Source organism: Fibrobacter sp. UWB3 (assembly GCF_002210405.1).
In the GTDB taxonomy this organism is placed as follows: Bacteria; Fibrobacterota; Fibrobacteria; order Fibrobacterales; family Fibrobacteraceae; genus Fibrobacter.
This window is the reverse complement of the sequence record NZ_MWQJ01000004.1, coordinates 228151-285821: the sequence shown is the minus strand read 5'-3', so window position 1 is coordinate 285821 and position 57671 is coordinate 228151. Positions and strand designations below refer to the sequence as shown.

Here is a 57671-nt window from a genome sequence, read left to right as displayed (position 1 = left end):
CAAATGCACCTGCAGCAAACGCACGCGTCAAGCTCGTCGAGCACAACAGCCTCGACGGTCAAGGCTACACGGCTACAACAAACGACAGCGGCTACGTGACCATTGAAAACGTCGCCATTGGCAACTACACGATGGAAGCCTCCCTTGATGAATCCGCACTTGCGCTCCAGCTCCCTGTGGATGTCAAGGATACCGTAAGCGACGTTGCACTCGGTCAGCAGAACTTGCAGAAGTCAGTCTTTATCGGCGGTTCAATTGCCGACTTTATTGGCAACACGGACGAAAGCATAAAGAACATGAACGGCTTTGTCAAGTTCCGTGGTCTCGACCATTCAGCAGCCATCACAAATGGCAAGTTTGAAATCTTCGGTCTTCCGGCAGGACACTTGAACATGGTGATCATCCCGACAGAAACTGCCGACACGGTGAAGGTCTCTGTTGAAACAGATGCAGGCGATTCCGTCACGACACTCAAGCTGCAGGATTCCATCCCTCCGACTCCGGTTTCGAAAAACGAAAGACTCCTTATCGATGACTTTGATGACGGAGACAACATCCATTCTTATGCACCGGAAAACATTATTGGATACAACGCTTACTCCTGGCTGTTGCTCACGACGACACTTGCAAACACAAATCCATTTGCCGTTGTCGACTCCATTAAGGTTTATCCAGAATACAACCCGGCGGACTTCATAGGAAAGCATCCGTTCATTGCAGTCATCCAAGATGCCGACGATGGCGGCAAACAAGTCAATGTCAAATTCGATTTCCCCGAAACATCCATCGGAGATACTGCGCCTTTTGCATTTGTAAAGTTGTATTTTAAAGGCGTATACGACATAACCGATTTGAGTATGGTTGATTCAGTTGCGTTTGACGCCTGGGGCACAGGCAATGCCGAAATCCAGATTCTGGACGAAGCCAACGGCGTGACATTAACGGCATACCCGATCACGCTTCCAAAAAGCAAGGCTAAGCTCCAGTACGCTTGGGCAGACCTTTTGCCAAACGAAGAAGACCGCAAAAAGGTCTCATCGTTCTCAATCGTGTTCCACGACGACGGAGAACTCCACTTAGATAACTTTGAGCTCATCGGGCAAGACCTGCTGGACATCTGGAAGCAGGAATAATGCCGGGCGCAAATTCAGTTACATCGAATCAAGAGACTCTGCACAAAGATCTTGAAGAAGTTGTCCGCAAATACGCGCGGACAACTTTTTTGCGTCCTATCGCAGACCACACGCGAGAAGCATTTGCTCAAGCCGAAGAATTCATACGGAAGTTCTACGAAACTGCTGAAAAAGGTGATCCCGGAACGGAGTCCGGGATGACAAATGAAAAGAAGAAAGGTGACCCCGTCCCGGCACAAGGCCGGGATGACATGGTGTCCGGGGTGACAAATGCAATACGCGATGGCGCCCCCGGTGCAAATGCGGAGACTGCGCCGGTCGCCGTAATTCTAGATTCCGGTTGCGGAACAGGCGAAAGTACAATCCACATCGCTCGCCGCTTTCCGGGCATTCCCGTCATCGGGATAGACAAGTCCTGCGCCCGCCTAAACAAAGCCGGCAACCCATCGCAAACGGCGGGCGAAGACGTTCCCGCAAATGCATTCTGGATTCGCGCCGAGCTTCTGGACTTTTGGCGGCTCGCATTGGATTACGCCAAAGCGGGCAAGTGGACCATTCCGTACCATGCTGTGTATTACCCGAACCCGTGGCCAAAGCAGAGCGAGGCCACGAGACGTTTCCACATGCACCCGATTTTCCCGACGCTCCTTGCGCTCGGTGAGACGATTGAACTTCGCACGAACTGGGAAATCTACGCCCGGGAATTTGCCGAAGCTGCGAGAATCGTGTTTGAAGAGAACCCAAGGATTGCCACGAAAGAAGTTTATGGATCCCCTACGCTTCGCTTCGAGGATGACGATAAGGGAGATTCCCGCTCGGTGGCGGGAATGACAAATGAAGCGGGAATGACAATTAAGTGCGAAAGTTTTGATCCCGAGAAACCGGAAACAGCATTCGAGCGTAAATACAAAGAAGCCCGCCAAAAACTATGGCGGGTAACGGTATCGCACTTCTAAATTGCGAGAAAGGCGATGCCGGAACGGAGTCCGGCATGACAGCAAGACAGCTTCCTACTTCCTACCGTCTACTTTCTACTATCTACTACTTCCGATCCTTCATCCAGTTGGCGATGAACTTCAGATTGCGCGTAAAGCGTACATCCATTCCAGCACCTGGCACTACAATAAATTCCGTAAGGCCGTACTTGTCGCCCTTGCTGCCCCAGTCGTACGTATAACCTAAGCGCGTCCACGGGCGTGCATCCGGTCCCGTGTAAATCTTGGATGCTCGAGCGTCAAACCAGTTCTTGAACCACATCATGCGTTCCGAAATTTCGGCATCATTGCTGAGTTCGCCTTCAAACGCCGTGCGCATATCGTAAGCCTTCACGTCGGGCACATATGCAGGGCGCATCAAGTCATCCGGTTTCACCCACAAGAACGCCATATGCGTCGCCTTGGAAGTTCTCGGTTCGCCAAACAGCTGTTTGAATCGCAAATCCCAGTTGCGAACGCTATCCTTGCGGTCCTGGAACCACAACAACAGTTCCTTCTCGTTTACGACCCACACAACGCTATCCGACTTGACAAATTCGCCATCCTTATAAGTCTCGGGATCCGATGTGAGCGTTACCACGAGGAGTTTAGACTTATCGGCATTCCATGTGACCTTGTCGCTGTAATCATCAAGCGTCACGACCGTGAATTTTTCTTCTTCAAGAGCCTCAGAAGCATCCTTGACGGCATTTGCATATTTCACATTCAGAACGGAATCGCGATTGACCATCGAGATTTTTTGGCCCTTGTTATCACGGATTTCGCAATACGGAATGCTGTCGGTATTCACAGCCACCTCAGCCTTCGCGAACTGTTCACTCAAGATGTCGCCATTGTAAGTAAACAGCGTATCGCCTTCCATAAACGAGACAACGACCTTGCAGAATCCCTTTTCCGGAATCACAACTGACGTCGGGAAGCGTTCATTCCCTGCCCCTGTCGTATCGAGCTGCATCTTGTTTTCGTTTTCGCCACAAGTGTAATTGTATTCCGTAAGTGTAGCCACACCAGGCTTCATTTCGCTGAAGAACACATTTTCCTGTTCGCTGCTAAAGGCGGGCTTTACAATAATGGACTTGCCGCCAAGAACCATTGTATGCGGAATACCTTCGCCACAATAATAGGCAGGCTGGCGGAACACGCCAATAATACCCGTCTTACCCTGAAAATTTTCAGCCTTGGAGACGTTGTCGCCTCTCGTAAATGCGCAACCAAGCAAAGCAAGAGCAAATGCGCTCCCCAATAGACAAATGTTCTTCATCCGATTCCTCATCCTAGTTAACTATTCAAAATATAGTTAACTCCAATTTTTTGCCGATTTATTATGGCAAACTCTTGACTCGTTTTGCAAGCAGTAGCTGTCCATTCAAGTCAAGTCGCACATAGGCGGGGCGATTCACCCCAGAAATATCGACAGATGCAGACGATTCAACAAACGAATGCATCCCGAGCATGTTCCCGATGGCATCGTAAAAACGGAGCGTCTTTTTGCCCGGCATGGGGACTTCGACATTCAGCATTCCATGCGCAACATGCATTTGCATTCCAGGCACCAAGCGATGACCGAGCACCCCGACACTTCCTAATGAAGACGAACTCGAGAATACGACTGAGGAACTCGAAATCGATGACGAGCTTGGCAATGTTTCAGAAGAGCTCGATAAAGCCTCGGAACTGGACAAAGCGATATCAGGGCACTTGTCCAAAGTTTTAGAACGATTCACCGTAAAGCAGACGCGGTCATTCCCGTCAAAGACAAAGTTGAAGACACCTTCTATCCCGGCCTTGCCACTTTTATTCACAAAGCTGAAATTGGAAAAATATTCTTGGTTTTTATTAAGAACCGCACGTACTTCGGCTCGTTGATGGGCCGCATTCTTGTTCGGATTGTTAGACGCAAAAGCGTTTTCATCATAATCGAAATACCAGATAAAAACTCCATTTTTACCTTGTTGACCACTGTAATACGACTTCTCTATTTTCGAATCAAAGCCTACAGCCGGACGATACTCGATAAGGTAAAACTCATTCGGGTGATTTGGATTCGACACCGCATAAGCCTGCATTCCCGAAATATTTTTCAGTTCATAGATGCTGTCGCTATTCTCAATTTCAATAGGCTTAAGCCAGCCCATCGATTCGCGTTCAAACGCAGAAAATACCGGCGGATAATTTCCATCCCCGTTATAGCAGCCAAGTGACATCACATCATAAGGCAAGGGGCCTAGTGTCGCATAACCATTTTCATCAGCACTATACAAATCATAAAGACCTATCACGTGGCTAAACTCGTGGACATAGGAGCCCAACATATCGACATCTTTTGAATTTGTCGAGCTAGACTTTCCCTTAGCTTTCTGTGCGACAAACGCATAATCATTAAAACGGTAGCCATTCTTTGAATAAATTTTATTAGCACTATAACGTAGTGAAAATGCATGATTAAAGAAACCGTCACAGCTTTTTTCAGCATCATCCTTGAACAACGGGTGCAATATCATAAAAGGGATTGTACTTTCGTATTTATCTGCGCGGGATTTGAAATCATTGCGTTCCACGAGCAAATCTAGCGCTGGCAAAATGAAAGAAGCATCACTTTGATAGCTACTAAAATTATTTGAAAGTGTTATGGGGTAAATATCAAACGTCGGCTTAAACTGTCCGGCAGAACTTGCAATAAAGTAATCTCTTACACTGCCATAATAGCCGTTTTCACGAAAGCCCTCTTCATTGAACATCCGAAATACAAATGCGGAGTCAATAGACTTGTAATCAGCAGTCGATACAAGCAGCACAGGGAAATAGCGTTCACCCGAAGAAAACGATACAGTACTGATACTGGAGCGGATTCTAGACAATCCCTCAGGAACCGAAGACTGGAGCATTTCTTCGGTGTAGATGATTTTTTTCACCTTCATATTTTCCGAAGGGTTAGCCCACGCCAAAGACGCAGAGAACACACAAGCCCCAAACAGGCTCACCCCAAATACCGAACGATCAAACCAACTCATATAGAGAATATAAATATAAATTCGTCAAAAAGGAGATGCCCCATCAAGTGGGGCATGACATTTTGCGCAAGGAGAAGCCCGCTCGGCGGCGGGCATGACAAATCAACGAATTTCCCATCATTTTCACAGAATGCGTCGATACAAGCAGTCCCTAAATTTTTATCTTTGGGCGTGTAAAACTAAAGAGGTCTAATTATGACGTTTGAAGAAATGTACGCACTGGCCTGCCAGCGCAAGAAAGACATGCCGGAAGGCAAGGGCACCACGGAACTCTTCAAGAAGGGTCCGCATGGCATCGGCAAGAAGCTCGTCGAAGAAGCCGCCGAAAGCTGGATGGCCGCTCGCTTTGAATCGCGCGACGCCCAGTGCCTCGAACTTTCTCAAGTGCTCTACTATGTTGCCGTCATGATGGCAGAAAAAGGTCTCACCCTCGAAGAAGTGTACGCAAAACTATGATTAAGGTAGCTCTCCCGAACAAGGGCATGCTTTTTGAACCGACCCAGGAACTCCTCAAGGCCTGCGGTTACAAGGCATCCAAGCCCTACAAGACTTTGACCCAGATCGATTCCAAGAACGGCATCGAATTCTTCTTCCTGCGTCCAAGCGACATCCCGATGTACGTGGGTCGCGGTATCATCGACGCAGGCATCACGGGTATCGACTTCAACGCCGAAGCCAAGAGCCCGGCAGTGAAGGTTTTGGACTTGCCCTTTGGCGCATCCAAGCTTTGCGCCGCAGTCCCGAACGAAAGCCCCATCCAGAGCCTTGCCGAACTGAAGGACGCCACCATCGCGACAAGTTTCCCGAACATCGTGGAAGGCTACTACAAGAAGAAGATGGACTTCGTGGTGCTCGAAGGCGCCGTCGAAATTTCCGTGAGCCTCGGAGTCGCAAACGCCATCGTGGACGTTGTCGAAACGGGTACAACGCTCAAGCAGGCCGGTCTCCGTATTATCGGCGAACCGCTCTTCCGCTCTAATGCGGCCATTTTCTGCAACCCGCAGAAGACAGAACTCGAAGAAGTCAACACGCTCATCCGCCGCATCCAGGGCAAGCTCGTCGCCCAGACGTACATGATGATCGAGTACGACTGCCCCTCCGAACTTCTCTCTAAGGCTTGCGAAATGACTCCGGGTCTCGACGCCCCGACAGTGACGAAGCTCCACGGTCGTGAATGGTACTCCGTGAAGGCCATGGTGCCGCGCGAAGAAGCCAACGCCATCATGGACAAGCTCTGGGACGCAGGCGCCCGTAGCATCCTCCTGTTCGGCATCGAAAGCGCACGTATCTAATGCAATCTCTCGCTTACTTGGCACGTCAACCAATTCTTGACCGAGATGGAAACATCTTCGCGTATGAATTGCTATTCCGAGACTCGCCAAGTAGCGATACCGCAATAATCGCAAGCGACTTGCAGGCGACAGCCCAGGTGCTCGAGAACATCTTGAACAGCATCGGGCTTACACGCCTCGTCGGTGAAAGTAAGGCGTTCATCAACTGCAGTCGCGAGATTCTCCTCGACAACTTATTCGGGCTTTTAAACCCCGACCGCTTCGTCCTCGAAATTCTCGAAGACGTCGCTGTAGACGAGAACCTCATCCGCGCCATTCAGCGCCACAAGTCTCTCGGCTTTGAACTTGCGCTCGATGACTTTATCATGAGCGACGAATACATCCGCCGTTTTGAGCCATTGTTCGAACATGTCTCTTACGTGAAGATGGACCTGGTCGACAACTCGCCTGAGGACATCGCGAAAGCATCGCAGTTCTTCAAGGCAAGAAATATCAAGCTGCTCGCCGAAAAAGTCGAAGACGAACCGACATACAAACGTTGCAAAGACATCGGCTACGATTACTTCCAGGGATTCTATTTTGCAAAACCCGAAATCGTAACAGGCCAAAAGATCGACGCAACATCTGCCGCCATCCTAGAAATCATCAAGCTCTTGCGCACACGCCCGACGCTCGAAGTCCTCTGCGATGAATTCGACAAGCACCCGGACATTTCAGCGAACCTTTTGCAGTTCGTGAATTCTGACGTGCGCAACAAGCCCGTCATCGAAAGCGTCAAAGGCGCCATCGTCTGGGTGGGCATGAAGCACATCCAGGAATGGCTCACGATCATGCTGTACGCGCATTTGGACTCCCGCTCATGAACGTAGAACCGCAAAGCCTAGAAAACCTGATTTCTGAATTTGCCTCCCTCCCGGGGATTGGACTAAAGACGGCCCGCCGCCTCGCCTACCACATGCTTTCGCGCAAGAAAGGTGACGTGGAACGCTTTGCCGATAGCTTGATGCAGGCCGCCGAAAAGGTCCACCCGTGCCCGCGCTGCCACGCCTTCACCGACGAAGACATCTGCCCCACATGCAGGGCCCGCGAAGGCGCCAAGTCCATTTGCGTTGTCGAAAAGAATTCGGACATTCTGCCGTTCGAACGTTCGTCTGTCCATAAAGGCCTTTACTTTGTCCTCGGCGGCGTGATTTCCCCGCTCGACGGCATCGGCCCCGAAGCGCTCCACCTGCCGCAACTCGTGGAACGCATCAAAGCAGAAAACATCGAAGAGCTGGTCCTTGCACTCGGTTCTAGCCCCGAAGCCGACAGCACAGCACTCATGATCGACCGCATGCTCGCTGGCGTCAACGTCAAACGCACCCGCCTTGCCCGCGGCATCCCGATGGGCAGCGACCTGGAATTCATCGACGAAGTTACCATGCTTCGCGCATTCGAAGGGAGAGTTTCCTTATGAGTACAAAAGAAAAAGTCGTCCACCAGGCCCCCGTCGAAGTTGGCGGTTACACTGTCCGTTCGGCAAAGTTTGTCAAGGCCGCCGTGAACCTCAAGGGTCTCCCCGAAGAACATCTCCCGCAAATAGCCTTCCTCGGACGCTCCAACGTGGGCAAGTCCTCGCTCATGAACACCCTCATGGGCCAGAAAAAGCTCGTGAAAATCAGTTCGACCCCCGGAAAAACGCGCGAATTGAATTTTTTCAAAGTCAATGACGAATTTTTTCTTGTAGATTTACCAGGTGTAGGGTTCGCTAAAGTCAACAATGCAAAGCGCGACCAGATGTCCGACTTTATCCGAGAATACGTCGAGAAGTGCAAGGACCTCAAGGGACTTATCTACCTCGTAGATATCCGCCACGGAGGAACGCCCATCGACATCGAGACAGTCGAAAGCATCCGTGCCACGGGCTGCCCCGTGTTGGTTGTCGCTAGCAAGCGAGACAAGGTGAACCAGTCCGAACTCGCCAAGGGGCTCCGCGACATCCAGCAGCGCCTGGACCTCGACCAGAAGCCGCTTTGCGTCAGTTCGCTCAAGAAAACCGGGCTCGACGAACTCTGGACCGAAATCCTAGAGGCAATACATAGCGACAATGGAAAAGACGCGACTTAAAAACTGGCAAAAGATGACTCCCGTCGGGCGTTTATTCCACACGCTCGGGATATTCATCTTGAAAACAAGAATGGGGCAGCTCATAGCCCTGTTTCTCCGCACAGTAGCGTCCCTTTTCGACAAAAGCCACAACTTCAAGAGCGATTCCCGCAACATCATCTTGCAGACGTTCTTTACCGGTGTCGAAATTTTTCCGCCGCTCTTTGCCGTCGCTACGTTGTTCGGAACCGTCGTCATTATCTACCTATTCTCCCTCATGGACAAGATGGGCTTTTCAAATAACATCGGCACCCTCATCGTGGTGATCATCATCCGCGAACTGAGTCCCATCTTCACAGCGTTCCTCATCGCAGGCCGTACAGGCTCCTCGCTGACCACTTACATCGGCAGCATGGTTATCAATTCCGAAGTCGACGCGTTAGCCACCATGGGAATAAACCCGATCCGCTACCTTGTCATGCCTAGCGTAATTGGTGGTACTATCGCAATGATTATCATGAATATCATCTTTAGTACAAGCGCTATCGGAGCAGGATTCCTCCTTACGAAGGGAATCATTTTCATTACCGGAAACGCCCCCAACGTGCAAATTACCTGGAGCTACCTCTCTACAGAAATTATCAAGGCGCTCACCAAACCGGACTTTGTCTTTGCGATTGTGAAGCCCCTTATCTTTGGCATCATCATTACAATCAACGCATGCTACCAAGCACTGAACATCAAGCGAGATATTCGCCAAGTTCCCAAGGCAACATCCCGCTCTGTCATCATGTCCTTCCTCTACATCGTTTTTGCCGACGCCTTATTCTTGATGTACTTCGTTAAAGACTACATGCAGAACCTTTCAGCAATTATCTAATATGCTAGACGAAGCCCTCAGACTTGAAGATATTTACCTTTCGACAAACGAACTCTCTGGAACGATGTTTTCGATTCCGAGGGCTGTCGGCTATTTTGAGAATATAAAGGCAAGCAATAGCAGTGACGATTACCAGCTCATCGCAGGGGCAAACCTCACGCTAAAACTCGGCGAGACAATTTGCATCGGCGGGCCCTCTGGCAAAGGCAAAAGCGCTATCCTCCGCATGATTGCAGGGCTTGCACGCCCGCTCAAGGGGCATATCTACTACTTTGGCGAATACATCCCGGCAGAACGCCTCACCGCACTCGAAGTGGCCAAGCGCCAAGTCGGTTTTGTGCTACAGAACGCCGCCCTGATATCTAACTTGAGAGTTATCGACAACATTGCGCTCCCGCTTCGCTACCACAAGATGGGCACCGATGAAGAAATCACCAAGAAAGTCAACATGGCCATGGACTTGATGCGCGTACGCAACTTCGCGAAGATGTTCCCGCACGAGCTCAGCGTGGGCATGCAAAAGCGTGTCGCCATCGCTCGTTCCTGGGCCATGGACCCGAAGCTTTTGCTCATGGACGAACCGACCGCAGGGCTTGACAACTACAACCGCAGAAACCTCTTGCCGTTGATTGACAACATGCGAACGATGTTCAAGACGTCCATCATCATCGTCACTCACGACCTCATGATTGCAAAAGAACTGGACTGCAACCTCGTATTCTTGCACCAGAAAAAGCTCACCGAGCCGCACTCCTTTGACTACTGGCTCCATTCAGATAGCGAAATTTCGAAGGACCAGTTCCGCGACCTTCAATCCGTTTCACCTAATACCTAATTACAGTTATGTTCCTTCCTTTACCAGACGATTTTCATGCGCACTTGCGCCAGGGCGAACTCATGCCCGGTTATGTCCGTGATCTCGTAGCCCAGTTTGGCCGCGCCATCATCATGCCGAATACCGTACCCGCGATGACAAGCGCAAAAGCGATTGCAGACTACAAAAAACAGATTCTCGAAGCCGCCGCCCCGGTGCGCCCGGACTTTGAACCACTCATGACATTCAAGCTGAACCCGAACTACACGGAACAGGACTTGAAGGACATGATGGCCGTAGGCGTTGTCGCAGGCAAGTACTATCCCGCAGGCGTTACGACCAATAGCGCCGATGGTATCAGCGATTTCGAAGCCGTTTTCCCGGTTGTCGCGATGATGGAAAAGCTCGGCCTTGTACTTTGTGTACACGGCGAAGAGCCGGGTGAATTCTGCCTGGACCGCGAACCCGCCTTTATCAAGCGCGTCGAAACGCTCGCCGAAAAGTTCCCGAAGCTCCGCATCGTGTTCGAGCACCTGAGCAGCGCAAAGTCTGTGGAAGCCGTGAAGCGCCTCCCCGCAAATGTCGCCGCCACATTTACGGTACACCACCTGATGATGACTCTCGACGATATCGTCGGCGATGCACTGCGCCCGCACCACTTCTGCAAGCCGCTCCCGAAGCGCCCGGAAGACCGCAAGGCCATCCGCGAAGCCGCCTTCAGCGGAAACCCGAAGTTCTTCCTCGGTACCGATTCCGCCCCGCACCAGCAGGGCAAAAAGGAATGCCCGTGCGGCGCCGCTGGCGTTTACAGCGCACCGGTCGCCATCCCGCTTTTGGTACAGGAATTTGACCGCGCAGGCGCCCTCGACAAGCTCCCAAACTTTATCGCAGGCTTTGGTGCAGACTTCTACCACCTCCCGCGCACGACAAAGCAAATCGAAGTTGTCAAGGAATCGTGGACTGTCCCAGCCGTTGTAAATGGCGTTGTACCGCTCGCCGCCGGGCAGACGCTCGAATGGAAACTTAAATAACGTTTTGGGCCTTCATTTTACAATAAAACGCCCAAATTTCATACAAAAATTCGCTGTAAAAGGCGAATTTTTTTTGTACAAATAAAAAAAAATTACCTCTTTAGCTTTTTTTACTTATATTAAAAAGCGATCCAAGGATTATACCACTTTTCAATCGGAGGTTTTATAATGAATCTGGTAAAAACAATTGGTCGTATTCTTCCGGTAGCCCTCTCGCTCTCTGTCCTCGTTGCTTGCGGCGATAAGAAAACAGAAAAGCCTGCTCCAGTAAAGCAGCCCGAACCGGTCAAGGTTGAAGCTCCGGCTCCTGAAGAACCGGCACCATTCGACTTCTCCAAGATTTCTGCCGTCAAGGGCTCCTCTCAGGAATTCCTGACCGAAAATGCCGCCGTTGCCGCATTCTTGAACGACGCTTTTGCCAAGGTTGAAAATGGCCAGGCCACTTCAATCGAATTCCCGAATGTCAGCGGTCTCTTTGAACTCGCTAGCGCAGAACTCAGCAGCGAAGGCCGTGCCGTTATCGCAACGTTCGGCTCCAAGCTCGCTCAGACCAACATGGACGCATCTGTGCTCGTCGAAGGCTACACCTGCGACCTCGGCTCTGTCGCTTACAACGATGAACTTTCTCAGCGCCGTGCAGAAACGGCCAAGGCTGAACTCTCCAAGTACATCCCGTCTTCCAAGATCACTGCTAAGTGGTATGGCAAGCGCTTGTTCAAGAAGATCAAGTACAGCACCAGAGAAGAACATCGCCGCGTGAACATCCGCATCCAGTAATCTGGAACACGCGAACTTAAACGCACAAGTGTTTGAAAAATCCTCCGCTCAAGCGGGGGATTTTTTTGTTCCGCACCTGTTTGATATCAAAAATTTTGATATCAACCCCTTTTTACCGGAATGGGAAGTTACAATTGTTTAATATTGCGATTTTATACATGGAATCTTTTTCTAATGGCGAACATCGTGAAGCAATCTCCAACCGGCATATTTATATATATTTCCCAACGACATAGTTCCATACTGAAAGGTTCGGAGCAACCAAAATTTTTGAGATTCGTCTCTTAATTTCGTACCTAGAAAATCGCAACTTCATGAATGAAGGCGAAATCTCTTCACTTAAGGCAAGGAGCAGCCATGACCGAAGCAAAAGATTTTATTGCGTTTGCGCAGAAACTAAAGGGTGATGAAAAACAAGAAGCCCAAACTTTTTTGAACCATTTCTTTCAGGTCTTCGGTTATGAAGATGTGGCTGCTGCCGGAGGTGTTTTCGAAGCGAGAATAAAATCTTCAAATTCATCAAAAAAATCGACGAATTATGCAGACTGCCTTTTTGCACCGCAGGGGCATTCAGGCGTACTCATCGAAATGAAAGGCCGTAAAGAAAAGAACCTCGACAAGCATTTTGAGCAGGTGAAAAACTATTGGCTTGATATGAAACCGCAAGAGGTTATTGGGCCTGGAGCACAAAAACCGAGATACGCCATTCTTTGCAATTTTGACGAATTCATCATTTACGATGAACTGTCTTTGGTTGATAGAGTCAAGATGAAGGATTTTGCACAGAGAAAATCTGCGTTCAATTTCATGTATCCTGATGAAAAAGCACCCGTTTTCAACTGTAATGTAAAGGAAATTTCAAAGGGCGTTGCGAATAAGATTGGTGAAGTTTTCAAGTACGAAGTCGTTGAAAAAAAGGAGTCGCCCGAAAAAGTTCAACGTTTTTTGATGCAGTGCATCTTGGCAATGTTCAGTGAAGATTTTGGGCTGTTACCGGATAACTTATTCACGAATTTAATCCGTAATTGTTGTATTCAAAAAGGTGATTCCTACGATGAACTCGGTGGTTTGTTCAATCAAATGGCAAACCCCAAAATGGCTGATGGCGGAAAATACAAAGGCGTTCCTTATTTTAACGGAGGCCTGTACAGTAAGGTAGAACCGCTGTCTCTCGACAAATACTGTTGCGAGTTATTGCAAGAAGCTAGCCAGGTCGATTGGAATCATGTCAATCCGTCTATTTTCGGAGCAATGTTCGAAGGAACGATGGATTCAAAAGAAAGACATGGATTTGGCGCTCATTTTACTAATGAAATCGACATTCTGAAAATTGTGAATCCTTGCATTATCAGACCATGGAATGAAAAAATAGAAAAGGCGGATACAGCACCTAAATTGGAAAAGCTCCTAAAAGAATTATCTAATTACAAAGTACTTGACCCGGCTTGTGGATGTGGAAATTTCTTGTTTGTTTCTTATTTGGCCTTGGTCGATATCGAACTTAAAATATTGGACAAATTACAGGATCTTTCATTACAATCAAATACAAATAAAAATATAATGGAACGTCATCGGTTCAGCGTTTTAAGTACGCAACAGTTCTTTGGAATAGACATTTTGCCGATGGCTGTGGAACTTACCAAAGTAACGATGATGTTGGCAAAAGAAATCGGTGCTAAAAAATGGAACGACCATTGGGAAGCAGACCCCTTATTTAGAATTGAGAGTTTGCCACTCGATAATATGGACAAGAATATTCTTTGTCAGGATGCTTTATTGAACCCGTGGCCCGAATTTAGTGTCGTTATCGGCAATCCTCCATATCAAGGGAAGAACAACACAAAGGTTGAAATGGATGGTGCCTATATTGCAGACGTTCGAGAACATTTTCCTGATGTTCCCGGTAGAGCCGATTACTGCGTTTATTGGTTTAGAAAAGCTCACGAATTGATGAAGGATGGGCAAAGAGCAGGCCTTGTGGGGACAAATACCATTAGGCAGAATTACTCTAGAGAGGGTGGGCTGGATTATATTGTTGCAAATGGTGGTGTAATTATAGATGCCGTCAGTACGCAGGTTTGGTCGGGTGAAGCTGCTGTATATGTTTCGATTGTAAATTGGGTTAAAGGAAAGTATTCTGGTGAAAAGACTTTGTGTTTTCAAGAAGGAAATACTGTAAAATCACCATTTGTTTATGAACACCCAAGTAACATTACTTCGGCATTAAAGTCTGCTTGCGATGTAAAAGGAGCTTTTGCCTTAAAAGCAAATATGGCAAAAGGATTTTGCCATCAGGGGCAGACTCATGGCCATAAGGGGTTCTTGATAAAAGATTTGAATGCCGCAAAAAAGTTGTTGAATGACGAACAGAATAAACAAGTTCTTTTCCCGTTTCTTATTGGAGATAGATTGGTTGGAACATACAAATCACAACCTGATCGATATGTTATAGATTTTCGAAAGTTTGATGTTTTTGGTGCACAGAAATATAAAGAGTTGTATAAAATCATCGAAAAAAGTGTTTATGCTGATAAAAAAGAAAAAGCAGATGAAGAAAAAATAAAGAATGAAAATACTCTCAAGAAAAATCCAAAGGCTAAAGTAAATCATGATCATGAAATGGCCTTGAAGACTTGGTGGCAAATGTTTAGATCCAGAGATGTTCTTTTAAATATACTAGAGGTTAAGTCACGTTATATTGCGTGTTCCCGAGTGACAACACGCCCCATATTTGAATTTATTTCAACTGAAATACATCCTAACGATGCTTTGCAAGTGTTTCCGTTAGAAGATGATTACTCGTTTGGAATTTTGTCCTCAAAAGTTCATTGGGAATGGTTTAATGCAAGATGTTCTACATTGAAAGGGGATCCGCGTTATACTTCGGATACTGTATTCGATTCGTTCCCTTGGCCTCAAAAACCTACTGAAAAACAGATTGCTGAAATTGCAAAGTATGCGGTTGAACTTCGCTATAAACGCAGAGAGGAAATGGAACAGAATATACTTAGCTTGCGTGATGTTTACAGAACTATGGAAACAACTCCAGATAATCCAGTAAGCAAAATTCAAGCGAAACTTGACAACGCGGTACGTGAAGCCTACGGAATGTCTGCGGATGATGATGTTTTGGAATTTATTCTTAAATTGAATAAAAAATGTCATGACCGCGAGGAATCAGGCAAAGAAATAACACCACCGGGTCTACCTAAATTTGTGAAAGATCCGCAAAAATACATTACAGAAGATTGTGTTAAAATGGAAGAATAAGAGCAAGTCAAGAGTTTAGCGAGGTTTGATTCAGAGGCTTCGCTAAATCCGCTCTTTCTTTTTTAGCGTTTTCAAGTGTCACACGAATAAGGTATATTAGACAAATAAGATTAACGAAGGAGATTCTCATGAGCGAAAACAGCAAGAAAGACGAAGATTTCGAACAGTACTACAAGAAACTTATTGACACAATTGCTGCAGACAGCAACTTAGAAGAAAAGGAAAATGAGCAGAAGTTAAAGAACCGCGAGCTCATCACCCTTTCCAAGCAGCACCTTTATAAGATTGTTTTGTGTGATTCACAAATACGCATGAGTGCCGGGCTCGATACAACGAGCTCAAAGCATTCTTCGAACATGTTCCTCAAGAGCGCCATGGCTGATTTCACGGAAATGCTGTCGAACTATCTCGAAAGCATGGATGTTCTGGATGACGCCGCCGATGTTCTTCAGAAACACAAAGACAACTGGGACAAAGAAGCCCTAGCAAAAATGCAATCGATGATTGACAACTTCAAGAAAAAGACAGCACATCAATTCAGCACCATCGCTCAAACGGCCATAAACACTTTGAGCAACTGGTCCAAAAACTTAGAAGAATAAAAGCCAGGTTCCCTTAAGGGAACCTAATTTTTTGAAAAAAAATGCGGAAGGACTTGACCGGATCTCAAATATAGTATATATTTGAGCAGTAGTTTAATTTTATTGCGCTTTTCAGCATGTAGCGCAAAGGGGTAAATATGACATCGGCTTGTAGGCCCATTTCGGGGCTAAATCCAAATTTTCAGAACATTTTTCTTGACATCGGCGCCAGTTTCTGCTATTTTAATACTATAATTCGGCAATCTTCACACTTTTTGCCAAATTATAGTAGTTTAGGAGAACCGATGGACAAGGACGCAATACTGGAAAAATTCCAAGGTGGCGAGGTCTTCGACAAGCCATCCTTTCGGCAGTCCGTTCATTCTCTCTATCCCGATTGTTCAGAAGCCATGATAAATTGGCTACTGCATTCGTTCCGAGAAAAGGGAATACTGTCATCCGTCGGTGCCGGGAAATACTATGTCACATCCGCTCACGAAGCGACGAAAAAGATGTACATCTACCCGCATTCCCCGGAATTTTTTGACCTAGAGACTCAAATCACAGATCGATTCCCTCTTTTAAAGTTCCAGATGTGGGAATTAATCCAGATGAACGATTTCGTAAACCACCAAATTGCAAAAAATGTCATCTTTATAGAAACAGAAAACATGATGGTCAACTCGGTTTACGAGGACTTGCATACAAGACACCCATACGCAATGATCGAGCCCGATACCGCCCTCTTTTACAAGTTGCGAGGTCCCGACACCGATATCGTTGTGCAAAAATTACCATCCGAAGCTCCGGCTCCACTCATAAACCATTCCTGCACTTTGGAGAAAATCGTTGTAGACATTCTATCCCAAAAACTGACAGGCCAATTAATTGAACGCAGTGAATATCCAGCAATTTACGAAGGCATATTCAATAAATTCCATATCGACGAAACTCGCATGTTCCGTTATGCCAGACGGCGGAACCTTTACAACGCTCTCCGCTCCTTTATTTTTGAGCAAACCAACATCCAGCTAAAAACGATTCAGTAACGAGGTGCATGATGATTTCAAAAAGCACCTACACTACGGAACACGTGAACGCCTTGCGTGCGAAATATCAAAAAGATCCATCCTTATTGGAGCGCGTCCTATTCGCGTTCGGATTACTAGAAGCTCTTGCCCGCGTAGGCTTGCCATTCTTATTCAAGGGCGGAACATCATTGATGCTGATTTTCGAACGACCATTAAGACTTTCAACCGACATTGACATCTTGGTAAATCCAGGAGAAAATGTTGACCATTACATCCACGAAGCAGCAAAAATTTTCCCGTTCAAGTCTTTTGAAGAAAAACATAGAATCGGGCCTAACAACATCGAAAAAAGGCACTTCAGATTTTATTACAACTCCCCCTTGAGGAATGAAGAATTTTACATCATTCTAGACATTGTCTATACAGAAAATCCATACCACTTGATTGAAACCCGAGAAATCAACGGAGAACTGTTACTTTCCGATGGTTCGGCCGTAACGGTATCAATGCCATCGGCAGAATGCATCTTGGGCGATAAATTGACAGCATTCGCCCCACACACAACAGGCGTCCCTTTCGGCATAGACAAGGAACTAGAAATAATCAAGCAACTGTTCGATGTAGCCGCACTTACCGAAAAAATTTCTAATTGGGAATCCGTGGTAAAGACTTATGACAGAATAGTTCTAAATGAAATCGGATATCGCAATATAGCCATTAGCCGAGAAGAAGCCCTTTTAGACACAATTCAGTCCTGCGCCTGTATCGCAGGCAAAGGCGTATACGACAAAGAGGAATTTTCACTATTTCTTAAAGGCATCCGATCCATTGGCGGGCACATTCTGTCGATAAATTACAACTTGTCAATTGCGACAGAACAGGCTTGTCGCGTAATACATCTCGCTTCATGTCTTCTGACAAAGCGAACCTACAGCCCCATTCAATCTCCAGAACGTTATCTTGCTGAAAATATCAGCAAGAGCAGGTACAAGAAGCTTTCATATATGCGAAGCCAAAACATCAATGCATTCGCGCATCTTGTTGAAGCTCTGCGAAACCTCGGAGAAATTTAGATAAGACTACAATAATTTCTATTCGGATTGCCGAGCCCTCTCGCCTTATCCGTTTATTATGTACTCTGCATTTTCGAGAATGTACGTGTCCTTGGACTTTTGGTCTTCGGGAAGACGGTCAAACGGGATAATGTCATGACGCGTAAACGTGCGTTCGTCGGTAGGTCCTGAGCGGTAGCCCATCAAGAGCATGGACATCATCCAGCGGCGATGTTCCGCTTCACGGAGGAGATAGTCGTCTTCCGAGATTTCAAAGCAACGTTTACGGAGCGGGAGCGCATTGGCGCAGTAAATAGCGGATGTCTTGTCGGCCTCGCTCAAACGGTACCACATCTTTTCTTCGGTATCGCGGGTATCAGGATTCAAGTGACGTTCGCGAACGTAATTTGCACGCTGGCCGCGTTCTACGCGCTTGGACTGTACAAATTCCTTCATTTCATCGATGTCACCCATGATGCGCACATAGCCATACATGCCGCTTTCGTTGATATTTTTGATGATATCGTCATTTGCTTCACGCCAGTAAACGGCTATATCTGCGTTATCATAAACAGCTCGCGGCAAATGCACAAGTGTCGAAATCGCCTTGGAGGCATCTTCCTTACAAATGCACACGACCAAGCGTTCCTTGGGGCTTGCAGCCACGGCGGCAATAAAGTTACGTGCCAAATCCGCTTCGCAGTAAGCATCGACAAAATTCCATTCCACGTCGAGGTAATCGCCACGTGCGGTTTCAGGATCGTGCGTCACCTTGTTACCATTGGCATCAACGTAAGTGTACTTCGAAAGTCTAAAAAGCCCCATGCGTGAGACCACCAAACGATCCACCCACTTTTCACAATCTTCATCGACAAACGTAATGCAAGTCTTTAAACCCGTGCGACTGTAATTCGGATAATGGCAAATGTTCGCAACCGCAAACGCCACCGCCTGGGCAATCGGGCCCGTGCCAATCAAGACGACATGCAAGCGTTCATTTTCGGCTTCGCGAATCGTCGGCAAGAAATCCGTTCCCACAAGCAGCTGCTCCGACATGAACTCGTATTCATTAAACACATCGACAAGCAAATGTCCCTTATTCTGTTCGGGGGCTTTCAAATACCACAAAATTTCAGAAGACGAAGGTTCACTCAGCAGCAAATGGCAGTGGATATCGCGCGGGGCCTTTTCGCAGACGTTACGCAAGACTTCAATGCAATGCAAGTTGCGAGAATCGCGTTCAGGGCCGTCTTCGCCAATCACGAGAATTTGGTCTGCCAAAAGCGCACCAGCAAAAAGCAAATCTTCTTCGTTCTCGTAATCTTTTTTGTAATGGATAAAGTGCCCATCAATATCGCGACGGCTCACAACAACAATCGGGCGTTTGTCGCCCTTGAGCGCGCGCAAGATACTTTTGAGCTGATGGCCTGCACCTAGCACAAGCACATGACCACGGACATCGACGTGCTTTTTACCTTCGCGCATCGATTCAGACGTATTCTTGAAAACGTTGATCATGACGCTGATGAACAGCACCGCAAAGACGACATAGCCCGACAAAAAGCCTTTCCAGCCAAGAGTCTTTTCGCCAAGCACCCAAGAGCCAAGCATTACGCCTGCAACAAAAATAATCAGGGATAGGCCAAGTAAAATCAAGAGTTTCTTGGCAATTCCATTCGACCAGGCGCCTTTAATAAGTCCGTTATAATTCATGAAACGCTCCCGATAAATCTGACAATATTATTATAGCTAATTTTTTAGCCGTTTTTATTATCTTTATTTCGATGGATTACGAATATAGTGTTATTGGTTCTATTTATTGTAACGCAGAGGCGATTGCATCGTTTTCTGATGCTCCCGTCGAATACACGTATCAGGGCTACAAGTTTTTGCTCCGCAAATTCAGCGAACAGATAAGCGTCAGCTTGCGCGGCACCACCGACAGCAATTCAAAAGGCGAATCCATCTGCATTCAAGAAATCTGCAAGAACATCCCGGAATCCATCATCACCGAAGTCTGCAAACAGCTTTCCGAAAAGTTCGCCTGTACCGTTTCCATGCGCAAGGGATACGAAGTCTACGGAAACGCAAACGTCTTTAACGGCGGTTCCGACTACGAAGTTATCGAAGAAAAGTGGTTTACCGTCGAATTTGACAACGGCGTCCAAAAACTTACTTAAAGAACTTGGCGAGGGTGGCGCAGAGGATATTCACGTCCACAGGTTTTGCCACATGGTCGTTCATGCCCGATTCTAAGGCAGCGCGCTTGTCTTCATCAAATGCGTTTGCGGTCATCGCAATAATCGGCACATTCGCGACTTCCCTGTTTTCTAGGTTACGAATCCGGCGAGCCGCCTCATAACCGTCAATACCCGGCATCTGGATATCCATCAAAATCGCATCGTACTTGACAGACGAATACTTGAGCTTTTCAACAGCCAAGTCGCCACGTTCCATCGCAGTCACTTCTATACCGCGGTCTTCCAGAATTTCCGTTGCAATTTCACGGTTCAGTTCGTTATCTTCAACAAGCATGACCTTGCGACCCGTAAAGTCATACGTTTGTGGCTGATTCGAAAGCATCTTCAACGCAGAATCAGATTCCAGCGAAATTTCCGAAGAATTCCCACAGAACTTTTCGAGCATTCGCCTTAAATCCGAGGGGAACAAGGGCTTTGCAAAGAACGTGGTCACGCCCGCTTCAAGCGCTTCTTTTTCAATGTCGAGCCAGTCATAAGAGGTGAGCACCACAATCGGCGTTTTCGGCCCAATCACCTTGCGGAGCTTACGCGTAATCTGAATGCCCCTCATCTCCTGCACGTTCCAGTCAATCAAAATCAGCTGGTAATCATCCTTTGCAGTGCGGGATTTTTCGACACATTCGAGAGCGCCTGCATCCGATGTGCAGAAATCATAGCGCAAGCCTTCGCCTTTCAAAGACGCGTCAACGGTTCTGCAAATATTCGGGCGGTCATTAACGACGAGGCAATGCAAGCCCTTGAACTTTCCGGTTTCAAGAGTCGATTCAGAATCTTCGCAAAGTTTAAACTTAAACGTCATCAAGACTTCGGTGCCAAAATTTTCTTCACTCGAAACCTTAATCGTACCGCCCATCATCTCGACAATGTTCTTCGTGATGGACATTCCAAGGCCAGTTCCCTGAATACCGCTCACCGTCGAAGAATTCACGCGGGTAAACGGATCGAAAATCTGCTTCAGGAATGCTTCGCTCATGCCGATGCCGTTATCTTTCACCAGGAACTCATAAACGCCATAGCCCGATTCAGCAGGCAATTCCTTGACATTCATCGTAATGAGTCCATTTTTCGGCGTGTACTTGATAGCATTGGAAACAACGTTTAACAGCACCTGATTCAAGCGCAACTTGTCACAGAAAATCATTTCATTGTGAACGTTTTCAAGTTCCACAAAGAACTGCTGTTTGCGATTGCGGACATCCGAAAGCACAATTCCCTTAAGCGTGTGGATAATATCCGAAAGGCGTTCCGGACGGGCGGTAATGTTCATCTTGCCCGATTCGATGCGGCTCATATCGAGCACATCGTTAATAAGAGCAAGCAAGTGTTCCGAAGACTGCCCGATTTTCGAGAGGTAATCGGCAACCTGTTCCTTGTTGTCGATATGTTCTGCAGCAAGACCCGTAAATCCGATAATAGCGTTCATCGGCGTACGGATATCGTGGCTCATGTTGTTGAGGAACGTCGTCTTTGCGCGGCTTGCAGAATTTGCCATCTGTAGCGCCCGTTCCAAAGCTTCCTGGTCTTTCTTCTGCCTGCGCGTTTCTTCGTCAACGCTGTGGAAGCCCGCCACAATCTGCACCGGGTTCGTTGCAGTCAGCACAAACTTGATTTGCCAATATTCAACGTGTCCAAAGACATTCGCCTTGAAGTTCACGTAATAGGCGTTCTTGTTTTTGAGGTTTTCAAGAACAATTTCCCGACGTGTCGCCTTACAGAATCCTTCGCGGTCCTCTTCGCAGACAAACTTTTCGACAATGGCATCAATTCGATTTGCAAAGCCTTGAATTTCGTTCCAGTTCGGGAACAAACGCAAGAAGACGTCCGTACAGCGGTACACGTTTTCATGCATGGAAACAGTATCAATATAGCACACCAAGTCAAAGTCTTCTGCAAGGCCCTGAATTACCGCCTGCTGCTGGATTTCCTTGCGGAGCACGTCATCCTTGTCGGCAAAACCAAGCGCAGCAAATGTCGGATGGTCCGAATCACCCACCTTCACGAGCTTCATCTCGCAATAGCGATTGAGGAAGTTCACGTACATCGTGTTAAAGCTTTTCTGGGTGGCAAGCTGCTCGCGGATATTCTTGAGAGAACCCGCCTGGAGCATGCGATTCTTATAGATGCCGCTCACAAACTTGTCGACATAGACAGAGTACGCTGCCGAATACTTGACGTTACGCTTGAACGTTTCACCAAACGAATTGGCAGTTGCCTTGTTCATGGAATAAGGCGTAATCTCTTCGGTTTCGAGATTGATGTAGTACACCGACGTGTATTCAGACGATAGCGCTTCGATAATGGAAATATTGCGTTCGAGTTCTACTTTCTGTTCTGCAATTTTTTTGTTCAGCTGAATCCTTTCGGCACGTTTCTTGTCCACTGCGGCAAACGTCATAATCACAAGAGTCGCAACGCCATTGCGGCGTTCCACGACCTGCATCACAAAGCTTATCCACGGGTTCTTGAAAATCGAAGCCTTAAAGAGCAATTCACGACGGTCATCGTAAGCAAGGAGACGCTGGATATACTGCGGGCTTGCAAGGCGCATCCATTCTTCCTTGTATTCGCTATCGACAATCTGCACCATTCGGCTAGCGCGATAAGAACATGTATTGCGCTCTTGCTCGTTGCCAAAATCAACATTTTTCGAGGGCAAAATTTCACGGGCCGTATCGTTCGACAAGTCGCAAAGAAGAATCGCCTCGTACTCCGCCATAATCTTTTCGTGAACAAAGCGGGTACTCACTTCGTTGTCGCGGTTCGCAAACGCGACAACCATTGCCGTGGGCTCCTCGTTTTCGGCATTGACCTTCACGAACTTCATTTCGCTGTAGCGGATTTGCCCCGCAACATTTGAACGGAACAACGTCACATAGGTCTTATTGTTCTTAAGGTAAGCCTTGATGTTGTTGAGTTCACCAGCCTCAAACATTTTTGGCTTATCGGCGTCATAAACAAATTCTTTTACAAAGCTCAGGTACACTTCATTGTAGAGCGCACCCTTTTTTATCATCGTCTCATAATAACGCTGCGACAACTCGTTCATGGAATATGGAATCACCTCTTTGGTCATGAGGTTCACATACATCACCGAGGAATATTCCGACGCAAGCACATCGATAATCGAAAGGTTGATTTCCAATTCCTTTTTCTGCTGCACAAGCTTTTCGTTTAGGCTGAGCCTTTCGGACTGGTCCCTATCCACAACCGTGGCCGTCATGACAAGCGTTACCGGAACACCGTCAATCCTATCCAGGACACGGAATACGTTGCGACACCAAAAATACGAGCCATCACCCGTCAAATGCTTGAAAACAATTTCCCGGCTATCTGTAGTCGCAAAAATACGTTTCAAGTTTTCAATACTTCCAAACTCATTCCACTGTTCCCTAAATTCCTCATGAACAAATGCAGACGCGTTCTTGAAGCCGACTTCAAAAGGAATAATATCCTTTTCTTTTACGCCATTGTAATACTTTGACCTGCGAACAACCTGTATGATATTCTCTTCCAAGTTGATAAGGTCAATGTTTGCAAATTCTTCACTGACTTTTTCGTTGATTTTTTTATTGATGACTTCATCGTTCTTGTTGACAAAGCCCACCAAAAATTCATTATCGTCACCGATATCAAAGCGCATCACGCGCGCTTCGTACCAGCGGGCATAACCATGAGCAATATCACGGAACAGGTAGCGGAAACTACGCTCGCGGGAAAGGCGGTCAAGGACATTGTTTATGTCAAGGCCTTTCATCATCATCTCCCGATCAGCGGGATGAATGACGTCCATGACAACAAGCCCACCTATTCCATTGAGCTTGCCCTCGGCCGGAAAAAGACCTTTGAGTTCGTCCTTGCAATACAAAGTCCTGAACGTGCTCTTTGTCGGGTTGAAGACAAAAACGGACTCCACCTTTTCGCCAAACTTCATGACGATATTTTCGTTGAGGTGGCGTTCAAGTTCGTAGCGCTGCTTGGAACGGATGTCGCGGTCCACATTGCGCAAGCGGAGCACAAAGCCCTTAAGCATGCCGGACTTGTCGCGGTCGGCAAAGAAGTTCATCTGGAAATAGACTTCGGCACCATCCAGTTCACATCTAAACGGGACTATATATTGAGTGGCTTTTTCAAGATTTTGCGCAATCACTTCGCGACGGGTTCGTTCACGAAAATCATCACGATCTTCGGAGCAAACGAAATTATCGCAAATGAGCTTAAACCGCTTACGGAGATTACGCTCTCCACGGAGAGCGGGTACATGGGCAACCAAGAACTGGCTCGCATGGAAAATATCGACATCATCTTCATCTAGATTTTTTGCCAAATCGACATAGCAAACACAGTCAAATTCATCAGCGATGGAATCGATGATTGCATTACTTTTTTCAATCCAGGATTGTTGATTTACGTCTTTATTTATCATTCATGCTCCGTCCCTATTAAATATATGAAAAATCCCCAAAATGCAAATGCATTCATTAAAAACATGCGATTCGTGTCACAGATTAATATATTGTAGCCATGCTATACCTGAAATTCGCGCTGAACCTTGAAAACCTCGCCGATGAACTGATCGAGGCGGTATACAATGCATGGACAAACCCATTTGAGGCCCCTGCCGTCCTATTTCCGGACCCAAAACTGGAACAATGGTTCAGGCTAAAATGGGTACAGAAAAAAAAGTCCCTCGTCGGATTCAACTCGATGATGATCGACCGATTCCTCATGGAAATCCTCATCGGCGATAATCCGCACAAGCAAAAGCTGAATTCCGATATGCTCCGAAATGTGATTCTCGCGTACCTCGTCAAAGAGACTAATGGCACGCCGAACTACATGCAGATGGACGACGAAGTCAAGCGCTATCTGGTCATCGACGGAACGCTCGACGAGACGCACCTTTTTGATTTTGCAAGCAAGATGGCATCGCTGTTCTTGGAATACGAAACAAGCAGGCCGAGCGATTTCATTCGCGGTGTTGACGGGAAATCTGCGCCGGGCATTCTTGATAAGTGGAAGCAAGGGCAATTGGATGATTTTTTTGGAATAGCAAACCACGACATTGCAAAGCGTGAAGCCTGGCAACGCAAGCTGTACTCCGCCATTTTCCACGCCCACGACGGAAAACAATCTCTGCTTTCTGAAGTATTCGAAAACGAAGCGAAGCGCAAGGGTATTGAACGCACGGAATACATGACGATCCCGTACCTCTATATTGCATGCCATGACAAAAATGGCAATGTTCAATTCCACACGGAACACACAGGCAACACGCCGCTATTCATTTTTGGCCTCGGAGGCATGGGCCAGTTCTACCGCGTGATTTTGCAGAAGTACGCCGAAACGCACGACGTTTACGCCTACATCCAGAACCCCTGTATGGAATTCTGGGAAGACACTTCAACCGTTCACAGGCAAAACGCAACGATTCACCGAAACTGGATTTCTCGCAGTGGACAGTGGAGCGACAAGAGCGGGAACATCGACAGCGTCCGCGCAAAGATGTCTGTCGGCATCTCGGATGCGGGCGAAAGCAACGACGTCGATGACATCCCCGAATACACAAGCGCAGAAGCGGAAGCCGAAAATACACTGCTCTGCAACTGGGGACGTTCCGGCCGCGACAACATCAAGCTCTGGTGCCAAGCCGCCAATTACGATTTCGACTTCAGCACGAGCGATGCAAGCAAGCTCCCACACGATACACTTTTGCACAAGGTGCAGTACGCAATTGCAAACCGCATCAACACATTGCCCGACTTTACCGCAAGCGATTGCAAGGCGAAAGACTTTAGCCTAGATGTGACGGCTGCACCGACCAAGATTCGCGAAGTCGAAGCGCTCCACACGAGCATCTGCAAGCTCATGCAAGAAGGCGCTCGCGTGAGCGACATTCTCGTCGTATCGCCTGCGCTAGACGATTACCGCACCGCCATCAAGACGATTTTCGACCAGGCTCCCGAAAGGAAAAAGTACGCTAGCGAAAACGACAGGGACGGATTTTTGCACATCCCGTTTGCAATTGTCGATTCACCGGCCAGAAGTTCGCAGACCGAAAATGTACTGGACAACTTGTTCTCGATTTTGGAACAGGGAACCATTACACGCCCGACATTCTTTGCGCTTTTGCGCAATCCGGTCGTGCAGCAGACGCGCCACATCAGCGAAGACGATGTGAACAATTGGGAAAGCTGGATTGAAGAGACGAACGTCTACCGCGACCGCGAGCACAAAAAAGAAGACTGGCTCGGAGGCGTTCGCCGATTGCTCCTTGCAAAAATGACGAAGAATCCCGTTGCATTTTCACACGGGGATTCTAGCGAAACGCTCATGCCGTATGCAGACATGGCAACAAGCGACAGCCGCTCGCTTTGCAAGTTCGTGGAATGTATCGAATCACTCAAGAAATGGATGGATTTCGGAAAGGCCGGGCAAGTCGCGGACCTCGACAAGCTCAGCGATTTTATCAGCGAATGGATCACGATGTCTGGCGCACCCGATGGTTTCGCCAGCGAAACGATTATCGTCAACAACGTGATGCAGGCCATCGAAGGTCTCCGCAACCAGATGGATGCCGGACTCGAAAGCATCTCGTGGAAGGTCGTCAAGCAGACGCTTCTCACCGCCGCACAGTCATCCGCTTACAGTTGCGGAACGCTTTTCGTCAACGGCATCACGTTCATGAACTTCATCCCGAACCGCATTATCCCTGTAAAGCACTTGTTCTTTATCGGCGGCGATTCCATGAACTTTCCGGGCGCAAAACAGCACAACACGCTAGACCTCCGCAAGTCTTGCCGCCCGTGGCCGGGCGACGATTCGCCTATTGCCAAGCGCCGTTACGCGTTCCTTTGCCAGCTCATGAGCACAAGCGAAAGTTTCCACGTGAGCTACGTGAATCAGGACATCCGCAAGGACGCCGAACTTTACCCGACCTCCGTCGTGAACGACATCCGAAAGTTTTTGGTCAATGCTATTAATTGCAATCAGAACATCACGACCGCAGAGAAAATCGGGCTTTCCGAAGCGTGGCCCGAGAACAAGATTTCGCTGGACGAGACCCGAGACTTTACGGAGCTTTTCACGCAAAAGAGCCTCCGCAACAAGCGCGCATTCTTGAACATGATGCAGGACGGATTTGCACACGTGAACCCCGCAACCGGTGCCATGCAATCTGCAGATGAAAACGTCGCCGTCAAATTGCCCGAACGTGTTCCGCTGTATATGCTCAGCGACTTTTTGAAAGACCCGTTCGAATTCCGCATCAGCCAAATGCTTGTCGCCTCCGAATCTGATGACCCAGAAAAGGAACTGTTCGAGCCGATACATTTTGAACCGCTACAAAAGAGCGCCCTCCTCAAAATGATGGTTGCCGCAGAACTTTCGCACAAGTCCGAAGAGCTTAAAAAATTCAAGAAGGAATCCGCGCTTAAAGGCAACATGCCCGACGGGATCTTTGGCGAAAAACTTCTCGCCGAAATGGAATCGCAAAAGAACTTGATCCTTGCAAAAATGGGCGAAAATCTCGTTTCGCAAATCAAGGAATCCTGGAGCTATCAGGCAAAAATTCAGGACATTCAAATTGACCGCGGTACCGATAGCAAGTGGACTCTTTCGGGAACGCTCGACTGGTGCAATAGCGAAAATCTCGACAACATTTCCGAGATGATTACCGTTTCATCGTCTTACAGCAAGACGACTTTGGACAAGTTCTTATCGTCTTACGTCAAGGCGCTAGCCGTCATTGCACAAAGGGCAAGCACTCTCGACGCAAACGCAGAACAGACTGTAAAGATTTCCATCTACAATACCGAAGCTACCGCAGAACCGTCGACCGCGACGGTCTCCATGACACCGCAAAAGGCGACCGAAACATTGCAAGAAATCTACACCGCCGCATTCGGTAACGAAACAGAGCGTCCCTATTCCAAGGCTGTTCCCGCCAGCTTGCTCGACACGCAGGGCATTACAAATATCCGCGCGTTCAAGGACAAGCTTTTAGACTGCTGGAAATATTTCGACAAGAAATCCCTTTTCGACCCCATCACCGATGTCGGTTTTGAAGCCAATAACTTTACAAACCAATGGGCCGATGCGATAAAGAAAATGCGCAGCCTCATGCTGATTACAGTCACCGAAAACGCAAAGAAAAGGAAGGCTTAATCATGGAAAATTTCAGTCTCCAAAAATTCGACCCTTCCAAAAGCCTTTTCATTGAAGCCTCAGCAGGCACTGGCAAAACGTACACCATCCAGTTGATGGTCGCAAAGCTCATCAGCCTTGGCACACCGCTCAAGAAGATTCTCATCGTCACGTACACCGAAAAGGCCGCCGGCGAGCTCAAGGACCGCATTCGCAAAAAAATTGACGAAGTCCTCGTGAGCCGCAAACTCGACAAGACTAACGAAGCAGAAAAGGAACTCGACGACGCTACACTTGCACTGTTTTCCAAAGCCTACCAAGATGTAGATAACGCCGCCATTTTCACGATTCATTCGTTCTGCCAAAAGGCGCTCAAGGAATACGCCTACGATGCGGGCAGACCGTTTGACATGTCGATGATTGACGATAGCGAAGTTCACGATCTTGTCGAACAGTTCATTCGCGACAAGTGGAGCGACAATAGCGACTTCCAGTTTTTGCTCAAGACCGATTCGGCACAATCCATCGCAAACAAAGTTGCAATGGGTCTCGAAAATATCGTCAACGTCTATCGCGGTAGTGAAGGCGACCGCGAAATCATTCCTCTCGACAAGCCTGAGCAAATCACTTTTAGCGATACGGCTTTAAGCGATGACGACATCCGCACCATTGCCGTTGCAAAAACTTTTGACGACATTCTCAACATTGCCATTTTCCAAGACGCTTTTTCGACACTCGAAAAGCATCCGACTGAAAAATTTGGCAAGACTTCTAAAAATTGCATTAGCGATTTTTTAAGCGCACTCAAGCTCTGGGAAAAAGACAAGACACTCTTTTCAGGAGTCTCGTTCAAGGATAGCGATTTCGTTCGCACAACGTGGCCGACCGACGCTTACGAAGCATTCTTATCTTTCAAAGCATTGAAAGAATTGCTCCCCTCCATCAATAGCGTTTTGCTCAATAACTTCTTGATTTCGCAAGCCGCAAGCGTTTTTGACGAATGGCAAAAATACAAGACCGAAAAGAAATGCCAGTCGTTCAACGACATGATTCTCTCGGTTCACCGCGCAGCACTTGACACAAGCAAAGGCGATTCCTTGCTCAAGAGCAGGCTCCGCGCGCAATACACGTACGCCATCATTGACGAATTCCAGGACACGAACCAATTGCAATGGGATATTTTCAGCGCTATTTTCGACAAGATTTTTGTCGTGGGCGACCCCAAGCAATCTATTTACAGTTTCCAGAGTGCCGACGTGAACGTCTATCAAAAAGCGATTCACGAAATCAAAAACGGCATGTCGCTACAGACAAATTTCAGATCCACCACAAGAATCATCAACGGTTGTAATGAGCTTTTCAAAGGCGACTTTTTCACACCGAACGAAGGAGCAACAAAGCTCGTCGATTTTGAGCCATCGCTCCCGCCGCAAAACGAAAAGCAAGTCAAGGCTCCGCCTAAGATTAACAACAATGAAGTAGCTCCCATCTGGATTAGCGAGCAAGACATCAACGAAGTGGATTTTGCGCGCGCCGCCGTTCAGAAAATCATCGACTGGTGTACTTTCGTCGATGGCAAAAAAACAACTTTGCAAGTATTCGATAAAAAAGACTGCACACAGTACCGGAACGTGACCTTCAAGGACTTTGCCGTACTCGCCCGCAGCCGTGGTGAAATGGACGCCATCGAAGATGCGATGCGCTCCGCTGGAGTTCCGTTCAGCCGTTACAAAGACAGCAATCTTTTCAGTTGTCGTGAATGCGCCGAATGGATCGCCATTTTCAAGGCGATTAACGCGCCCGATTTTTCAGCATGGAACAGACGCCTTTTGAGCGAAGCGCTCATCACGGACTTTTTCAGGATTGCATGCCAAGACATCCACTACGCCGAAAGCAAAGCGTTCGATGATCCAAACAATCCCGTGCGACAAAAAATAAACGCATGGACAGAACTGGCACAAAAGCGCCGTTATGCCGAAATGCTCGAACGCATCTACAGCGATACGCAAGTTGAAGAACGTTTGACAGAAATTTCGAGATTGCAAAATTTAGCAAGGCTCCGTCAAATCGGCAATTACGCCATCGAATACCTTTACAATCACAACTGTTCCATTGAAGATCTTGTGCGCCACTTGGAAGCGCTCGCAAGCTACAGCGAAAACGCCGATGATGAAGATGGCAACCTCGTTGAAAAAAGTAGCGATTACGACGCCGTGCAAGTCATGACGATTCACGCCTCGAAAGGCCTTGAATTCCCTGTCGTGATTTCTGTCGCAGGTTTCAAAGGCAAGCGCCCCGCAACAGGCCCGTTCCTTTACCATGACAACGACGAAATCCGTCTCGGATTCAGCGAACACGCCAAGACCACGCGCGAACTCGAAGAACTTGAAGAATGGAAGCGACTCTTCTACGTTGACTTTACACGAGCATCTTCAATTCTCATGTTGCCACGTTACGAGAAATGGAAAAATACCAAAGGCGTCAAGCCGGAATACGCATTCCTTGAAAGTTCCATCAATGGTCTCATAGAGAACGCATCGGATCTGACGACGATTTTACCGAAAACGGAAAACTGGAATCCGCAACAGCTAAGCGAAACCGTCAAGGAGCACATTTTAAAACCGCTCAATGAAAATTCCGAAATCGGGAAAGCATTAAGCGCTGACGAAATTCGGGACAACATCATCCAGCAAAAATGCGCCATGGCAAATTTGCAAACCAAGCTCGCCGACGCAAGCATCATGCAGTATTCGTACAGTTCGCTTTCGGGCAAAGCGGATTCGCCTGTAGACGCAGATGATGGCAACCGCACGAATCGCGAAGGCGAAGAAATCGCAACAGCGCGCACATCAACGGTCCAGATTCGCGACATCGATACCGCAGCAGTCAACTGCACCATCGCAGCCGATGCTTCGCTTGATTACCAGACGCATTTGAACGAGAGTGCACACAAGTTCCCGCGCGGTTCACACGCCGGTAACGCGCTCCACCGCATTTTCGAATGCACCCAATTCCAAAAGTTCGGTCTGGAAAACAAGACGCTCGAAGACGCATTCGCGAATCCGCAAACGAGAAACATCATCGAAGAAGAATTCAAGCGCGAATCGCTCCCCATCTGGAATCATCGAGACGCCTGGATTGACATCGCCACGCGTTACACCTGGAATACGTTGAACGCAAGGCTGCCAGAAATCGCGGGCAATTCCGTGCAATACACAGAGCAAGATTCCGCAGGGAACGCCAAACAAGATGCGCCGCAGACATTTGCGCTGGTTGACATTCCGCTAAGCGACCACAAGCCCGAAGTACAGTTCAACCAGAACGCCACTGACGAGATTCTGGCGAACTCCCATAACGAGAATCGCACAAACTCTGAAAATAACGCAAGCGACGAAAAAAGCGCCGAAAGCGACATTCTCAAGCGTTTCAGCAAAGGCTTCATCGACTTGCTTTTCGTCCGCACCATAAACGGACAAAAGTACTATTCCATTCTCGACTGGAAATCGGACATGCTCGAGAACAACAACTACACGCCCGAAGCGCTCAAGGAAAAAGTCGATAACGATTACTCCATCCAGCGCGTACTCTACAGCTATTGTCTGATCCAATGGCTCAAGCAGTTCTACGGCGAAGGTACAGCCGAGAACTTGAGCGAATCTGAAATTTTTGAAAAGCACTTTGGCGGTATCTATTACGCGTTTATTCGCGGCACCGAAGGCGGCACACCCAAGGGCATTTACGCACAAACTTGGAACAGTTTTAACGACCTCGCAAGCGCCTATCAAAAAGTAAAAGATCTCATGAGCAAGCCCTCCATCATTAAGGAGGAAAACTAAAATGGATAAGAAAATAATCGCTACAGAATCGATTGACGAATTCATCGACGCGCTTATTGAAATGCGCGGACTCGTTCCGCTTAACAAGCACTTGCTCCACTTGCTTTTTGAAATCAAGAGCGACATTCCGCTCCATACGCAAAAATTCCTGACGCTATGCATGTCGCTCCTCGACGACGGCAACACGCGTGTTCCGCTGGACTCCCAGCATTTCTCCGCAATGTGGGCCCGCAAATGGAACGGTCTCGTGATGCTCCGCATCAGCACCGCCGAAGAAGACATCGACGAAAACGCATTTGCAACCGCTGACGATTTCGCAAGCATTATCGCAGACAGCATTCAAGACCTCCTGACAAGTGACTTTTCTGCCATTATGGAAAGCCGAGAAACCGACACGGCTTCCACCGAAGACTCTTTAAGCAAGCCGTTCATTCTCGCCAAGCGCGAAAGCGGTACGCACCTCTATTTCACCAAGCATTTCGATGCCAAATGTGTCATTGAAAAAGCGGCAAAAATTCTGTTCAAGGACGGCAGCAAACCAACCGATGAAGAAATCGCGCAGTGCACCGAAAAAGTCGCAAGCATCTGCAAGCCTTTCGGCGACAAGCCCTTCACCATCAAGAAGCACCAAGCAGAAGCCATCATCCGCGGGCAATCCGAAAACCTCGTTGTCACAGGCGGCCCAGGCACCGGCAAGACCACCGTCGTTCTCTACATTCTGTGGAACCTGCTCGCAAACCACAGCGAAATGCTCGACTGGAACATCTATCTCGCCGCTCCGAGCGGCAAGGCGGCCGACCGCATGCGCGAAAGCCTTATCGACGGCCTCGCCAGAATCCGCGACGAACAAAAGACCGACAACGAGCGCATTTTCCGCAAGCTGAACGAACTTGAAAGCAGCACCATCCACCGTCTGCTCCGATTCTCCAAAAGCAACGGCGGCTTCATGTACAATCACGAAGAGCAATTCCCCAAGAATTCCATCTTCGTCATTGACGAAGCGAGCATGATCGACATCGAAATGTTCGCAGCACTTCTCGAAGCCATCCCCGAAGGCGCACGCATATTCATTCTCGGCGACCCGTTCCAGCTCCCGTCTGTTGATTCCGGCGCCGTCCTCGGCGAAATCCTGAAAGTGCAATCCGGCAAGGATTTTTCCGTCAAGCTCAACGAATCCAACCGATTTGACGATCGTTCAAACATCGGCAAACTCGCCACAGAAATCAAGGAAGTCGCCGAGAGCAAGGACAACAACAAGTTCGTCCCGCACAAATTCGTAAGCGGCGACGCATCTGGCGACCTCGATGAAACGGGAAATGCCGCGACCTTCAAGGATAAAGTTTTCTACAGAAAACTAGAAACCGACAACACCCCGCTCACCAAAAAAGAAGAAGACAAGCGCATCGAATCGTTCATTGCCGAATGGTCCCGCGATTTTGCAAAGCTCCCTGAACTCGCCGAGCAAATCAACCCCCAACGCACCGGCACCGAAGCAGATGATCCAAACCACAGCGAAACCGCTCGACGCAACCAAATCTGGCAGCTTTCGCTGACAAAGCGAATCCTCTGTGCCGAACGCCGAGGCCTCCGCGGTATCGAAAACATCAACAAAAAAGTTTGTTCCAAAATCAAGAGCCTCTGGCGCGCCAAAAAGAAATCGCAAGGCGAAACCGTCCAATGGGATGATTCCGGCTACTTCCCGGGCCAACTCCTCATCATCACGCGCAACCAGGAAATGTTTAAGCTTTACAACGGCGACACGGGAATCGTAGTCTTCGACGGCAACACGCCCTGCCTCATGCTCAAAAAAGCGCCACCCCAAGGCAGCGAAAGAACCCGCGACGACTTCGTCTTCTACCCACTCTCGGTCCTTCCTGAAGATTCCATCACCACCGCATTTGCCATCACCATCCACAAGTCGCAAGGCTCCGAGTACAAACACGTCACCATGTTCCTGCCGACAAAAATCGGTCACCCCCTCCTCACCAACCAAATCATATACACAGGCATCACCCGCGCCAAGGAGAGCGTTACCATCATCGCAAGCGACGACACATTCAAAGCCGCAGTCACCACCGTCAGCGAGCGCGACACGGGAATTTCGCTATAGTTTTACAATTCTTTGTACCCGCGCCCCCATTTCTGTGTATATTTAAGTAAGAAAAAAATAAAGGAAGAAAAATGGCAACAATAAAAGAACTCAAAGCAAATGGCGCCCCGCGTTTCAAAGTCCCGGGCAAAGAAGAAATCTACGACGCATTCGACCAGTTCCTCGCTGAGAACTTCCTCGGCGAAACCGTCGAAGCCATCCCCGCGGCACCGGCCAACGGCGAATTCGCCCCGCAGGCTCTCGCCCTCTACGCCATCGCGAACACGGGCAAAGGCAACGCAGGCCTCTGGAAAGCAGGCACCGGCACGTCCTCCAAGAACTGGGACCTCAGCTTTTTGCAGGGCATCCTGAATCAGTTCTCCACCCTCCCGGCAGCCACACGCGGCAAGACAGTCTCCGAAATCAAGGAACAGCTCGAAGACTTTGCCTCCAAGAAGTTCGCCAAGAACCCCGCAAACGCCCGTAACGGACTTTTGCATCTCTGCAACCCAAACATCTACGCCCCGATTTATTCATTTGCAGACAAACTCGCAATCTGCAAGGAACAGTCTCGCCTGCTCGAAGATTTCAAGCTTTCGAACCGTTGGGATAGCGGCCTCTTAAAACTCAAAGTCTTCCGCAAAGACGGCTACGTCGCCATCCAAACTGACGAACAGCTCTGCTGGATTTTCGACAAACTCTCCGTAATGCACAAAATCGAAGACGAAGAATTTGAACAATTCATGAAGAACTACTTCACCGCTCCGAAAAAGAGCACCGCAAAGAAGAAGTAATTAAAGCGTCATCCTGACGCGAAGCGAAGACAACCTCAAAAGGCGAGTATTGCAGCCATGCTTACATGGCTATAACCGAGCCGAAGAGGTTGGGGCTTGCCCCATCCAGTTACATTTCACACAGCACATCGCCCGCAATTACGCGGGCGATTTTTTTTGTTATCGTCGCAAGTAAAAAGACTTGTGCAGACAACATCTGCACAATAAAAAACTATTTGAGGAAGATGAACCTGTAAAATTTTCTTAAGCCCCTTGCCAGTTTTTTGGATATTAGGTACATTACATCTCAGCGCGTCATTCCGTCAAAAGGAATGATGCGCTTTTGCTTTATTTAGTTTTACCATATTGCAAGGGCGTTCCTAGAAACAACAATAAACACAGGAGGGCCTATGGCTAAAAAAGAAATTGTCGCTTATCCTCAGCAGATGTTCGAGAATATCAAGCACGTTGACGAAAACGGAAATGAATTTTGGTTCGCAAGAGAGTTGCAAAAAGCCTTAGAATATACCGAATATGGCAAGTTTCTACCTGTGATAGAAAAGGCTATCGAAGCATGTCGGAAAACTGGCTTTGATGAGGGAAACCATTTCGCCCACGTGAGCGAGATGGTCAGAATCGGAAGCGGAGCAGAAAGAAAAATGGATAGCTACAAGCTTTCCCGTTATGCTTGTTACCTGATTGTAATGAACGGGGACCCCCGTAAAGAAGTGATAGCCCTTGGTCAAACATATTTTGCCGTTAAAACCCGTCAAAAGGAACTTTCTGATGAAGTTGCACAGCTTTCAGAAGACGAAAAACGTTTGGCTATTCGCGATGAGGTTACGATTCGCAACAAATTCCTAGCCAGTTCTGCGAAAGCAGCTGGTGTTGAAACGCCCGTGGATTATGCGGTGTTCCAAAATCGCGGATATCAGGGCCTTTACAACGGCTTGGGAATGAAAGACATTCACAAGCGTAAAGGTCTCAAGAAAAACGAACAAATACTGGACCACATGGGAGCCACCGAACTTGCGGCGAATCTGTTCCGTATCACGCAAACAGACGACAAACTCCGTCGTGAAAACATCAAGGGAAAAGAATTGGCAAATGAAACTCATTTTGCCGTAGGCAAGAAAGTTCGCCAAACAATCGCCGAACTTGGTGGAACAATGCCAGAAAACCTCCCCACGCCCAAAATCAGTACTAAAAAGTTGAAACAGGAACGCAAGAAAACCATCGCGAAGAAATAACAAATCTCGCCAAAAGAGTTCCCATTTCATTTTGACGCACCGATTGTTTCACTGGCGAAACACCGACCGTCACTTTCTGAAATACCAGTCACTCCTGCGACATTCCAACCGCATTTTTCGGCCACCCACGCACACATTTTCGCACATTTTTCACCGCGTTTTCCATCAAAAACCGCGATTTTTCATCAAATTTCGCCATTTTCGCAATTTTCGCCATCACCTCACAAAAAAATTTTTCCACTTATCCCGCCAAATTGAAAAAGTTGGCACGGCTTTAGCTTAAAGTAGGGTGTAAAACAAAAGGGCCAACGGTAAACGCCGAGCCCGCAACAAAAAGAGGTTAAAATTATGATGAACACACAGATCCTTCCGAACGCTTTCTATGGTATCCAGAACTTCATTGACAGCTTGAACGCCGCAAAGGCACAGGGCGAATGCACTTACACGCCGAAGGCAGACTACTACGAAACCGAAGGCGGCTTTGCTCTCGAAGTCGAGCTTCCGGGTGTCAAGAAAGAAGACATGGACATCCAGGTCGAAAAGAATATCTTGACCGTCAAGGCGACCCGCGCACGCAAGGACGAAAAGTTCACTTACGAACGTAGCTTCCGCTTGGCAGACGATATCGATACCGAAAACATTAAAGTCTCCTTGGAAAACGGTATCCTGAAATTCGACCTTACCAAGAAAGCTCAGGCTGCAGCCCGCAAAATCACCATCGCCTAAAAAGCGATCGGGCAAACGCCTAAAATTTCATAAGCTCCTTTTTCATACAACTCCTCCTTAGAACAAAAAATTCCCGGCAGCGATGTCGGGAATTTTTTTTATTTGTCATGCCCGCGAATGATGTGAACCCCGAAAGTTGGACACAACTTTCGGGGTTTTCATGTATAAAAAACACACAGAAAAAGAGTGGGCCAAGGCCTTGGAAATGTACCAAGAGGGATATGCTTCCACTATTATTTCAAGAACAACGGGCATAGATAATCGAACTCTACGGCATCGATGTCGACAGTACGAGATAACCGGTGTCTGGTACACAGGAAGAAAAACGAACATCCGTTCAAATGCAGAACTAAAAAAGTCTGTCATAAGAGCCGTTGAACAACAATCGCTATCTTTGGACGTAGTTACCGTCAAATACGGAATAAGCCGTCATTGCCTGCAGGCCTGGCTGCGCAAGTTCCGTCATGGCGGCTACGAAGAACTTCTTGCAACAAAGCCCAAAGGGAGGCCTCCAAAGATGTCGATGTCAAAGAAACGCCGTAAGGAACTGAGCGAAGTTGAGCGTTTAAGGGAAGAGGTGGCATACCTAAAGGCGGAGAACGCCTACCTAAAAAAATTGAAGGCCCTAGACCAGGAAGAAAATGCCGAGATGTTCGGTATAGGGCCCATGTCGTCCGAGAACTAAGCGACGGGCACGCACTCAAACATCTTCTGAAGGCAAGCGGACTGCCCCGCTCCACATACTACTACAATCTCCGCAAGAAACCGGACCGCTATGCAGCCGAGCGTAAGCGGATCCGGACAGTGCACGCAGAACACCGCGGTCGCTACGGGTGCAAGCGAATCAGTGCGCAAGTAAGGAGCGAAGGCTACTTGATTAACCACAAGACAGTCTACAGAATCATGAAGGAAGAAAACCTGAAGAACGTCAGAAGGCGCAGCAAGTATCGGTCCTACAAGGGTGAAATCGGCAGGACCGCACCGAACATACTGAACCGCAACTTCACCGCGACTGGACCAAACCAGAAATGGACTACCGATGTGACTCAGATAAACATAGGTGCAAACAAGTGCTACCTCTCACCGATACTCGACATGTATAACGGGGAAATTGTCTGCTATACCATATCAGATCGTCCCGACCTGAAGATGGTCATGGACATGCTGACAAAGGCCTTCGCCAAGGGTCGAACAAGGAACGGGTTGATACTCCACTCCGATCAGGGATGGCACTACCAGCATGCAAGTTACCAGAAATCGTTACGGGATCACGACATCGTCCAGAGTATGAGTCGCAAGGGTAACTGCCTGGATAACGCCATGATGGAGAACTTCTTCGGCATAATGAAATCAGAGCTGCTCTATCCGAACACCTTCAGGGATATGGATCACTTCAAGGATGAACTCAGAAAATATATCAAGTATTACAACAACGACCGGATAAAACTGCGCCTAAAAGGAATGAGCCCGGTGCAATACCGGACTCATAACACTGTTTTATCCTAACTTTAAACTGTCCAACTTTTTGGGGTCAGTTCACATGGCGGGCATCTCCTTTTCTATTGCCAAAATTTACTTTTTGTACTATATTTCAATTTGCGAATGATTCTCAAATTGAATTTACACGTACTTGACAGGTTGATGGTCGCGCTGGCGCTCTTTTACACGGAGCACCACGTTGAACATCATTGTCATGGCGAGCATTGCCACGTCTGCCATCACCTCCACCACTGTCTGGACTTGATTTCGGAATTTTGCTTTGAGCTCGTTGAAGCACCGATTGAAATCATTTGCCGCTGTTTTCTTTTTAAGTTAGTGAAATTTGCAGTCCTTGTACTGCGCCCGACAACGCTAGTTTCACAAAAGATTTTACTGCTAAATTAACTTTCCAGCAGTACAACTAAATTCTTTTTCAATAGAATCTTGCCATGAACGCCCCAGGACTCGTCTGGGATAACATCAGGCATATTCTTTCTATTGCCCTAAAAAATTATTCAACATTCATAAAAGGTTAAAAATGAAAAAACTTTCATTTTGTTCTTTGGCGTGCGCCATTTTTGTCGCAGCGCTCTTTTCTCTCGTAGCCTGCAACAGCGTTTCCGAAAACAAAAAGCAGGAATCACACGAATTCTCCATCATCACCACCATTTATCCTGAATACGCGTGGGCAAAAGAAATCCTCGGAGCACGCACCGATTCCGTCAATCTCACGTTGCTCATCAAGAACGGCATCGATTTGCACAGTTACAAGCCCACAGCTCACGATGTCGCAAAAATTGCAAGTGCCGACATGGTAATTTACGTCGGTGGCGAATCTGACGAATGGATTAAAGACGCGCTCACAGCATCCCCGAAAAAGGGCCGCGTTGAAATCAATTTGATGGAAGCTCTTGGCGACCGCGTAAAGGCAGAAGAAATCGTCGAAGGCATGCAAGCTGAAGAAGAACACCATCACGAACACGCAGAAGCCCATGAAGCAGACGAACACGAACATCACGCAGAAAAGCATGAACATCATGACCACGAGCACGCCGAAGCGCACGAAGAACACGAGCATCATGACGAACATGCCGAAGCTCACGAGCACCACCATCACGATGAAGAAGTTGAAAATGATGAACACGTTTGGCTCTCGCTGAAAAGTGCCGAAATTCTCGTCAAAAAAATCGCCGAAGAACTTTCCAAAATCGATGTCACCCACGCATCCGCCTACAAACAAAATGCCGATGCCTACATTGCCCAAATCCAGTCACTTGACGCAGAATACCGCACCGCAGTAGAAAGCGCCGCCCGCAAGACAGTTCTTTTCGGCGATCGATTTCCTTTTCGCTATCTGGTGGACGATTATGGCATTAAGTATTATGCCGCGTTTGTTGGCTGTTCCGCCGAAAGCGAGGCTAGCTTTGAAACTATCGCATTCCTCGCAGGAAAAATGGACAGCGAATTCCTCCCGTCAATTTTCATTATCGAAAACGGCAATGACAAAATCGCAAAGGCAGTACTTGCCGCAAGTAAAAAATCCCAGAACGCACAAATTCTCACCATCAATTCAATGCAGTCTATCACAGAAGAGCAAATAAACAACGGCATCAATTACTTATCGCTAATGAGAGCCAACTTGGAAAACTTGAAAAAGGCTTTGAACTGATATGTTTCTGCTCAAGTGCAACAAATTAACACTAGGATACAACAACAAAGACATTCTTCACAGTTTTGATTACGGGATTCATTCCGGCGAATACCTCTGCATCATCGGCAGAAACGGCTGCGGAAAAACGACATTTTTGCGCGGCCTCGCCGGAGTTTTACGCCCAAAATCTGGGAAGATCGAACTTTGCGACAATCTCAGGCGAAACCAAATCGGCTACTTGCCTCAAATCACGATAGCGCAAAAAGATTTCCCGGCATCTGTCGAAGAAATCGTCCTTTCGGCATTTCAAGGGAAAAGCCTGTTGTTGCCATTTTATGGGAAAGCCCTCCGCAAGCGCGCAAACGAGTGCTTGGAACTCACGCGGACAGAGAATCTGCGGAAAGAAAGTTTCCGCGAACTTTCTGGCGGTCAAAAGCAGCGCGTTCTTTTGGCGAGAGCTTTGTGCGCTGCCGAGCGCTTGTTACTTTTGGACGAGCCCGTCACAGGGCTTGATCCCGAATCATCGCAGAATATGTACAACATCATCAAGGACCTTCACGAAAATAAGAACATGACTATCGTGATGGTCACGCACGACGTTGAGGCCGCACGCAACAATGCCACCCGTGTTTTGAATTTTAATGAAATAGTGCAATAATCATGCTTGACAAACTATTCTTCTACCTAGACTTCCCTTTTGTACGCTACGCGATTATTGTCGGAACGCTCATCTCGCTATGTTCCTCGCTTTTGGGCGTCACGCTCGTTCTCAAGCGGTACTCCTACATAGGCGATGGACTTTCGCACGTCGCATTCGGAGCGCTCGCGATTGCTGCAGTTCTTAAAGTCACGAACAACATGCTCATCATTTTGCCCGTGACCGTAGCTGTTGCAATTTTACTCCTTTGCGGTAGCAGAGACTCGCGTTCGGGCATACAAATCAAGGGTGATGCCGCCATCGCCATGGTTTCGGCTGGGGCCCTTGCCATAGGCTATTTGCTGGTGAACATATTCTCGTCATCGGCAAATGTCGCGGGCGATGTCTGCACAACGCTATTCGGCTCCATGTCCATTCTCACGCTCAAGCCGACAGACGTTTACCTTTGCGTAATCCTTTCTGCAATCGTCCTCGTAACATTCGTCCTCTTTTACCACAAGATTTTTGCCATCACGTTTGACGAAAATTTTGCACGTGCAACAGGCGTAAATGTCAACGCATTCAATCTCCTTATCGCCATCATCATCGCAGCGATTATAGTCCTTGCCATGAATCTCGTTGGCGCGTTACTCGTTTCGGCACTCGTCGTATTCCCCGCACTTTCCGCCATGCGAGTTTTCAAAAGCTTTTTCACAGTAACCGTTGCCGCAGCTGTAATTTCCGTCGTCTGTTCCCTCACCGGTATCATCATTGCCATCCTCGCTGGAACTCCTGTCGGTTCAACGATTGTCGCTGCCGATATTGTCGCATTCCTCATCTGTTACACAACAAGTTTCATCCGCTGTAGGAGAGCTTAACGTCATCCTGAGTCCCGGAACGGAGTCCGGGATAAACTCCGCGAAGGATCCATATTTTTTGGAGATCAAATTTTGCATAAGTTATTTACAATTTTTCTTCTACTCCTTTTCACAACAGCAACATTCGCCAAGGAAAATTCCAGCATTGTCGACATTGATCTCACGCGAATGAGTAGCACCATGGTTTACTCGATGGTTTACCAAATGGTCACTGACCCGCAAAAATACGTCGGCAAGCGCATCAAAATGAAGGGAGCCTTTTCGAGCTATTTCGATGAAGAAGCAAACCAACGTTTTTTCGGTTGTGTTATCAAGGACGCCCTCGCCTGTTGTTCACAAGGTCTCGCATTTGAGCTAGCCAAGCCACGCAAGTTTCCAAGCGAATACCCATCCGAAGGCACATCCATCACCATCATCGGCACATTTGAATTTGAAAAAGTAGAAGACGGCATCGGTTTCCCAATAATCAAAGACGCCAAAATGTTCAGATAAGATTTCACCCATACAAAGGAAAAAAATGAAAATCAAACATCTCTCTCTTGCCGCGCTCTGCGCGTTCTTTGCCGCATGCAGCGACAGCAATTCCACCTCCACCGATCAGCACGAGCACTTCGAAGCCGAAGGTTGGAACCTCTATTGGCCCGACTGGAAACTCGCCTACAGTGTTTACCAAGGCAAAGAAGACAAGAGCCTCGAAACGCTCCGCGTCAATGCAAATTGCCTTAGCGAACATTTGACCGTCAAGTTCCTCGATGACGAAAAGAAAGAAGTTTCCGCACCCAAGGACAACGAGCACACACTTGGCTGGAGCATTGGCGACGAATCCATCCTTGACATCGAAGCATGTGGCAGTTGGGGCTTCCACCTGAAAGGCGTCAAGGAAGGCGAAACAACGCTGACTCTCAAAGTCAAGCATCACGACCATGCCGACGCACGTACGCCGGAAATTCGCATCATTGTCGACAAAGCCTTGAAGGCAGAAGATTGCCCGTTCCAGGACGACGATGATGAATAACACCCTTTTTAGGGCTGTCATGGGGAGCCTCCTTTGCGGAGGCTTCCTTCATTTTTCTCTTGCCCAAGAATTTATCCAAGATTTAGGCAATTCAACAGTTGTCGCCGAACAATCTAGCGAAACAATTTTAAATGGTCTTCGCGAAGACGAAGTTTTAAAAGACGAAAAACTCGATCGCAAAATTTCTACAACTATTGCAGAGACTATAAAAAACGAGCCCGACATTGCCATCCGTTCGATGGGTCCCGCCGCCGCACGCCCTGTCATCAAGGGGCTTTCAGGCAGTCACGTCACACTTACCGAAGACGGTTCCTTTTGCGGAGACATGAGTGCAACATCGCCCGATCACGCCGTCGCATCCGAAGTCCTGACCGCACACAAATTGCGCATCACGCGCGGACCGCAAATTCTCGCACAATCTTTCGCCACCGCAGGCGGCGTCATTCAAGTAAATCACCAAGACATTCCCTACGATGATTCGCTCTTCCACGGTTACATTGCAAACTACGCCGAAACAGGCCAACCAGGATTTGCAACCGTTATCAGCGCAAATGCCAACGTTCACGGCGTTTCGCTCAAAGGCGAAGTTTCTGCACGTAACATGGGCGACATGGAAACATCCAAAGGCACGCTCAAAAATACGGATATCGAAAACAGGAGTATTGCCATCGGCGCAGCTTACAGTCTCGACCGATTCAAGTTCGGAGCCTCATTCCGTTCCTTCAATTCCGATTATGGCATTCCCGGCGGATTCATCGGTGGTCACCCCAACGGCGTAGACATTGAACTATCCAAACGCGATTTTACTTTGCAAGGACTGTACATTCCCGCAGCCCGCCCCGACACACTCAACATTATCTTCCGTTACAATCAATACCACCACAAGGAATTTGAGACAAAGAAATACATCGGCGCAGAATTTGCCGTCAATCAAGCAAACTTGCGCATTGAAAAATTCATCGCCAATAGCGGTCCATTTTTCGGCATTTGCCTCGGCACCGAACTCGATAGCCGCTCTGTTGAAATGGGCGGTTACGTCTTTACGCCTCCCACCAATTCTTACGCCGCATCGCTATTTTCCATTGCTAGCTTAAACGGATGGGATGGTTTAGAAATTACCTTATCCGCACGACTTGGCGGAGCATTTTTCAGACCTCGCGAAAGTGTCGTTGCAGACAAAGACGCTATTGAAGACCGCAATTTTGCATTATGGGCTTTCGCTGCCGAATTTTCACAAATCGTCGCCCCCGGGAAATTCCTGACACTTGATGTATTCCGCACCACGCGCGCCCCGACCATTGAAGAACTCTACAACCAAGGTCCACATCTCGCCGCCTACACTTACGAACGCGGCTATCACAAGCTCGATGCCGAAAGCGGTTACGGAGCAGAACTCGAATTTCGAGATTACGGCGAGCACTTCAACTGGCGAGCCTCAACACACATCACCTGGTTCCTGAATCACCTTGCGCCACGCGCCACTGGAGACACCAACTGGTCCCAACTTTTGCCGATTTATCAAGTCAGCGGAGACGACGCTCTCCTCATGGGCGCAAACGCATCCATCGAGACTTCTGCAGAGCAGGGATTCTATGCCCAAGCAGGCGCAAGTTATGTTTGTGGATTCTACCAGAACGAAAACTGGAGCGACATGCCACAAATTCCGCCGTTCCATTTTCACGCCGAAATGGCTTACATCTGGCAACACGTTCGCGCAGGCTTCAACACGGAATTTGCGCTCGCGCAAAACCGCTTAGACCGCTACGAACAACGCACCCCCGGCTACATCACGTTCGGTGCGCTCCTAGAATTCCATTGGGCGCACACACTCGCTAATTACAGCATCATCCTTCGTGGCGATAACTTGTTCAATGCCGATGTTCGCAACCACCTCTCGCGCCTCAAATCCGTCATGCCCGAGAAAGGACGCAATATAAGCATCCTCGCCAAGGTCGAGTTCTAAAAACGATGATTCGCATTGTCCCCCCGGTCACTATGCCGGGGTCGCCATTCCCTATTACATAAAGTGCCACCATATGGTCTTTCTCGCGCGATATTTGTATATTCTTTAGCGTAAAAAAGAAGAATTACGATGGCCGATAAAGAATTGCTTGATAAAGAAGTTTTAAAGACCGTTAGCCGCATTGAACTTTCTGTGCGCGGCACGCTCGACACCGTGATGACCGGAGCTTACCACAGTTCCTTCAAAGGCAACGGTATGGAATTCAGCGAAGTTCGCGAATACATGCCCGGCGATGACGTGCGCACGATTGACTGGAACGTGACCGCCCGAACCGGCACGCCTTACGTCAAAAAGTTCATCGAAGAACGCGAAATGACCATGCTCCTCATGGTCGATGCTTCAAGCAGCTCCGAATTCGGTTCTGGCAAGCAAATGAAAGGTGAAGTCATGGCAACGCTCACGGCTCTCCTCGCGTTTGCCGCCATCAAGAACAACGACAAGGTCGGCCTCCTCATTTACACCGACCAAGTCGAACTTTTCATCCCGCCCGAGAAAGGCCGCAAGCACGTGTTGCGCCTCATCCGCGAAATTCTCTACTTCAAGCCGCAGCACCACGGCACCAATACGCAGGTCGCCCTCGAATACGCCGGCAAGATTCTGAACCGCCGCGCCGTGGTCGTCGTGATGAGCGACTTTTTGGATGAAGGTTTCGAAAACGCGTTCAAGATTTTGCGCAAGCGCCATGACGTTCTCGCCGTATCCGTCGTGGACCCGCGCGAAATGGAACTCCCGCCCGCAGGCCTCGTAGAACTCGAAGACCCCGAAACCGGCGAGACACTTTTGATTGATACCGGCGATGCCGCCTTCCGCGAAGCATTCGCCCGCGAAGCCAAACGTCAAGGCAAGGCAACCAAGGAACTCTTCCAGCGCATGTCGATTGACTTTGTCCGCATCGAGACTCACGACGACTTCAAGGAAACAGTCGCCCCGCTCATCGAGCACTTCCGCCGCCGCGCTCGCGCTGCTAGCAGATAACAAACATTCAACATTTTGGACGACTCAGTTGAACTTGTCATTCCGGCCTACCTGTCCTCGCTTGACGGGGACGAGCCGGAATCTCCTTTTATTAGCAAAGCTTTCTAAACCGTTGCCGGTCTATACCCGAGCAATTTCATGCTGTAAAGCGCAGTGCCCTTGCTGATGCTGCGAACGCCCGTAGCGTATCCGAAAATTTTCCGCAGCGGGACGTCGGCTTTCAAAAAGTGCGTTTTGCCATCGCCTTCGATTTCTTTCACCCTGCCGTCACGCGCCTGGATATCGCCCGTCACAAGCCCTGCGAAATTCACCGGGCATTCAAGCGAAAGTTCCATCACAGGTTCATACAATTGCACATCCGCAGGCTTCACAAGTTTCGCCACCGCATCGGCACAGCACTTCTTGATCATCGGCGGGAGCGCCCCTTCTGTCCATTCAAAGCGATGGACTTCAAAACGCACACCGACAAGCGGACCCTTGCCGAGCACGCCAACTTCAGTCGATTCCAAAAGTGCCGAGCGCACACCTGCCAAAATTTCAAGCGGAGCCTTTTCCATAAATTCCGCCGACAAGCGAATGTCATGCGCATCACCTTCTAGCGGAGAAGCCGAGATACTGATAGACATCTTATGCGGGCCAATCTGGAACGTATTTTCAGCAGGTCCTACAGCACGGCACAAGCGTTCTTGCCAACGAACTTCGGGGCTCCCTGCACGCACTTCGCAACCAAATTCACGTTTCAATCGAGCAAGCAAAACATCAAGCTGCACCTCGCCCACGGTATGCAAATACCAGAATCCGCCATCGTCCTTTTGCACGCGGAAACTCGGATCCATACGCGCAAGCACCGATAGGCTGCGCTCCACGTGGGCATAATCTTCCGTGCGCACACATTCCACACGTGTCTGCAACAACGGCAAATAATTTTCGCTGATCGACGGCGCGGCATTCCCAGTAGCAGTTCCGGCGGCATTCCCATTCAGCGCGGCATTTTCAACAACATTCCCCGCCGCATCTCGCTCCGCACTCTCGCTGCACATTCCACAACCATCTAACCAAATCACCTGCCCGAGTTCCGTTTCAAACGGTGAGACCATCGCATAAATATCGCCCGAACGGATTTCATCCACAGGCAAAAGCATATTCGCCTTGAGCCTCGAAAATTCAAAACCTGCCGGCCAATCACGGCGCAACAAATCCACATGACTGCGGAACAGCGAAATCTCGCCCACGCCACGGAAATGCCTCAGGCGCACAACTTGCCCAAGCTCATTTTCACCAAACGTCGGGACTTCCGGCAAAAAGAACGAAAGCGCCGTCACAAGGCTGCGAATGCCAAAGCCTTCCAACGCAGAACCCGCATAGCAAATCACATACTCATCGCTTGCAGCAAGCGATTTGAGCCCACGCAAAAGCATCTTCGGCGGCACCGGCTTATTTTCTAGTGCAAGCGACAAAATTTCATCATCAAAGTTGCTTGCAAATTCCACCGCCTCATCGTAATACTTTTTCAAAAGCGCACGTTCTTCCGCCGCACTCGCATCCGATTCCCAACCATCATCGAGAACTTCCGCACCCGATTCCGAATGCACCAAACGGCTCTGGCTCAGCACATCGAGCATCGCGCACATCTTGCCATTTTTAAACTGCGGCACAGACATGAGCACCGGGCGCACGCCAAGCGTTTCTTCAATGTTGATGAGCGTTTCATCCAGCGAGTAATCGGGATTATCGAGCTTATTTACAAATAAAATCGTACGCACGCGGGATTCGAGCAATTTGCGAAACGATGCAAGCGTCTGCGTCTCAACGCCACTTGCGGCACTCACCACAAGCACAGCGCCTTCCACAGCCGTAAGCGCCATATCGACTTCGGCACCAAAGTCGACATGCCCCGGCGTATCAATAAAATTGAACCATGTATTTTTCCATTCGAAATGCGCCACGCCACTTTCAATCGTGATGCCGCGTTCCTTTTCTTCGGGCATGTAGTCCATCGTGGCTAAGCCATCTTCCACGCGCCCCGGGCGGTGAATCTCGCCCGCCGCGAAAAGGATTCTCTCAGAAAGTGTCGTCTTGCCCGCATCAACGTGGGCGAGAATGGCAATATTTCGAATCGGCTGTTTCATAAGCCCAAAGATACATTTTTACCGGTTCATGAACGAGAGTTTCAGCGCATTCTTGTAGAGTCGATTTGCCCAAGCTTCGTGGCTTGCAGATTCGCCATAAAGATCATCCAGAATCGTCCGGATCCCAGCCACGCCGCCACCCTTTTTCAAGATGTACACCACAAGCAGGCTAATCACGCCAAGCGACGAGTTGATAATATCCAAATCCGTATTTGCAAGCTGGAATGCGGCCAAGTGGTACGCATCATCGGAATTTTCCTTGATGAGTTTATCCACATCTGCAAGCGTATTGAAGCGCAAGAATTTTAGCGCCTTCAAGAAAGGCATCATCGACGACTCGTGAATTTCCGCCTGGTTGATTGCCGCAATACGCTGGTTCAGCTTGTCAAATGGTCGCAATTTCAGATAATTCGTAAACGAGTCGCCATTCAACGCCACCTCATCAAAGCGCCCTGAATGCACAAGCGACTGCACATGATATCTGTAATTGTTAATTTCCGTTCGAATCTTGCAGAACTGTTCATCGACAAGTTCAAGCATGCCCGCCAAGCGATTCAAATTGCGCAAGTATTCATGCGGAATTTCAAAGCCCGACTTGTAACCCGTATCGTGATCCAGCGTAGCCCACACATGTTGCAAAGCCGTACGCATCTGGATTTCAAATCGAATTTCATTGAGCTCAGGGCATTCCGAATCTTCGAACAGCGTTTTCGGGATAGTGCATATAAAATGCAACGAGTTATAGCCAAAGCTATCGAGCTCGTGCATTTTGCGTTTGTCAACGCTATTTTTCCAGTCAATTTCAAACAAGCTCTCGACAAGCGCTGCGATTTTATCCACATCGTCGTTATAGAACGCAATCACGCGGGCACCCAAAATATCGGTCAAATCAGTCAGAGATTTGTACTTGCCATTTTTACGTTCAAGTTTTTCGGCAAGGCTTGCTTCGGCCTTGATTCGCGCTTCAACAGCAGTCACATAGATGTTATTCTCTGCCACTTTTTTCTTGAGCAAGTCGCAAACAAAATCTCTCAACCGTTCATAAATCGGCATCTTTTCGCGATAATCCTCAAGGATCATCGTTTCAGCAGGATTCAGCCCATATTTTTCAACAGAGTCTTCGCTCATTATTTTCTACCGCCAAATATCTTTTCAATCAAGTCCGTAAATTCCGCATACGCAAAAGTTCCTTCGAGTTCTTTCAACGATGCAGCCAAACCGCGATAATGCCATTCGTGTTCCTTAATATCGGTCACGTGGAAAATCTTCCAAAGCTCATCGCCTTTTTGGACAAAATCACGATAAATGATTCGTGCATTGCTTAGCTTATCGCCCATCGCCACAATCTTTGCATCGCGACTGGCCCCAGCCAAGCGATCAATCGCTGCCTGTTTGCGGGAATGCCAAGAATCCGATTCGCTCACGCCTTCCATGAACACGTCCGATTCTTCTTCCACAAGTTTTGCCACGCGCGGCCCAAACTCGCGACTGATATCATCCAACGTAACAGACGTATCTTCAACGGTATCATGCAAAGCGGCAGCCGCCATCAATTCCTGGTCATCAGTCATGGTCGCTACAATTTCCACAGCCTCCATCGGGTGGACAATATACGGGAAACCTTTCCCGCGGCGCCCCGTACCGGCATGCGCCTTGACCGCAAAAACAATCGCCTTGTCGAGAACAGAAGTATCCATTTTTAGTCCTCCAGGAAGTACTGAACATTGGTCACTACGCGCACGTTCTTGATAAACGGCGTATTCTCATCGCGGTCGCTAATGGAGAACTGGCCCTGCGTAGCCGTCTTGATTTTACCGAGCTTGCTTTCGGAATCCGTTGCAAACTTTTCAGCAGCGGCACGAGCATTTTTATTCGCCTCGTCAATCATCGCGGGCTTGATTTCGTTCAGGCCATTGAAACTGTAAATTTTGCGGTAGCGGTAATCATCGCCACTGAATGCAATACCCTGTTTCAGGAGTTCGCCCTGCTTGCCCATGATTTCACGGACGCGGTCCACATTCTTCGATGCAACCGTCGTCACCACAGTCGCAATGTAGCGGAACGGACGGCGGTTATCGCCATAGCGTTCACCCTGGGCATCTTCTATTTCCGGAGCAGACCAGCTAATTTCAGCCGCATCCACACCGTTTTCGCGCAGGAACTTCGCAAGCGTCGCATTCTTCGTTTGCACAGCATCATGAATCAACGAAAGGTCATTCCCGACTTCTTTGTACACAATAGGCCAAATCACAAAATCGGCTTTGACCTCACGCTCCGAGAGCCCACGGACTGACACAACACGGTCGCGATCTTTCGTATGGATCATAGCGCAATAGAGGAACGCGCCAAGCCCGAGAATACCAATAGCCAACAACAAAGCTTCTTTAACTCTAGACATATATTTCTCCTTCGCCGCAAAACACCCACGGCTATAAGTTTAATATACAATCTTTAAGCGCCGTGACTTCCCGCTTTTTCTATATTTTCCCCCATAACAAAAACCCGCGTGTGCGGAAAGGATAATCTATGTCTAAACTGACTGATTCTAAGGAATGGAAGGCCCTCGAGGCCCATGCCGAAGTCGCCAAGACTTGGCAGATGAAGGAACTCTTCGCGAAGGACCCGACTCGCGCCGACAAGTTCAGCGCCGAAGCCTGCGGACTCTTCCTCGACTACTCCAAGAACATCATCACCGACGAAACCATGGCTAAGCTCCAGGACCTCCTGAAGTCCGCCAACTTCGAAGACATGCGCGCCAAGTACTTTGCTGGCGAAAAGATTAACACCACCGAAAAGCGCGCCGTGCTCCACACCGCACTTCGCTACAAGGGCAACGATCCGATTTGCGTCGATGGCAAGGATGTCATGCCTGAAGTTCGCGCCGTGCTCAAGCACATGGAAGACTTCACTCACCTCGTCCGTAGCGGCAAGTGGAAAGGCCAAAGCGGCAAGTCCATCAAGTATGTGGTGAACATCGGTATCGGCGGTTCCGACCTCGGTCCGGTGATGGTCACCGAAGCTCTCAAACCGTATGCAGAAAAGCCGATCGCAGGCGAAACTTCTCCGGAAGTCTACTTTGTTTCTAACATCGACGGCACCCACATGGCCGAAACCCTCAAGAAGGTGAACATCGAAGAAACGCTCTTCATCGTTGCTTCCAAGACGTTCACGACTCTTGAAACCATGACGAACGCCGAAACCGCAAAGGCAGCCGTCCTCAAGGCATTCAACGGCGACAAGTCCGCTATCGCAAAGCACTTCGTCGCACTCTCCACCAACACCGAAGCTGTTTCTGAATTCGGTATCGACACTGCAAACATGTTCGAATTCTGGAACTGGGTTGGCGGCCGCTATTCTCTGTGGTCTGCAATCGGTCTCTCCATCGCTCTCCGCATTGGCTTCGAAAACTACATGAAGCTCCACCAGGGCGCATACGAAATGGATCAGCATTTCAAGACCGCTCCGGCCGACAAGAACCTCCCGGTCATCCTCGCCCTCATCGGCGTTTGGTACAACAACTTCTTCGGCGCATCCAGCTACGCCATGCTCCCGTACGACCAGTACCTCCACCGCCTCGCCGCCTACTTCCAGCAGGCAGACATGGAATCCAACGGTAAGACTGTTGATCGCGATTCCAAGCGCGTGAACTACCAGACGGGTCCGATCCTTTGGGGCGAACCGGGTACGAACGGCCAGCACGCCTTCTACCAGCTCATCCACCAGGGCACCAAGATGATTCCGTGCGACTTCATCGCCCCGGCAAACAGCCACAACAAGATTGGCGATCACCACCAGAAGTTGCTCTCCAACTTCTTCGCTCAGCCGGAAGCTTTGATGAACGGCAAGACTCTCGCCCAGGCTCAGGAAGAACTCCGCGCCGCCGGCAAGTCCGAAGAAGAAATCGCATTCCTCGCTCCGCACAAGGTATTTGAAGGCAACAAGCCGACGAACTCCATCATGATGGACTACGTGAGCCCGGAACGCCTTGGCGCTCTCATTGCCATGTACGAACACAAGATCTTCACACAGGGCGTTATCTGGAACATCAACAGCTACGACCAGTGGGGTGTTGAACTTGGTAAACAGCTCGCCAAGAAGATTCTCCCGGAACTTGCAAAGGCTGACGCCGAACTCCACCACGACAGTTCCACTAACGGACTGATCAAGTGGTATAAGGCCCACCAGGCTTAATCGCATGTCATCCCGGACTCCGTTCCGGGATCGCCATTGCCAAACGCAATTAAAAAAGTCGCAGCACTCCGCTGCGGCTTTTTTTGTATATCCCAAAAACCTCAATCAATTCTAAAAAAAATGAATTAACGTAACTTTTTTTACACATTTGTCTTTTTCTTATATTATTTTTCAAGAACACATTAAACTTCAAAAAAAAAGGTTGTAGGGATGTCAAACACGTTTGTGGGTCAACTAGACGGTGCAAATTTCATGCTTTCTCCAAACGAGGACATGAAAGAAGGTTTATTTAAACAATACGAAAGAGTCATCGTAAAAAGCATTATCACTTCTTTTGGTCTAGATTTTTTGATTTCCGACAGGAACGGCGGAGACGTCGATACCATACACAATATCCGCAACAATCCCAACGATTACAAAAGCGAACGCAACAAGCAAAACTATGAGAACCGCGGGGCATACAATTCCAACGAATACCACGGAAATTCTCAATACATAGAAACTAACAGATATTATAGCAATCAAAAGAAAAACAGCAATCTCTACGACTCCTACACAAACAAAAAGATTGCCCCCAATGAAAAAATGGACTTGGACCACGTTGTTTCCGCCAAGGAAATCCATGACGATCCAGGCCGCGTGTTATCAGGCCTCTCCGGAGTAGAACTAGCCAACAGTCCCGAAAATCTCAAGCCAACAAATCCGCATACAAACCGCCAAAAGAAAGCGGACACAATGGATGATTACCTTGAAAAGCATGGTGACGAATACACCGATAAAGAAAAAGCCCGGATGAGAGAAACCGACAAAAAGGCAAGATCTTCCATTGAAGCAAAAATCAACAAAGCTTATTATACAAGCCCCGCATTTTGGCAAGATTCAGCTATTGCAGCCGGCAAAGTCGGTTTGAAAATGGGTTTAAGACAAGCTCTCGGATTTGTCTTTGTCGAAATATGGTTTGCCATCAAAGAGGAATTCGAAAAAGTAAACTCTGTCTTAAGTATGGATGCCAGCGAATTTTTCAATTCATTGGGCAACGCCGTCAAAAGAGGCATTGAGAACTGCAAGAAAAAATACAAGCAGCTTCTTGAATCATTCAAGGACGGAGCTTTAGCCGGCATATTATCAAGTTTAACAACCACATTGTGCAACATATTCTTCACGACAGGCAAGAACATCGTTCGCATCATTCGACAGGCTTGGACCTCTATTGTCGAAGCACTTAAAATACTCTTTATTAATCCAGATCAGCTTCCCTTTGGCGATCGCATGCTCGCCTTTACCAAAGTCATTGCAACAGGAGCAAGCGTTGTCACTGGCGTTCTGATCAACGAAGCGGTAGCCTCAACAGCATTGGGCCAGATTCCCGTTGTCGGCGAAGTTGTTTCCGTATTCTGTGGCGCATTTGTAACCGGTATAATGAGTTGTACTTTACTCTATATTTTGGACACAAACCCTCTCGTAAAAAAAATTGTCACCATGTTGAATTCGTTTAAATCATCATGCGATATTTACATGGATCGTTTAAGAGAAGAAGTCGCATACCTTGAAAAATATGCAGCAAAATTGATGGAAATTAACCTGGACTCTTTCAAGAAAGAAGTCAAGGCATTCTCTTCCATTTCAGAAGAAATCAGTTCTGCACCAAACGAACTCGCGCTAAATAACATTTTGGAAAACGCCTATAAAAAATTGGGTTTCCAAAAGCCATGGGAAAAAGCAGGGTTCAATTCTTTTGACGATTTTATGAACGACAAAAACGCAACAATAATTTTCTGTTAAATACTTCTATAAAAGAAGGAGATTATCATGCCTATACCCCTTATTTTTGGAATCGGAGCCGCAGTAGCAGCAGCAGCAGGAATTGGAGCCGGAGTCAAAGGCGGAATGAAAATGAAAGAAGCCAGCGATTCAATAAAGGCTGCCGAAGCTAGAAACCAAAGGAATATCGATCTGCTAAAGCAACGTCAGGAAGCAACACAACAAACATTGGAAAGCCTAGATCATTCAAAAAAAGAAATCGAAAGAAGTTTCGGCGAATTCGTAAACGTTTTTGAAAAAATCAAGAACCCGCCCGAATTCAATGAAATTAAAAAGGAAAACTTCAAAATTTCCGAATGTGACATATCCAATTTAAAAGACACATCAATTGCAGCAGAAGCGCTTATCGGAATTGGCATCGGTCATTTAGTATCCGGAGGTGGCATAGCCCTAGGATCGGCCTTTTTAGCAGGAGCAACCGCGGGCATCAGCCTTCTTGCAGAAGGGATTGCATTTAGCATAACTGGCTCTAAACTTGAAGACAAAGCAAAAGAAATTACCCAAAAAGTAGACAAAGCCGAAAAGCAAATAGACAAAATCATCTATTTTTTGCAGGATTTAAAAAGCACCGCTATAGATTACAGACAAATTTTACTTCGCGTAGACGCAAATTACGAAGAGCACCTGAGACGTCTAAAATTGCTTGTCATAGACAATCAAAAATGCGATTACAAACTTTACACAAGCGATGAAAAACTCCTGTTAAAAAACACTATTTTGCTTGTCGGTCTCCTGTATGAAATGTGCAAAGTCAAGCTCGTCATTCCAGGCAATTCCAACGATGACATAGGCACGGTTAATAATTCTGAAGTCTGGGAAAAGAAAACCAAGGCTAACGAATTAATAAATTCGCTCTAAAGAATGACTTTCAAATGTGACTGTTGCGGTCTATGCTGCCGTTCCCTGAAAAAGGTTCCCGCCCTGGCGAACTTTGACAGGGGTGATGGCATTTGCATTCACTTAAGAGACGACAATCTTTGTTCCATATACGAACATCGTCCCGAAATCTGCAACGTAGACTTAATGTACGAAAAGTACTATTCTTCAATTTACACAAAAGAAGAATACTACAAGCTAAACGAAAAGCAATGTGAAAAAATTAAAAGCTGGTTTTAAACCAGCTTTTTCTATATCGAAACGCCCTTTTCCTTGAGCACCGCCATCACCTCGTCATACGGGAGCGGTTTCGAATAATAATAGCCCTGCATGCGGTCGCATCCAATTTCCTTCAAGAAATCCAGATGCTCCTTTGTTTCCACGCCTTCCGAAAGCGTTCCAATATGCAATAGCTTGGCCATTTCCACAATGGCGCGGATAATCACCTTGGACTTTTCCGTGAAGTTTCGCAAGAACATCATGTCGATTTTCAAAAAGTCAAAGTCATAGTCTTTCAGCACGTTCAACGACGAGAAGCCCGAGCCAAAGTCATCCATCCAGACTTCAAAACCGTCTTTCTGGAAGCGCGTCACCTGCTCACGGATATAGCCGTCCTCATCACCATCCAGCACCGATTCCGTAATCTCGATATGAATCATTTCATGCGGCACGTTATATTCTTTAGTCAACCGCGTGAGTTCCTTATAAATGTCACTCAGCTTAAAGTCTAGGCGCGAGAGGTTAAACGAAATCGGAACGCACTTGTTCCCCAAATTCGTTTCCACACGGTATTTTTCGCAAATTTTCTTGAGCACGAACAAGTCCAATTTCTGGATCAAGTGAGCGTCTTCTAAAACGCCGACAAAATCAAGCGGCGGCAAAAAGCCGTGCTCCGGGTCATCCCAACGGGCAAGCGCTTCAAAGCCACAAAGCTTGTTCGTATTGATATCTACGACGGGCTGATAAAAGACCTTGATGTATTCCTTTTCTACAGCCTCGTCAATGTGTGCAATCAAGTACATTTTCAAGCGTTCACGGGCGCCCATTTCATCGGCATAAACGGCGACATATTCATCGTAGACGCCCTTGGTCGTCGCTTCGGCAAGGCGAGCCCGCATAAAGCAACGTTCTACATTTTCATTTTCAACACGCTGCACATACACGCCCGCCTTGAGTTCAAGCACGCCCTGAGTCGAGAAGCTACGAATCTTGTCATGCGCTTCCTTGATTTTTGTCTTCATCCCGGCGGCATCACCTACAACGCGGAACGTATCGCACGACACATGCGTCACATAGCGCTCGCCAAACAGCGTCTTAAACGTATCCGCCATGAACTTCAGCGCACCATCACCTTCTTCAAAGCCAAACCTCTCGTTAAAGGCCTTGAAATTCTCCAAATCAAAGGCGACAAACGCATAGCGTTTCCTCGGGTTCCTAAAAAGCAAGTCCTGCACGTAGTTCGAGAACAGAAGCGCATTCGGGAGCCCCGTCAGCTTGTCATGGTTACGCGCAATTTCCGCCTGTTGCGTCAAGCGCACCGTCCTGAAAATAAGCTTCACCGCAATCGTAAGCGTAAGCCAGAAGAACCACGATACAAAGACAAGGTAATTCAAAAATTCAGGAGTTACCTCGATCATGCGCACGCACACATACATGGCGAGGTTCACTAGCATACTAAATAACGTGACAAAACCCAAGAACCCAAAGCGCGCAAAGATTTGCGTGTTACGGACAAATAAAAGTTCGTTCCAGAGGAGTCTCCACCAAATGAAAATTGCAACCAGGTTCACCAGGGCAGCGCCAATCTGCGTCTTGCCCACCACCATGCCGAGGTAACCCACGCCGACGGAGGCCGAAAGCATGAATAACGACGCAGACCAGTGAATCGAAAGCACCCTCCCAAAAACAAAAATGGCCACAGGAATCAAAATGACTCGACTCATATAGTCCACAATCACATCGAGCAGCAACGGGACCTCGCCCATCATGCACGTAAATAAACGCATTACCCCATGATAAATCAAGTCCGAATAGATCATGTAAGGGGTCAACGAAAAAACAGCGCCCCAAAAAAGCACTTTCTTCAGGTTCTGTTTTTCACCAAGCGCCACCAACGTAAAAAGCAAAAAACCGCTCGCCAACAGCGACGGAAAAAAGAACACATGATTTGCGTAATCCAGAAAATTTATCATTGCTATACCCTAGAGTATCATAAATATAATGTATAATCCCATCCCGTGCACGCAGATGGTGAAAAAACGCACATTTCAGGCGCTATACATTGGAATAAATACTAGGATTTACTTCACTTTACTAAAGTCAAGCCTATCATCAACCGGAATCGGTTCATTCAGGTTTTGAACATTGACGTCCACCGGTTCGGGCGTTCCAGAATTTGACGGCGGCGCAGGCATTTTTGCCATTTGAGCAGACTGGTCATCGCGACCGTCCTTTCGCAATTGCATTTCATCCGGATTGTTTCCAACACCGATTATACCGGGGCAGCCCCTCGGATTATCGCACGCACAACCTAAAACAAACAAAGAAAAGGCAATCAAAACAAATTTCATGATTTTAATATACAAAAGAAGTCATAAATGGACAATTAGTCAACGAAAATCGAGCATAACGAGCTAGGCAGTAAGGACAAAATTTTTAAATTTGGCGCGAAAATCTTATTTGGGAGCAATGTATGAAATCCAAATTACTCTTAACAACATCTATCTTCACGCTTTCCATGCTCTACGGCTGCCTTGACGAGGTGACCGAGGCAAGCGCTCCGAACGTGTCCGAACTCGCCTGCAAAACAGAACCGCTAGACGATGACAGCGGTCTCAAGGTTATCTGCGGCGGTGATTCCGTAGGTGTCGTATTGAACGGCAAAGATGGTAAGGACGGGAAAGATGGCGAAGACGGAAAATCCGGCGCCGATGGTAAAAACGGTAAAGACGGAACAAACGGCAAAGA

46 protein-coding genes (2 of these 46 only partly in view) are annotated in these 57671 nt (G+C 48.0%); 35 read left to right on the top strand and 11 right to left on the bottom strand.

What is annotated here, in order from left to right; genetic code table 11:
• Both B7991_RS06920 and B7991_RS06915 read left to right on the top strand, forming a co-directional pair.
• On the top strand, positions 1–1133 hold the 3' portion of the coding sequence (locus tag B7991_RS06920; protein ID WP_088630175.1) for a carboxypeptidase-like regulatory domain-containing protein. Its footprint begins 190 nt before the window's first position; only the last 1133 of its 1323 coding nucleotides appear in the window; the start codon falls outside the window, past its left edge; it ends in the stop codon at positions 1131–1133.
• Positions 1133–2089, top strand: coding sequence for a hypothetical protein (locus B7991_RS06915; RefSeq protein WP_088630174.1), 957 nt, complete (start codon positions 1133–1135; stop codon positions 2087–2089). Before B7991_RS06920 ends, B7991_RS06915 begins: the two co-directional genes overlap by 1 nt.
• Positions 2090–2174: 85 nt before the next feature.
• Here B7991_RS06915 and B7991_RS06910 read toward each other — a convergent pair whose 3' ends face one another.
• Together B7991_RS06910 and B7991_RS06905 are read right to left on the bottom strand one after the other, a co-directional pair.
• The gene (locus tag B7991_RS06910; protein ID WP_088630173.1) at positions 2175–3389 is read right to left on the bottom strand and encodes a hypothetical protein; all 1215 of its coding nucleotides are present in this window, start codon (positions 3387–3389) and stop codon (positions 2175–2177) included.
• A gap of 61 nt (positions 3390–3450) precedes the next feature.
• Positions 3451–5088, bottom strand: a complete 1638-nt coding sequence (locus B7991_RS06905; RefSeq protein WP_254917874.1) for a hypothetical protein — start codon at positions 5086–5088, stop codon at positions 3451–3453.
• Positions 5089–5334: 246 nt separating this feature from the next.
• On the opposite strand from B7991_RS06905, the gene hisE reads away from it, so the two are divergent.
• The 13 genes from hisE (at position 5335) to B7991_RS06840 (ending at position 17973) form a co-directional block, all read left to right on the top strand.
• Entirely contained in the window at positions 5335–5595 is a 261-nt protein-coding gene (hisE, locus tag B7991_RS06900) for a phosphoribosyl-ATP diphosphatase (RefSeq protein ID WP_014545870.1), read from the top strand.
• A complete protein-coding gene (gene hisG, locus B7991_RS06895; RefSeq protein WP_088630171.1) occupies positions 5592–6431 on the top strand; it encodes an ATP phosphoribosyltransferase in 840 nt (279 codons plus the stop codon). The genes hisE and hisG overlap by 4 nt, the downstream gene beginning before the upstream one ends.
• Entirely contained in the window at positions 6431–7294 is an 864-nt protein-coding gene (locus tag B7991_RS06890) for an EAL and HDOD domain-containing protein (protein WP_088630170.1), read from the top strand. The genes hisG and B7991_RS06890 overlap by 1 nt, the downstream gene beginning before the upstream one ends.
• Positions 7249–7887: a recombination mediator RecR gene (gene recR, locus B7991_RS06885; RefSeq protein ID WP_235003033.1), complete on the top strand. Its 639-nt coding sequence runs from the start codon at positions 7249–7251 to the stop codon at positions 7885–7887. The genes B7991_RS06890 and recR overlap by 46 nt, the downstream gene beginning before the upstream one ends.
• Positions 7884–8537 (top strand): ribosome biogenesis GTP-binding protein YihA/YsxC, encoded by a 654-nt coding sequence (gene yihA / locus B7991_RS06880; protein WP_073424799.1) that lies wholly within the window; start codon positions 7884–7886, stop codon positions 8535–8537. The genes recR and yihA overlap by 4 nt, the downstream gene beginning before the upstream one ends.
• Positions 8518–9396 carry an ABC transporter permease gene (locus B7991_RS06875; RefSeq protein WP_088630169.1) on the top strand — a complete coding sequence of 293 codons (879 nt, stop codon included), beginning with the start codon at positions 8518–8520 and terminating at the stop codon, positions 9394–9396. Before yihA ends, B7991_RS06875 begins: the two co-directional genes overlap by 20 nt.
• Before the next feature lies 1 nt (position 9397).
• The gene (locus tag B7991_RS06870) at positions 9398–10231 is read left to right on the top strand and encodes an ABC transporter ATP-binding protein (protein ID WP_088630168.1); all 834 of its coding nucleotides are present in this window, start codon (positions 9398–9400) and stop codon (positions 10229–10231) included.
• Positions 10232–10239: 8 nt separating this feature from the next.
• Positions 10240–11241 (top strand): dihydroorotase, encoded by a 1002-nt coding sequence (pyrC, locus tag B7991_RS06865; RefSeq protein ID WP_088630167.1) that lies wholly within the window; start codon positions 10240–10242, stop codon positions 11239–11241.
• Positions 11242–11409: 168 nt separating this feature from the next.
• Entirely contained in the window at positions 11410–12018 is a 609-nt protein-coding gene (locus B7991_RS06860) for an OmpA family protein (RefSeq protein ID WP_088630166.1), read from the top strand.
• A 357-nt stretch (positions 12019–12375) separates the two neighbouring features.
• Positions 12376–15288, top strand: a complete 2913-nt coding sequence (locus B7991_RS06855; protein WP_088630165.1) for a DNA methyltransferase — start codon at positions 12376–12378, stop codon at positions 15286–15288.
• A gap of 128 nt (positions 15289–15416) precedes the next feature.
• Positions 15417–15890, top strand: coding sequence for a hypothetical protein (locus B7991_RS06850; protein ID WP_088630164.1), 474 nt, complete (start codon positions 15417–15419; stop codon positions 15888–15890).
• A gap of 389 nt (positions 15891–16279) precedes the next feature.
• Entirely contained in the window at positions 16280–16918 is a 639-nt protein-coding gene (locus B7991_RS06845; RefSeq protein WP_217898047.1) for a DUF6577 family protein, read from the top strand.
• 8 nt (positions 16919–16926) lie between these two features.
• Positions 16927–17973 (top strand): nucleotidyl transferase AbiEii/AbiGii toxin family protein, encoded by a 1047-nt coding sequence (locus B7991_RS06840; RefSeq protein WP_200816209.1) that lies wholly within the window; start codon positions 16927–16929, stop codon positions 17971–17973.
• Between the two features lie 45 nt (positions 17974–18018).
• Here the strand turns inward: B7991_RS06840 and B7991_RS06835 are convergent, their stop codons facing one another.
• Positions 18019–19665: a hypothetical protein gene (locus tag B7991_RS06835; protein WP_088630161.1), complete on the bottom strand. Its 1647-nt coding sequence runs from the start codon at positions 19663–19665 to the stop codon at positions 18019–18021.
• A gap of 71 nt (positions 19666–19736) precedes the next feature.
• Here B7991_RS06835 and B7991_RS06830 point away from each other — a divergent pair, with 71 nt between their 5' ends.
• Complete coding sequence (locus B7991_RS06830; protein WP_088630160.1) at positions 19737–20132, top strand: hypothetical protein; 396 nt, start codon at positions 19737–19739, stop codon at positions 20130–20132.
• Here B7991_RS06830 and B7991_RS06825 read toward each other — a convergent pair.
• Positions 20125–24636, bottom strand: a complete 4512-nt coding sequence (locus tag B7991_RS06825; protein WP_088630159.1) for a response regulator — start codon at positions 24634–24636, stop codon at positions 20125–20127. The genes B7991_RS06830 and B7991_RS06825 overlap by 8 nt on opposite strands.
• Before the next feature lie 98 nt (positions 24637–24734).
• Here B7991_RS06825 and B7991_RS06820 point away from each other — a divergent pair, with 98 nt between their 5' ends.
• The 5 genes from B7991_RS06820 to dinD all read left to right on the top strand — a co-directional run bounded on the left by B7991_RS06820 (position 24735) and on the right by dinD (position 36303).
• Positions 24735–28376, top strand: a complete 3642-nt coding sequence (locus tag B7991_RS06820) for an exodeoxyribonuclease V subunit gamma (RefSeq protein WP_088630158.1) — start codon at positions 24735–24737, stop codon at positions 28374–28376.
• Between the two features lie 2 nt (positions 28377–28378).
• Positions 28379–32191 (top strand): UvrD-helicase domain-containing protein, encoded by a 3813-nt coding sequence (locus B7991_RS06815; protein ID WP_088630157.1) that lies wholly within the window; start codon positions 28379–28381, stop codon positions 32189–32191.
• A 1-nt stretch (position 32192) separates the two neighbouring features.
• Positions 32193–34301 (top strand): ATP-dependent RecD-like DNA helicase, encoded by a 2109-nt coding sequence (locus B7991_RS06810; RefSeq protein WP_088630156.1) that lies wholly within the window; start codon positions 32193–32195, stop codon positions 34299–34301.
• Between the two features lie 71 nt (positions 34302–34372).
• Positions 34373–35074: a hypothetical protein gene (locus tag B7991_RS06805; protein WP_088630155.1), complete on the top strand. Its 702-nt coding sequence runs from the start codon at positions 34373–34375 to the stop codon at positions 35072–35074.
• A 389-nt stretch (positions 35075–35463) separates the two neighbouring features.
• Complete coding sequence (gene dinD / locus B7991_RS06800) at positions 35464–36303, top strand: DNA damage-inducible protein D (protein ID WP_088630154.1); 840 nt, start codon at positions 35464–35466, stop codon at positions 36301–36303.
• An 88-nt stretch (positions 36304–36391) separates the two neighbouring features.
• Here dinD and B7991_RS14830 read toward each other — a convergent pair whose 3' ends face one another.
• Entirely contained in the window at positions 36392–36544 is a 153-nt protein-coding gene (locus tag B7991_RS14830; protein WP_176421772.1) for a hypothetical protein, read from the bottom strand.
• Between the two features lie 107 nt (positions 36545–36651).
• On the opposite strand from B7991_RS14830, the gene B7991_RS06795 reads away from it, so the two are divergent.
• The 10 genes from B7991_RS06795 (at position 36652) to B7991_RS06750 (ending at position 45687) form a co-directional block, all read left to right on the top strand.
• A complete protein-coding gene (locus B7991_RS06795) occupies positions 36652–37029 on the top strand; it encodes an Hsp20/alpha crystallin family protein (RefSeq protein ID WP_088630153.1) in 378 nt (125 codons plus the stop codon).
• Positions 37030–37189: 160 nt separating this feature from the next.
• Complete coding sequence (locus B7991_RS06790) at positions 37190–37714, top strand: helix-turn-helix domain-containing protein (RefSeq protein WP_088630152.1); 525 nt, start codon at positions 37190–37192, stop codon at positions 37712–37714.
• Positions 37612–38535, top strand: coding sequence for an IS3 family transposase (locus B7991_RS06785; RefSeq protein WP_141099849.1), 924 nt, complete (start codon positions 37612–37614; stop codon positions 38533–38535). The genes B7991_RS06790 and B7991_RS06785 overlap by 103 nt, the downstream gene beginning before the upstream one ends.
• Positions 38536–39046: 511 nt before the next feature.
• A complete protein-coding gene (locus tag B7991_RS06780; protein WP_088630150.1) occupies positions 39047–40177 on the top strand; it encodes a metal ABC transporter substrate-binding protein in 1131 nt (376 codons plus the stop codon).
• A 1-nt stretch (position 40178) separates the two neighbouring features.
• Positions 40179–40817, top strand: coding sequence for a metal ABC transporter ATP-binding protein (locus tag B7991_RS06775; RefSeq protein WP_088630149.1), 639 nt, complete (start codon positions 40179–40181; stop codon positions 40815–40817).
• Positions 40818–40819: 2 nt separating this feature from the next.
• Positions 40820–41674, top strand: coding sequence for a metal ABC transporter permease (locus B7991_RS06770; protein ID WP_088630148.1), 855 nt, complete (start codon positions 40820–40822; stop codon positions 41672–41674).
• A 72-nt stretch (positions 41675–41746) separates the two neighbouring features.
• Positions 41747–42166, top strand: coding sequence for a hypothetical protein (locus B7991_RS06765; protein ID WP_088630147.1), 420 nt, complete (start codon positions 41747–41749; stop codon positions 42164–42166).
• Between the two features lie 25 nt (positions 42167–42191).
• Entirely contained in the window at positions 42192–42689 is a 498-nt protein-coding gene (locus B7991_RS06760) for a hypothetical protein (protein WP_088630146.1), read from the top strand.
• Positions 42682–44652 carry a TonB-dependent receptor gene (locus tag B7991_RS06755; RefSeq protein ID WP_254917873.1) on the top strand — a complete coding sequence of 657 codons (1971 nt, stop codon included), beginning with the start codon at positions 42682–42684 and terminating at the stop codon, positions 44650–44652. The genes B7991_RS06760 and B7991_RS06755 overlap by 8 nt, the downstream gene beginning before the upstream one ends.
• A 129-nt stretch (positions 44653–44781) precedes the next feature.
• On the top strand, positions 44782–45687 hold the full coding sequence (locus B7991_RS06750; protein ID WP_088630144.1) for a DUF58 domain-containing protein: 906 nt from the start codon (positions 44782–44784) through the stop codon (positions 45685–45687).
• Between the two features lie 104 nt (positions 45688–45791).
• On the opposite strand, the gene B7991_RS06745 is transcribed toward B7991_RS06750, so the two are convergent.
• The 4 genes from B7991_RS06745 to B7991_RS06730 are packed head-to-tail and all read right to left on the bottom strand — an operon-like array spanning position 45792 to position 50214.
• Positions 45792–47816, bottom strand: a complete 2025-nt coding sequence (locus tag B7991_RS06745; protein WP_088630143.1) for a GTP-binding protein — start codon at positions 47814–47816, stop codon at positions 45792–45794.
• 18 nt (positions 47817–47834) lie between these two features.
• Entirely contained in the window at positions 47835–48944 is a 1110-nt protein-coding gene (locus tag B7991_RS06740; RefSeq protein ID WP_088630142.1) for a GTP pyrophosphokinase family protein, read from the bottom strand.
• Positions 48944–49513, bottom strand: coding sequence for an HD domain-containing protein (locus tag B7991_RS06735; RefSeq protein ID WP_088630141.1), 570 nt, complete (start codon positions 49511–49513; stop codon positions 48944–48946). The genes B7991_RS06740 and B7991_RS06735 overlap by 1 nt, the downstream gene beginning before the upstream one ends.
• A gap of 2 nt (positions 49514–49515) precedes the next feature.
• A complete protein-coding gene (locus B7991_RS06730) occupies positions 49516–50214 on the bottom strand; it encodes an SIMPL domain-containing protein (protein ID WP_088630140.1) in 699 nt (232 codons plus the stop codon).
• 128 nt (positions 50215–50342) lie between these two features.
• Between B7991_RS06730 and pgi the strand changes: the two genes are divergently transcribed.
• From pgi to B7991_RS06715, 3 genes are all read left to right on the top strand, one after another.
• Positions 50343–52007 (top strand): glucose-6-phosphate isomerase, encoded by a 1665-nt coding sequence (pgi, locus tag B7991_RS06725; RefSeq protein WP_088630139.1) that lies wholly within the window; start codon positions 50343–50345, stop codon positions 52005–52007.
• Positions 52008–52280: 273 nt separating this feature from the next.
• Positions 52281–53789 carry a hypothetical protein gene (locus B7991_RS06720; RefSeq protein ID WP_217898046.1) on the top strand — a complete coding sequence of 503 codons (1509 nt, stop codon included), beginning with the start codon at positions 52281–52283 and terminating at the stop codon, positions 53787–53789.
• Between the two features lie 27 nt (positions 53790–53816).
• The gene (locus tag B7991_RS06715; RefSeq protein WP_088630137.1) at positions 53817–54686 is read left to right on the top strand and encodes a hypothetical protein; all 870 of its coding nucleotides are present in this window, start codon (positions 53817–53819) and stop codon (positions 54684–54686) included.
• Between the two features lie 269 nt (positions 54687–54955).
• Here B7991_RS06715 and B7991_RS06705 read toward each other — a convergent pair whose 3' ends face one another.
• Complete coding sequence (locus tag B7991_RS06705) at positions 54956–56896, bottom strand: GGDEF domain-containing phosphodiesterase (protein WP_088630135.1); 1941 nt, start codon at positions 56894–56896, stop codon at positions 54956–54958.
• A 108-nt stretch (positions 56897–57004) separates the two neighbouring features.
• A complete protein-coding gene (locus tag B7991_RS14980) occupies positions 57005–57169 on the bottom strand; it encodes a hypothetical protein (protein WP_217898045.1) in 165 nt (54 codons plus the stop codon).
• Between the two features lie 227 nt (positions 57170–57396).
• Here B7991_RS14980 and B7991_RS06695 point away from each other — a divergent pair, with 227 nt between their 5' ends.
• Positions 57397–57671: the 5' portion of a histidine phosphatase family protein gene (locus tag B7991_RS06695; RefSeq protein ID WP_088630133.1), read on the top strand. The gene runs 2191 nt beyond the window's last position; the window shows 275 of its 2466 coding nt (coding positions 1–275); its start codon is at positions 57397–57399; its stop codon lies off the right edge, out of view.

What these genes read in the sequence shown, in the direction of transcription:
- B7991_RS06915 (WP_088630174.1), top strand. Translation starts at nt 1,133, where the DNA reads ATGCCGGGCGCAAATTCAGTTACATCGAATCAAGAGACTCTGCACAAA.
- B7991_RS06910 (WP_088630173.1), bottom strand. Translation starts at nt 3,389, where the DNA reads ATGAAGAACATTTGTCTATTGGGGAGCGCATTTGCTCTTGCTTTGCTT.
- hisE (WP_014545870.1), top strand. Translation starts at nt 5,335, where the DNA reads ATGACGTTTGAAGAAATGTACGCACTGGCCTGCCAGCGCAAGAAAGAC.
- hisG (WP_088630171.1), top strand. Translation starts at nt 5,592, where the DNA reads ATGATTAAGGTAGCTCTCCCGAACAAGGGCATGCTTTTTGAACCGACC.
- B7991_RS06890 (WP_088630170.1), top strand. Translation starts at nt 6,431, where the DNA reads ATGCAATCTCTCGCTTACTTGGCACGTCAACCAATTCTTGACCGAGAT.
- recR (WP_235003033.1), top strand. Translation starts at nt 7,249, where the DNA reads ATGGCTCACGATCATGCTGTACGCGCATTTGGACTCCCGCTCATGAAC.
- yihA (WP_073424799.1), top strand. Translation starts at nt 7,884, where the DNA reads ATGAGTACAAAAGAAAAAGTCGTCCACCAGGCCCCCGTCGAAGTTGGC.
- B7991_RS06875 (WP_088630169.1), top strand. Translation starts at nt 8,518, where the DNA reads ATGGAAAAGACGCGACTTAAAAACTGGCAAAAGATGACTCCCGTCGGG.
- B7991_RS06870 (WP_088630168.1), top strand. Translation starts at nt 9,398, where the DNA reads ATGCTAGACGAAGCCCTCAGACTTGAAGATATTTACCTTTCGACAAAC.
- pyrC (WP_088630167.1), top strand. Translation starts at nt 10,240, where the DNA reads ATGTTCCTTCCTTTACCAGACGATTTTCATGCGCACTTGCGCCAGGGC.
- B7991_RS06860 (WP_088630166.1), top strand. Translation starts at nt 11,410, where the DNA reads ATGAATCTGGTAAAAACAATTGGTCGTATTCTTCCGGTAGCCCTCTCG.
- B7991_RS06855 (WP_088630165.1), top strand. Translation starts at nt 12,376, where the DNA reads ATGACCGAAGCAAAAGATTTTATTGCGTTTGCGCAGAAACTAAAGGGT.
- B7991_RS06850 (WP_088630164.1), top strand. Translation starts at nt 15,417, where the DNA reads ATGAGCGAAAACAGCAAGAAAGACGAAGATTTCGAACAGTACTACAAG.
- B7991_RS06845 (WP_217898047.1), top strand. Translation starts at nt 16,280, where the DNA reads ATGATAAATTGGCTACTGCATTCGTTCCGAGAAAAGGGAATACTGTCA.
- B7991_RS06840 (WP_200816209.1), top strand. Translation starts at nt 16,927, where the DNA reads ATGATGATTTCAAAAAGCACCTACACTACGGAACACGTGAACGCCTTG.
- B7991_RS06835 (WP_088630161.1), bottom strand. Translation starts at nt 19,665, where the DNA reads ATGAATTATAACGGACTTATTAAAGGCGCCTGGTCGAATGGAATTGCC.
- B7991_RS06830 (WP_088630160.1), top strand. Translation starts at nt 19,737, where the DNA reads ATGGATTACGAATATAGTGTTATTGGTTCTATTTATTGTAACGCAGAG.
- B7991_RS06825 (WP_088630159.1), bottom strand. Translation starts at nt 24,636, where the DNA reads ATGATAAATAAAGACGTAAATCAACAATCCTGGATTGAAAAAAGTAAT.
- B7991_RS06820 (WP_088630158.1), top strand. Translation starts at nt 24,735, where the DNA reads ATGCTATACCTGAAATTCGCGCTGAACCTTGAAAACCTCGCCGATGAA.
- B7991_RS06815 (WP_088630157.1), top strand. Translation starts at nt 28,379, where the DNA reads ATGGAAAATTTCAGTCTCCAAAAATTCGACCCTTCCAAAAGCCTTTTC.
- B7991_RS06810 (WP_088630156.1), top strand. Translation starts at nt 32,193, where the DNA reads ATGGATAAGAAAATAATCGCTACAGAATCGATTGACGAATTCATCGAC.
- B7991_RS06805 (WP_088630155.1), top strand. Translation starts at nt 34,373, where the DNA reads ATGGCAACAATAAAAGAACTCAAAGCAAATGGCGCCCCGCGTTTCAAA.
- dinD (WP_088630154.1), top strand. Translation starts at nt 35,464, where the DNA reads ATGGCTAAAAAAGAAATTGTCGCTTATCCTCAGCAGATGTTCGAGAAT.
- B7991_RS06795 (WP_088630153.1), top strand. Translation starts at nt 36,652, where the DNA reads ATGATGAACACACAGATCCTTCCGAACGCTTTCTATGGTATCCAGAAC.
- B7991_RS06790 (WP_088630152.1), top strand. Translation starts at nt 37,190, where the DNA reads ATGTATAAAAAACACACAGAAAAAGAGTGGGCCAAGGCCTTGGAAATG.
- B7991_RS06780 (WP_088630150.1), top strand. Translation starts at nt 39,047, where the DNA reads ATGAAAAAACTTTCATTTTGTTCTTTGGCGTGCGCCATTTTTGTCGCA.
- B7991_RS06775 (WP_088630149.1), top strand. Translation starts at nt 40,179, where the DNA reads ATGTTTCTGCTCAAGTGCAACAAATTAACACTAGGATACAACAACAAA.
- B7991_RS06770 (WP_088630148.1), top strand. Translation starts at nt 40,820, where the DNA reads ATGCTTGACAAACTATTCTTCTACCTAGACTTCCCTTTTGTACGCTAC.
- B7991_RS06760 (WP_088630146.1), top strand. Translation starts at nt 42,192, where the DNA reads ATGAAAATCAAACATCTCTCTCTTGCCGCGCTCTGCGCGTTCTTTGCC.
- B7991_RS06755 (WP_254917873.1), top strand. Translation starts at nt 42,682, where the DNA reads ATGAATAACACCCTTTTTAGGGCTGTCATGGGGAGCCTCCTTTGCGGA.
- B7991_RS06750 (WP_088630144.1), top strand. Translation starts at nt 44,782, where the DNA reads ATGGCCGATAAAGAATTGCTTGATAAAGAAGTTTTAAAGACCGTTAGC.
- B7991_RS06745 (WP_088630143.1), bottom strand. Translation starts at nt 47,816, where the DNA reads ATGAAACAGCCGATTCGAAATATTGCCATTCTCGCCCACGTTGATGCG.
- B7991_RS06740 (WP_088630142.1), bottom strand. Translation starts at nt 48,944, where the DNA reads ATGAGCGAAGACTCTGTTGAAAAATATGGGCTGAATCCTGCTGAAACG.
- B7991_RS06735 (WP_088630141.1), bottom strand. Translation starts at nt 49,513, where the DNA reads ATGGATACTTCTGTTCTCGACAAGGCGATTGTTTTTGCGGTCAAGGCG.
- B7991_RS06730 (WP_088630140.1), bottom strand. Translation starts at nt 50,214, where the DNA reads ATGTCTAGAGTTAAAGAAGCTTTGTTGTTGGCTATTGGTATTCTCGGG.
- pgi (WP_088630139.1), top strand. Translation starts at nt 50,343, where the DNA reads ATGTCTAAACTGACTGATTCTAAGGAATGGAAGGCCCTCGAGGCCCAT.
- B7991_RS06720 (WP_217898046.1), top strand. Translation starts at nt 52,281, where the DNA reads ATGAAAGAAGGTTTATTTAAACAATACGAAAGAGTCATCGTAAAAAGC.
- B7991_RS06715 (WP_088630137.1), top strand. Translation starts at nt 53,817, where the DNA reads ATGCCTATACCCCTTATTTTTGGAATCGGAGCCGCAGTAGCAGCAGCA.
- B7991_RS06705 (WP_088630135.1), bottom strand. Translation starts at nt 56,896, where the DNA reads ATGATAAATTTTCTGGATTACGCAAATCATGTGTTCTTTTTTCCGTCG.
- B7991_RS14980 (WP_217898045.1), bottom strand. Translation starts at nt 57,169, where the DNA reads ATGCAATTGCGAAAGGACGGTCGCGATGACCAGTCTGCTCAAATGGCA.